Source organism: Actinoplanes sp. TBRC 11911, from assembly GCF_012933445.1.
Taxonomy (GTDB): Bacteria; Actinomycetota; Actinomycetes; order Mycobacteriales; family Micromonosporaceae; genus Actinoplanes.
The window spans coordinates 1-57,671 of record NZ_JABBNC010000031.1 but is presented as its reverse complement, the minus strand read 5'-3'; the positions used below and the strand labels follow the sequence as shown (position 1 = coordinate 57,671).

The following is a 57,671-nucleotide window of genomic DNA, read 5'->3' as shown; positions in this document are numbered from 1 at the left end:
GGGCTTGCGCAGCGGCACCAGCGCCGGGTCGTCGTGGTTGAGGATCTCGACCCGGGACCGGCCGTCGAACAGCTTGGCCTTGGCCGCGAAGTAGTCGTCCGCGTCGGCGTGGAAGTCGAGGTGGTCGAGACCGAAGTTCGTATACCCACCGACCGCGAAGCGCAGCCCGCCGACCCGGCCGACGGCGAGGGCGTGGCTGGACACCTCCATCACCACCGCGGTCACGTCGCGCTCCAGCGCGGCGGCCAGGATGGCCTGCAGGTCGGTCGCCTCCGGCGTGGTGCGCACGCTCTGCACGATCAGGTCGCCGAGCCGCGTCTCGACCGTGCCGATCAGGCCGGTGACCAGCCCGGCGGCCTGCAGACCCGATTCCACCAGGTACGCCGTGGAGGTCTTGCCCGCCGTACCGGTGATGCCGATCATCGTGAGCCGGGCGGACGGGTCGCCGTAGACGGCCGAGGCGAGCGCACCGAGGCTTTTTCTCGGGTCTTCCGACACCAGCACCGGCAGGCCCGACGACAGTGCCGCGTCGCGCCCGGCCGCATCGGTGAGCACCGCGACGGCACCCGCCTCCACGGCCTGCGCGACAAACTCCACGCCGTGCCGGTTGGCCCCGGGCAGCGCCGCGTACAGATCACCGGGACGCACCTCGCGGCTGTTGTGCGTCATGCCGGTGACCTCGACGTCCGCGCCGCTCAGCGCAGCCGGCGCGAGCGCGGCGAGCCGGCTCAATCTCAGCGGCGCGACAGTCGTGGGACGAGGAATGCCGGGCACGGCGTCAGACCCTACCCCGTGTCCGGCATCCGGTCGAAAACGGGCTCACGGATGGATTTTGAATGTCGGCGGCTTCGTCGTGGACGGCGGAACCTTGCGCTGGAGCAGGGCGAACTGCATCATCTTGCTGAACGCCGGGGCGGCCACGTCGCCGCCGCTGCCGTGCGGGACATCGGCGGACACCGCTACCACGAACTGCGGGTTGTCGGCCGGCGCCATGCCGATGAACGACCCGTAGTTGTAGCTCGTGTACTGACCGTCGATCAGCCGCTTGCCGGTGCCGGTCTTGCCCGCCACGTTGTAGCCGCTGACGGCGGCCTGCGTCCCGGTCGCCTCCTTGTCATCGACCACCGCCTGCATCATGTTGCGCAGCTCGGCCGCGACGTTCGGGCTCAGCACCGAATGCGTCTCCGGCGCCGGACCCGGGGTCACCTTGCCGTTCTGCCCCGAGATCATCGCCTTGATCAGGTGCGGCTGGACGTAGGTGCCGTTGTTCGCGATCGCCGCGTAGCCGGCCGCCATCTGGATCAGCGTCGCGTCCACGCTCATGCCGATCGGCACCGAACCGGACGCCGAACCGCTCCACTCGGCCGGGGTCAGCAGCTTGCCCGGCGCCTCGCCCGGCATGCCCTCGTTGGTGGCCTTACCCAGCCCGAACTTCTGCTGGTACTCGTAGACGCGCTGGGCGCCGAGCCGGTCGGCCAGCAGGATCGTGCCGACGTTGCTGGACAACGCCAGAATCCCCGGCATCGTGATCTTCGTGCCCTTGGGCTGCGGGTGGCTGTCCCGGAACGCGTACCCGCCGCGCTCGATGCCCGGCCCGATGGTCTCCACCGAGTCCGGCGTGATCAGCCCTTCCTGCAGGGCGGCGCCGAAGATGAACGCCTTGTGCACCGAACCGGGGTCCGCGATGATCGCGCTCGGCACGTCCACGCGGTCGGTCGGCGAGTAGTCCTCCGCCTTCGCCGCGTTGTAGGTCGGGCAGCTCGCCTGCGCCAGCACCTCACCGGACTTGACGTCGAGCACCACGGCACCGGCGATCGAGGCCTTGTCCGACTTCGCCTGCTCGCACAGGATGCGCTGCACCTCGTACTGCAGGTCGTCGTCGATGGTCAGCTGCAGCGAGGTGCCCGGCTGCGGCGCGGTGAGCTTGTCGTAGCCGCCCGGGATCGGCTTGTCCAGGTCGCCCTTGCCGATCTCGAAGACGTGTTCGCCGTCGGTACCGCGCAGCAGCGAGTCGTAGCGCGCCTCCAGCCCTTCCAGGCCGGAGTTGTCCGCGCCGACGAAGCCGATCAGGTTGGCGGCCAGGTCGGCGCCGGGCTCGTCGCGCCGCTCGTCCTGCTTGACGACGATGCCCGGCAGGTCCATCGCCTTGATCTTCTCGCCGATCCCGATGTCGACGCCCTGGGCGAGGTACTCGAAGCGCGATTCGCCGCCACCCGGCCGGTCGTGCGGGGTCATCTTCGGCACCAGCTCGGAGGCCGCGACACCGATCAGCGGCGACAGGATGCCGGCGATTTTCACCGGGTCCTTAACCAGCTTCGGGTCGGCGGCGACGAAGCGGGCCTCGACGCTGTGCGCGAGCACGGCGCCGTTGCGGTCCAGGATGCTTCCGCGGGCGGCGGGCAGCATGACGGTGGCGAGCCGGTCCTCGCGCAGTTCCATGAGCCGCGCGGCGTCGGCCGGGGACGAGCCCACCTGCAGCACGACGAGCCGGATCCCGACCATGGCGAAGAGCGCGAGCGCCACCACGGCGCCGATCCGCAGCCGCCGGGTGCTGTTGGCCAGCTTGGGCGGTTCAGCGACGATTTTCCCCGTACGCGGGTAGCCCGGCGGCCTGCCGTTCCTACTCCCCTTGCCCGTTCCCGCCGGGGCCGGGCGCCCGCCGCGCCCCCGGGAACGGCCGTCAAACGCGTCGTCGTCGAAGTCGTCGACGACTTCCGGCCGCGGCCCGCGGGGCATCCGCGCCTTGGCGTCCCGGGTCCGGCTCTCGGGCAGCTTGGCGTCCCGGGTCCGGCTCTCGGGCAGCCTGGCCTCCCGGGTCCGGCTCTCGGGCAGCTTGGCGCCGCGCGTCCGGCTCTCGGGCGGCTTGGCCCCCCGCGTCCTGGTCTGTCGCAGCGGTGCTTCTCGCTGTTGCGACTCACGCCGTTGCGCCGAGTCCGGCTTGGCACCGGAGCGCGAGGCGCCTTTCTGCTCCTCCGCCCGCGATTTATCCGATTTATCCGGCAAATCAGCATCGGGGCGACGGCCGCGCTGGGGGCGCCCACCGTCCAGGACCTGTAGCGCCGGGCGGAACGGGTCGGTGTTGCGGCCCGCGCGCGGCGAACGCGTGCGCTGGTCCCGCTCGGCCACCGTGCGTCCGCGCGGCGTGTAGGCGCGCGCGTCACCGATGCCGCCGAAACCGCGGCCCTCGTCGTCCGTCTCCTCCGGCGGAAGGTCACGAGACGTGCCGCGCCGGGGCTGAACGCCCCGGCGCGGTGTGTCGTCAGAACGCGGCGGCATACCTACTGTCCCGTCTGCCCGGTACCGGTCTGGTTCCCGTTGGTCGTGCCCAGCCCGGTCTGCCCCGAACCGAGCGTCGGCTGACCCGGATCGGTCTGCCCCAGCGTCGGCTGACCCAGCGTCGGCTGCCCGGCGGGCTGGCCGTTCTGGTTGCCCTGCCCGGTCTGGCCGTTCTGCCCGGCCGCCGGCTGCCCCGCCGGCGGCTGCTGCGCGTCGGTCCCGGCGTTCTCCGTCGGCTTGGCGTCCGGATCCGCGGACCCCTTCGGATCCTGCGCGGTGACCGAGACCTTGCCGTCGGTGGGCGTCGGCACCCCGATGATCTTGCCGTCGGGCAGCTTCAGCAGCGCCATCTTGTCCACCTTGACCATGCCGAGACGGCGGGCCGCGGCGTCCAGGTTGCCCACACTGGACGCCTGCACGAGCTGGTTGTCCAGGTCCTGCTTCTTGTTGTCCAGGACGGCGTTCTGCTTCTCCAGGTCGGCGATCCGGAACGAGTTCTCGTTCGTCTTCGTGTTGATCAGCAGAATGCCGAGCACGCCGACCACGACGACGCCGAGCACGGTCGCCACGAACGGCGCCCGCGGCACACTGATCGGTGCCGGCGGCGCGACCCGCAGCTGCGGCGGCTTCGGCGCGTCGGTGACCTTCAACGGTTCGGCCATGATCTCCGGCGACACCTGAAGCGCTGCGGTGCCGTCGATCGGCGCGTCCACGTCCTGCGCACGCCGCCGCCCGGCGAGCGCGTCCGCCATCCGGCCACGGCGCACCGAGGCCTTGCGGTCCCGCGCCGCCGGCGAGCCGAGCCGCCCCGCGTCGACCCCGCGCCCGAGCGACGAGCCGTTACGGGCCCCCACCCGCGACCCGTCGGTGTCGTTCGCGTGCCCACGAGCCCGGTTCCGCACGCCCTCGGTGTCCCGCGCCTTGGCCCGCAGCCCGTCGGCGTCACGCGTCTTGGCCCGCAGCCCGTCGGTGTCGCGAGATCGAGCCCGCACGCCATCCGTGTCGCGCGCCTTCGAGCGCAGCCCCTCCGCGTCCCGCTTGACCCGCGGTGCCTCGCTGCCGCGCGCCCGGACGCGCACCCCGTCGGTCTCCCGGCGCGGCTTGATGCGCAGACCCTCCGTGTCGCGCGGGCGCAACCGGCCGCGATCGGACTCGCGCGGACGGCCACTGGCGCCGGTGTCGCGCCCCTCCCGGCGTACCGAAGCAGCCTCATCGCGGCGAGAGCGCGGCAACTCCGTCTCGCGGCCCCGAGATGGCGTGTTCGTCCCCCGGTCACGCCGCATCCCTGACCGTCGCGTGTCGGCCTCGCCGGAAAGTCGCTCCGGCGCGCGCTGGGCGTCGGCATCGCGCCTGCGCTGATCCGCGGTCCGGCCCCCCGACCGCGGCGCCTGGCTGCGCTCGCTCATGCTTTCCCCTCCCCCTCTTGGTGTTCCCCCTGGCGGCGTGGGCGCCGCCGTCCCCCGTGCGGTGTTGCCATGTGCGGCCGTTCGCGGTCGGCCCCTTTGTCGCTGAGACGTTCCACCGCGCGCAGCTTCACCGAAGCCGCTCGCGGGTTCTCCGCGACCTCCTCGTCGCTGGGCGGTTCCGACCCCCTTGTCAGTAACCGCAGCGTCGGACCGGTCCCGGGCAGCTCGACCGGCAGGTCGATCGGCCCACGACTGCGCGCTCTCTCGGCGAGGGCGTGCTTGACGATCCGGTCCTCCAAAGATTGGTAGCTCATCACCACAAGGCGCCCTTTCGGGGCCAACGCGTCCAAAGCGGCCGGTACGGCCGACTCCAGTGCGGCGAGTTCGCCATTTACCTCAATACGTAGCGCCTGAAACGTTCTTTTCGCGGGATTTCCACCCGTTCGTCGCGCGGCGGCCGGGATCGCGTCCTTGACCAGCTCGGCAAGCCGGGCCGTCGACGTGAGCCTGGTTTTCGCCCGCTCCCGCACGATCGCCGACACGATCCGAGGAGCAAACTTCTCTTCCCCGTACGCCCGGAGGATGCGCACCAGCTCCCCCGGCTCGTACGTGTTGACGACCTCCTCGGCGGTGATGCCCGAGGACTGGTCCATCCGCATGTCCAGAGGAGCGTCCTGGGCGTACGCGAAGCCGCGGTCCGCCTCGTCCAGTTGCAGCGAGGAGACCCCGAGGTCGAACAGTCCGCTGTGGATCCGCGGATAGTCCAGATCGTCGATGACCTGCGGCAGCTCGTCGTAGACCGCGTGAATCAGATGCGTGCGCGCGGCGAACGGAGCGAGCCGGCGACGCGAATACGCCAGCGCCTCCGGGTCCCGGTCGAGGCCGATAACGACCACGTCCGGGAACCGTTGCAGCACCGCCTCGGCGTGCCCGCCGAGACCCAGCGTGAAGTCGACGTGCACCGCCCCGGGCAGCTCCAGCGCGGGGGTGAGCAGCTCGATGCACCGCTCGAGCAGCACCGGGACGTGCGTGCCGCGCGGCTCCTCCATGTCGACCCCCATCACGCCCAACCCTCTCTGGAATGCCTGGCCCGGACGCCCCGCCCGTACCGCCAGATCCCCATCCGCTCGTCCCGTTCACGATCAAATCCGCTAGGCGGTTCATCGTGGCCTGGGCCGGACACGCGCCTGGCACCGGGGAAGAGGTGCCAGGAGCGGGAGCGGCTGGAGATCTCGCAGTACGGAGGCAGGAACGTCCGGGCCACGCGAGGCGGGCCAAGCCGATGCCGGCCTACAGTCCGCCGGGCAGCACCCCCTCCTCGATGTCGGCGAACTCGTCTTCGCTCGCCGCGAGGTACTCATCCCACGATTGCTTGTCCCAGATCTCCACCCGGGTGCTCGCCCCGATCACCACGAGGTCGCGCTCGAGTGCCGCGTACCCCCTGAGGTGCGCCGGGATCGTGACCCGCCCCTGTTTGTCCGGGACCTCATCATGCGCGCTGGCGAAGAAGACCCGGCTGTACGCCCGTGCGGCCTTGTTCGTGACCGGCGCTTCCCGTAACTGGCCCGCGATGCGCTGGAACTCCGGCATCGGGAACACGTAGAGGCAACGCTCCTGCCCTTTGGTGATCACGACACCTCCCGCCAGCTCATCCCGAAACTTGGCCGGAAGGATCAGCCGCCCCTTGTCGTCAAGGCGCGGGGTATGCGTGCCGAGAAACATCGGCCCTCAACCCCCTGCCCCTTGGCGGTTCGCGGTCCGCCTGTCAACTCGGGCCGGCAGGCCCCCCAGGTCGGCTTCTCCTCGGCCCTGCCACTGCGCTCCACTCTACTCCACTTCCCTCCACCCGCAACCGGAATGAGCGCACTCGCGAGCCAGATTCGCAGATAAAACCGCAGCTCAGCGGGTTGCTTCAGAAGTGGAGCGCCGCGCCTTGATCGACCACGTCCGGTTTCCGACATCCTCCCGTGACCCTCTGTTTGAACCCGCCGAAACACGCCCAAACCTCGCACCGGCACACGTTGTCAACCCCCAGGGGGAGGAAAGTGGAGACCCCTCCGTAGTTATCCACAGGGGCAGCGGAGGGCCCGGCGGTTCGGGCAGGGTTGCTGCATGCCCTTCAGCCGGACCATGGTCGAGCAGTGCGGTGTGGTGACCACGTCCCAAGCCACCGCGGCGATCGGGCGCGCCGCCGTGCGGCGAAACCTGCGTCAGGGGCGCTGGCGCAGCGTCTGCCGCGGCGTTCTCGCCACCCGGAACGGCCCGCTCGCCCGCCCTCAGCAGCTGGCGGCCGCCGTCCTCATCGCCGGGCACCGGTCTCTTCTGGCCGGCCCGACCGCGGCTGCCGAGGGCGGCGTCACCGGACTACGACCCGAGCCGCTGCACGTCATCGTGCCCGTCGATCGCCGGGCGGCCGCGCAGCTCCCGCGGCTGCCCGCCGATATGCCCGCCGTCCGCATCCACCGCGTCGCCTTGCCTGAGACCCACCGCCTGGACGGGTTTCCACCACGGACCACGACCGCCCGCTCCGCGATCGACGCCGCCGCCTGGGCCGCACACGACCGCGAGGCCCTGGCCATCCTCGCCGCCACCTGCCAGCAGGGCCGCGCCGCCCCGGCCGACATGCGTGCCGTCCTGACCGACCTCCCACGACTCCACCGCCGCCGCCTGATCGCCGCCATGATCGCCGACATCGAGGGCGGCGCCGACGCCCTGTCCGAGTCCGACTTCCTGGCGTTGTGCCGCCGCCACGACCTACCCCGCCCCACCCTCAGCCACCGCCGCCGCGACGCGGCCGGCCGTCTCCGCTTCATCGACGCCTACTGGCCCGAGCACCGCCTGCTCGTCGAGATCGACGGCGCCCACCACATGGACGCCCAGCACTGGGCAGCCGACATGCTCCGCCAAAACCAGATCTGGCTCGCCGGCGACCGCATCCTCCGCTTCCCGTCCTGGCTACTCCGCACCGACCCGTCCGCCGTGGCAGCGCAGCTGCGGACCGCCCTCAAGTCACCCCCGTGACCGGCAGCGAGGCCGCCGCATATAAAGCGAGGCCGCCGCATATAAGAGGTGCGGCTTCGACGACTCCAGACAGCGGGTGGGCCGTGCTGGGCTGGGCTATGGGGACGGGCGCGCGTGCCAAACTCCGCCGACTGCCGACTGCCGACTGCCGACTGTCCCGGCTGCGGGTGGCCGGGCCGGGTTGCCACGGCGGCGCGCGTGCCGAGCTCCGCCGACTGCCGACTGCCGACTGCCGACTGTCCCGGCTGCGGGTGGCCGGGCCGGGTTGCCACGGCGGCGCGCGTGCCGAGCTCCGCCGACTGCCGCCCGTCTTGGTCGCGGCGTGGCCGGGCTGGGCTGCCACGGCGGCGTCCGTGCCAAGTTCCGCCAGCTGCCGCCCGTCACGGTCACCAGGTGGTCGGGCTGGGCTGCCACGGCGGCGGTCCGTGCCAACCCGCCGACTGCCGCCCGTTACGGCCGCGGGTGGCCGGGCTGGGCTGCCATGGCGGCGCGCGTGCCAAATTCCGCCTGCTGCCGCCCGTCACGGTCACGGGGTGGCCCGGCTGGGCTGCCATGGCGGCGCGCGTGCCAAATTCCGCCTGCTGCCGCCCGTCACGGTCACGGGGTGGCCCGGCCGGGCTGCCATGGCGGCGCGCGTGCCAAATTCCGCCTGCTGCCGCCCGTCACGGTCACGGGGTGGCCCGGCCGGGCTGCCATGGCGGCGGAGGTGCTGGGCTGGGCTGGCTGCCGCCCGGCGAGGTGTCCAGTGCGCCCGCATTGGGCACACTTTGGTCGGTTCGGCGCAGGCCAGCGAGCCAGCGCTTGCCGATCCTCATGACCGGGTTCTCACTATTTGGACGTGGACGCTTACATCGTGGGCGATCGTCCGAAGAGGACGGTCATTTTGTCCGTGTCTGGCAGCTTTTCAAGCTACCGTTTGCCGCCCGATTTCGAGACCTTGGAGAGTTAGGCCCACATACGAGCCATAACTCTCCAAGGTCTCGAAATTCCCGCCGAAACGCCTGAACAGGCCGCGTCGAATGCCATCGAAGGCTACAAAAGGGGCACAGCGCACCGACCTCGGCACCGCAACGGGCGGCAGACAGAGTGACCGGACGCGCCGCCCGCATGGCCGCCAAGCGCGCCCACACCCGCACCGCAACAGGCCGCAGCCAGGGTGACCAGACGCGACGCCCGCACGGCCACCAAGCGCGCCCCACCCGACACCGCAACAGGCCGCACACAGGGTGACCGGACGCGACGCCCGCATGGCCGCCAGGCGCGCCCACACTCGCACCGCAACAGGCCGCACACAGGGTGACCAGACGCGCCGCCCGCATGGCCGCCAAGCGCGCCCACACTCGCACCCCAACAGGCCGCACACAGCATGACCAGACACGCCGCCCGCATGGCCACCAAGCGCGCCGAGAACTCGCATCGCAACAGGCGGCAGACAGGGTGGGAAAGCGGCGCTGGCGCGGCCACCGAGCGCGGCCCACCCGGCACCGCAACAGGCCGCAGAAAGCGTGGCCGAACACGCCGCCCGCTATTGCTTGGCAAACGGCCGTAACTCGTCGGACTTCGCCAGGTTAGAAGGCTGTGCGGGCGGAAGCCCCGGTGGCGGGAGGGGGCGGGCCGGCCGGAACGGGCGTGAGGAGGGTGAGGGGGCTGCTGGCTGGGCGGTTGGCGGGGACTGTTCGCTTCCGCGTACGGGGGAGGAAAGCGGGCAGCGAGACGCGGCCTGGACGCCACGCCTCGCTGCCGCTGAGCACCTAGCCTCAGGCGAGGCGCCGTACGACGTAATTCGTGCCGTACAGCTTGTGCTTTCCGACGGTGCTGCCGGTGTGCGGGGAGTCGTACATGTAGCCGCCGCCGGCGTAGATGCCGACGTGGTAACCGTACGTGCCGGTGCGGTAGACGATCAGGTCGCCGACCTTCTTGGCGCTCTTCGCGACCGCCTTGCCGTACTTCTGCTGCGAGTTCGCCTTGTGCGGCAGCTTGACGCCGACCGCCTTGCGGTACACGTACATCGTGTAACCCGAGCAGTCGAAGCGGCTCGGACCGGAAGCGGCGAACACATACGGTGCGCCGACGTGGCGCTTGGCCTCGGCCAGGATCTTGCTGCCGACCGTCGAGGAGGTGAAGGCGACCGTCTTGAAGGTCGGCTTCTTCTTCACGGCGGGGGTGACCGCGACCCTGGTCTTGCCACTGAGAGCGGGCTTGAAGGAGCCGTTCCCGGTGTAGTAGACGCGGAAGTACCCGCTAATTTTGGGTGCCGCCGAGAACGTCGCGGAACCGGAGGCAAGCCGCTTCGACGGGATGCCCCAGTTGATCCACTTGCCGTTACGGAGCGCCTGGAGGCGGACCGTGCCGGAGATGGCCTTGCCGTTCGCGGGGTTGAGCACCTTCGCGGTTACCTTGACCTTGCCACCGGACTTCAGCGTCCGGGTGCTGTACTTCGTCTGGACCTTGGGCGTTGCCTTCGACTTGACGACGGCGACGGCGGCTTTGATGGGAGCAGCCGACGCGGGGGCGGTCAGCGGCAGCTTCGCCTGGAGGGCGGAGACCGTCTGGACGAGCGGCGCCACCTGCACGGCCGAGGCCGCGGCGGGCGCGGCGACCGGTGCCGTGGCGGCACCCGCGGCCGGTGTGCCGACCAGCTGGCCGGCGCAGAGGCAGAGACCCAGGGACAGCGCGATGCTGCCGGAACCGGCGATGGATCGCCGACGCCGGCTCGAACTGTGTTCGTGCACGGTAGAGATATCCCTCCGGCACGCCTGCGAGGTTAGCTGTCGGGTTCGGGCGGGAAGGTTGCCCGGCCACGGAGCGTGGCTTCACCCCAAGGAGCTCTCCACAACGCCACCCGAACCGGGTGACGCGGAGCGGACCAACTGTGGGTCCCCCGTCCCTGCCCCCTTTTGCCTTATGTGGTGGTGGTGCGTGTTCGGTGGTCGTGACGACGGCCCGGGGCAGGGCTCGGCGTGAACCGGATCGTCACGAGCCGGCGGTTCGGGTAAGCCGGCGACAACCTTGCTACAGGAAAGTTTGCAAGATCGTTTGCTACCGAAAAGTCACGCAGCGTGTTTGGCATGCGGAGGGCTGTCCGTTTTGTAAATGGGGCGCGACAAATGCCGTGACCGAAAGCGATAAGCCGAATACCCACTGTGGAAAGTTACGGGTGAAACAGAACACACAATTGCCCGTACCCAACGGGTGAACGCAAGATCAGATAACGACTCGGCGTACACGAGCAACAATTCGGCCGCGCGGCGCGTTCCGGTACCCTCGTCGCCGTGACGGACGCGAGAATGCCCCTGCGCGCCAAGGTCGCGACATCCGTGTCGAAGACCGCGGCCGCGCTCTCCAGGGCCGCGGGACGCGGCGACGGCTCGGTCATCGGCGGCTGGATCGGTCTCAAGATCGATCCGGAGCTGCTGAGCCATCTGGCGGCCGGTCGCGCGATCGCGCTGGTCTCCGGCACCAACGGCAAGACCACCACGACCCGCCTGACCGCCGCGGCGATGCAGACGCTGGGCCGGGTCGCGTCCAACTCGTTCGGTGCCAACATGCCGAGCGGCCACACGTCGGCGCTGGCCAAGGCCGGTTCCACGCCGTTCGCGGTGCTCGAGGTCGACGAGCATTACCTGCCGCAGGTGGTCGAGGAGACGACCCCCCGCGTCATCGCGCTGCTCAACCTCTCCCGCGACCAGCTCGACCGGGCGAAGGAGGTGGCGATGATGGCCGCGCTCTGGCGCGACACGCTGGTGAAGAACCCGGAGATCCGCATCGTGGCCAACGCCGACGACCCGATGGTCGTCTGGGCCGCGACCGGCAGCCAGCACGTCACCTGGTTCAGCGCCGGCCAGCGGTGGAGCGACGACTCACAGGTCTGCCCGCAGAGCGGCCATCCGATCGAGCGCGCCAACGGCGACTGGTGGTGCACCGGGTGCTGGCTGCGCCGCCCACGTCCGCAGTGGCAGGTCGAGGACGAGGGCGTGATCGACCCGCGCGGCGACTGGCACCTGGTCAAGCTGCAGCTGCCCGGCCGGGTCAACCTGGGTAACGCGGCCACCGCGCTGGCGGTCGCGGCCGAGTTCGGGGTCCGCCCGATCGAGGCGGTCCCCCGGCTCGCCACCGTCACCTCGGTGGCCGGCCGGTACGCGCAGGTCGACCGGGACGGACGCAACGTCCGCCTGCTGCTGGCGAAGAACCCGGCAAGCTGGCTCGAGGCGTTCGACATGGCCGAGCAGGCACCCACCCTGCTCTCCGTGAACGCGCGCGACCCCGACGGCCTGGACACCTCCTGGCTGTGGGACGTCGACTTCTCGCCGCTGTACAACCGGCCGGTGCTGATCACCGGTGACCGTGCCTACGACCTCGCGGTGCGCCTCGAGGTGAACGGGATACCGTTCCGGCACGTGTATTCCTTCGACGAGGTGATTCGGGCGGTGCCGCCGGGACGCCTCGAGGTGATCGCCAACTACACGGCGTTCCAGGACATCCGAGCGGAGTTGGACCGTGTCAACTGACAGCACGCTGCGGATCGTGTGGATCTACCCGGATCTGCTGTCGACCTACGGCGACCGGGGGAACATGCTGATCCTCGGCCGCCGGGCCGCCATGCGCGGCATTCCGGTGGAGACCTACGAGGTACGCTCGGACCAGCCGATGCCGTCCAGTGCGGACATCTACTTGATCGGCGGCGGCGAGGACGGTCCGCAGGCCCTCGCTTCGCAGCGGCTGATCAACGACGGTGGCCTGCACCGCGCGGTGAATCAAGGCGCGGCGGTGCTCGCGATCTGCGCGGGTTACCAGATCTTCGGTCATTCGTTCTTCGCCAAGGGGACGAAATGCGCCGGACTCGGCATGCTCGACCTGCACTCGACGCGGGGCGAGACCCGCGCGGTCGGCGAGATCCGCGGCGACATCGACCCGCGCCTGGGCCTGCCGCCGCTGACCGGCTTCGAGAACCACGGCGGCCGTACCCACCTGGGTCCGGGCGCCACCCCGCTGGCCTCGGTGACCGCCGGGATCGGCAACGACGGACACACCGAGGGCGCTTGGCACGGGAAGATCCTGGGCACGTATTCACACGGGCCTGCCCTCGCTCGCAACCCAGCTATAGCCGATCTGCTACTGCGTTGGGCGATCGGCGCGGATAGCCTTTCTCCGGTCGATGACACCTGGCCGGAACGCCTTCGCGCCGAAAGACTTGCCGCAGCCGCACCAAGACAAGCCTGACGAGCACGAACCGACGAGGGGAACGCCTGCATGACCGACACCATGATCGCCACGCCACCCCCGGCCGCTCTGCACAGCGTTGCCGCCCCGATGGGCTGGAAGCGCCGTCTCGTCCGGTTCGGTCTGCTGGCGCTCGTTGTGGCCGGTCTCGCCGTCGCCGCCGCGATCCTGCCATTGCAGGAAATTTCCGACACGGTGGCCAAGCTCGGTCCGGCCGCCGCTGTCGCGGTCGCCGTGGTCGGCGGGCTGCTGCTCTCGGTGCTCGTGCCCCGCACGGCCATCACGGTCGCCTGTGGCGCGCTGCTCGGCGCCGGCATCGGTGCGGCCACCGCCCTGGCCGCCGCGGTCATCGCCGCCACCGCCACGTACTACGCGGGCCGCTGGGCCGGTCGGGGCGCGCTGTCAGCCAAGGCGGGCGGTCGTCTGCAGCGCCTCGACGGCTGGCTCAACAAGCGGGGCCTGGCCGCGGTGCTTCTGGTGCGTTTCCTCCCGCTTGCCCCGTTCGGCCTGATCGGGTATGCGTACGGCACCACCAGCGTCTGCCAGAAGCGGTACCTGCTCGGCACCACGCTGGCCTCGATCCCGTCCGCCATCTCGTACGCGGTGATCGGCGCCGCGGTGACCGCGCCGGGCGACATGAACCCGCTGACGATCGCGCCGGCGCTGATCGGTTTCGCGCTGACCACGACGATCGTCGTGCGGTGGAAGCGGGCGTCGCGCAAGGCGGCCGCCGCGGCCTGATCTTCAAAACACCAGGCCACGGCGTTTCCCGTACGCCTAGACGACCACACTCACCAGGCGACCGGGCACGATGATCACCTTCTTGGGCTCGCGACCCGCCAGCGCCTCGGCGACCACGTCGAGCGCCGCCGAGCGGATCTCCGCTTCGAGCGCCTCCGGCGACACCTCGACCCGCGCCCGGACCTTGCCGTTGACCTGCACCGGGTAGGTCACCGACTCGGCCTTGAGCTGCTCCGGGTCGGCCTGCGGGAAGTCCGCGTACGCCAGCGTGCCCGAGTGCCCCAGCTTGGCCCACAGCTCCTCGGCCAGGTGCGGCGCGAACGGCGACAGCATCAGCACCAGCGGCTCGACCGCTTCCCGGGACGCGACCGGCAGCGGGGTCAGCGTGTTCGTCAGCTCGATCAGCTTGGCGATCGCCGTGTTGAACCGCAGCTCGTCCATGTCCTCGTGGACGCCGGCGATCGTCCGGTGCAGGTGCTTGCGGACCTTGGGCTCGAGCGGCTCGTCGCCGACCCGGACCGCACCCGTCTCCTCGTCGACCACCAGCCGCCACACGCGCTGCAGGAACCGCTGCGAACCCACCACGGCACGCGTCTCCCACGGGCGGGAGACGTCCAGCGGGCCCATCGCCATCTCGTACACCCGGAAGGTGTCGGCGCCGTACGCGTCGCACATCTCGTCGGGGGTGACGACGTTCTTCAGCGACTTGCCCATCTTGCCGTAGCTGCGCTGCACAACCTGCTCGCCGTAGTAGAACGTGCCGTCGCGCTCGACGACCTCCTCGGCGGGCACATAAAATCCACGGTCGTCCTGGTACGCGTACGCCTGGATGTAGCCCTGGTTGAACAGCTTCCGGAACGGCTCGAACGACGAGACGTGGCCCAGGTCGTAGAGGACCTTGTGCCAGAAACGGGCGTACAGCAGGTGCAGGACCGCGTGCTCGACGCCGCCGACGTAGAGATCCACACCGCCGGAGTCGCCGTCGCGCTGCGGGCCCATCCAATAGGCCTCGTTGTCTGGGTCGACCATCGCCTTGTCGTTGCGCGGGTCCAGGTAGCGCAGCTCGTACCAGCAGGAACCGGCCCACTGCGGCATCGTGTTGGTCTCGCGGGTATAGGTGCGCGGCCCGTCGCCCAGGTCCAGCTCGACCTCGACCCAGTCCCGCTTGCGTGACAGCGGCGTCTCCGGCTCGCTGTCCGCGTCCTCCGGGTCGAACGTGCGCGGCGAGAAGTCGTCCACGTCGGGCAGCACGACCGGCAGCATCGAGTCGGGCAGCGATACCGGCAGGCCGGTCTCGTCGTAGACGATCGGGAACGGCTCACCCCAGTACCGCTGGCGGCTGAACAGCCAGTCGCGCAGCCGGAAGTTGGTGGCACCCCGGCCGTGCCCGTGCTGCTCCAGCCAGTCGATCATGGCGGCCTTGGCCTCGGCGACGTGCTTGCCGTCCAGCCAGCCGCTGTTGATCGCCGGACCTTCCCCCGTGTACGCCCCCTCGAAGTCCTCCGGCGCGCGCACGGTCCGGATGATCGGGAGCTCGAACTTCTCCGCGAACTCCCAGTCCCGCTCGTCCTGGCCGGGCACCGCCATGATCGCGCCGGTGCCGTACCCGGCCAGCACGTAGTCGGCGATGAAGATCGGGACGCGGGCGCCGTTGACCGGGTTGGTCGCGAACGCGCCGGTGAAGACGCCGGTCTTGACCTTGGCGTCGGCCAGCCGCTCCTCCTCGGTCTTCGCGGCGGTCTCGGCGCGGTAGGTCGTCACCGCCTCGCCGGGCGTCGCCGCGCCGCCGGTCCAGGCCGGCTTCGTACCCTCCGGCCACGCCGGCGGCACCAGCGACGCGACTAACTCGTGCTCCGGTGCCAGCACCATGTAGGTCGCGCCGAACAGCGTGTCCGGCCGGGTGGTGAAGACGGTGACGACGCCGTCGCCCTCGATCGGGAAGTCGACGTGCGCGCCCCGCGAGCGGCCGATCCAGTTGCGCTGCATCAGCTTGACCGGCTCCGGCCAGTCCAGCGTGTCCAGGTCCTCGACCAGCCGGTCACCGTAGGCGGTGATCCGCATCATCCACTGCTTGAGGTTGCGCTTGAAGACCGGGAAGTTGCCGCGCTCGCTGCGCCCGTCCGGCGTGACCTCCTCGTTGGCCAGCACCGTGCCCAGGCCCGGACACCAGTTGACCGGGGCCTCGCTGACGTACGCCAGGCGGTGGTCGTCGATCAGCTTGCGCCGCTCGACGGCGGTCATCGACGCCCACGGCTTGTCCGGGGCGAGCCGGGTGCCGGCCTCGAACTCCGCGATCAGCGCCGGGATCGGGCGGGCCTTGCGGATCTGTGGGTCGTACCAGGAGTTGAAGACCTGCAGGAAGATCCACTGGGTCCAGCGGTAGTAGTCCGGGTCGGTCGTCGCGAAGCTGCGCCGGTCGTCGTAGCCCAGGCCCAGCCGCCGCAGCTGGCCGCGGTACCGCTCGATGTTCGCCTCGGTGGTGATCCGCGGGTGCGTGCCGGTCTGCACCGCGTACTGCTCGGCGGGCAGGCCGAACGCGTCGAACCCCATCGGGTGCAGCACGTTGTAGCCGGTCATCCGCTTGTACCGGGTGTAGCTGTCGGTGCCGATGTACCCGAGTGGGTGACCCACGTGCAGGCCCGCGCCGGACGGGTACGGGAACATGTCCTGAACGTGCAGCTTGGGCGCGCCGGCCCGGGGGTGGGCCGGATCGGCTAGATCGCCGGCGGGGTTGGGCGCGCGAAAGGTCCCGTTCTCGGCCCAGTAGGCCTGCCAGCGCGGCTCGATCTCGTTGGCCAGCGCGGCGGTGTAGCGGAACTTCGGTGTCTCGGACTCGCTCATCGTCGGCATCTCGTCTTCGGTATGTCGCGGACACAAAAAATCCCCTCGCTCAGGAGGGGATCGCCGTGCTGTGCCCGTCTATCGGCAGGGGCAGCACGGCCGGCTAAGAAGGAGGAACTGCCGGGCCATGCCCTGGATGATACCGGCCGCCGCCGGAAGGCGGCGACCGGTATCGCGTCAGCTTGCCGAGCCGTAGACCGAGAGCTCGGTCGAATCCTGGAACACGCAGCCGCTGACCGTCGGCGGCTGGCCCGCCGGGCACAGACCCGCGGCCTGGCCCTGCGTGTTCAGCATCGTGTACCGGACGAAACCGATGCCGTTGCCGGTGCCCGCGTTCAGCGGAACCGACGTGGCCGTGACGGTGCCGGTCGGGAAGGTGCCCGTCGCCGCCAGCGTCCAGGTGGTGCCGTCCGCCGACGTCTCCACCCGGTACCCGGCGGTCGACGCCGTCGGGTCGTCACCACAGGTCGCGGACGGGTTGATCACCAGGTCGGTGGCGTCGACGACGTCCGACAACCGCAGCACGATCTGCTGGCCGGCCGCCGCCACGTCCGAGCCCCAGCCGTTGACCTGCGACTGGTCGATCAGCTTGGCCGGACCGCACCCGAACACCGTGTAGTCGGGGCCGGTGAAACTGACCACCGCTCCGCCACCACTGGAGGCCGCCCAGTCACGGCGCACCTGCCAGTCCGTACGCAGGGTGGTGTGGGACTTGATCTTCAGGGTCTTGGTGACCGTGTCGTATCCGGCGCCGCGAGCGAAGACCTTCGCGTACGTGCCGGGCAGGATGCCGTCGATCCGGTAGGTGCCGTCGGCCTGCGTGATCGCGGTGTAATCGCTGGCGAAGCCGGAGGCGTGCCCGCCGAAGCCGACGGTGAGACCGGCCGCCGGAGCGCCGGTGTCCTGGTCGGTGACCTTGCCGGTCAGCGAGCCCCGCGGGGTGTTCGGCGACGGCGGCATGGTGAAGTCCTCGACCGGCTGCGAGTCGTCGCCGTCCACGGTGGCCGCGAAGAAGCCCATGCCGCGCTTGGCGAACACCGACCAGATCGTCTTCTGCAGCTTGCCGTGGCTGACCACGAGGTCGGCGGCGAGGATCGAGTTGCGCATGTCCAGGAACGACGGGTTCGCCGGGGACAGCTCCATGGCCCGGGTCACCAGCGACTCGGCCTTCGTGCTGCCGACCGCCTTGCGCAGGTCCCACAGGGTCTGCGCCCAGATCTCGCCGTCCGCGTGCACCTCCGGACCGCCGATGATCTTGCCGAAGTCACCGTAGGTGTAGCCGCCGGAACCGGCTCCCGGGGTGCCCGGGCAGACGGTGGCCGGCGCGCCGACCGTGCAGTCCAGCGGCTCGGTGCGGATGGTGTCGCCGGCCGTCACGTACTTGCCGACGCGTACGTCTCCGATGGTCTTGGTGTCTTTCTCCAGGCCCTGGTCGACCAGGAAGCTGGAGCCGTACCAGTCGCCCCACGCCTCACCCATCGAGCCGGCCTGGACGTCGCCGAGCGTCGAGTTGCCGTTGGCGTCCACGACGAGACGGTTGGACAGACCGTGCGTGTACTCGTGGTAGACCACACCGGACTCGTCACCCGAGTTGCCCGCCAGGAACAGGTCGTCCGGCAGGAACAGGTACATCTGCATGGTCGGCGCGATGCCGTCCGGCGGGGTGCTCATGTTGGCGTTGTCGACGTGGTTGATGTCGGGCAGCCCGTTCGCGGTGTTCGCGCCGTCGTCGGACTGCGCCTGCACGGCGTCGCCGTCACGCGCCTCGAAGTTGCCGGCCGCCCGGGTGAAGCCGATCGGCGCCGCCGCCAGGTGGTCGTGCCAGGTGCCCAGGAAGTACATCATCTGGACGGCGTTCTGCTTGCGGTTGACCTGCCACGAGTTCGGGGTGTTCGGGTCCCACGAGCACTTGAACGCGGCCGAGCAGCGGCCCCCGACGGTCGAGGTGAAGTCGGTGAACGGGTACTCGAAGTCGCGCCGGCCGCCCTGGGTCGGCACCTCCTCGGTGGGGTTCGCGACGTTGTCGTCGTTCACGTCCGAGTAGACGTGCGCCACGTTGCCGTTCAGGTTCGGCGCATTGTCCGGCAGCCAGCGCCGCAGGTCGACGGTGCGCTGCGTGCCGCCCTGGGGCGCGCCCGGGTAGTTGGCGAACGCGTCGCCGGTGTCCGACTCGACCATGCTGTGCCGGTACAGGATCTGCCCGGTCGCCGCGTCGACCACGTGCTGGTAGCCCTCGTCCATGGCGATCGTCTGCCAGGCGAGGCGCGGGCCGGCCGCGGTGTTGAAGAAGACGAGCTGGGCGTTGCCGCCGTCGCTGAACGTGGTGGTCCTGGCCACATCGGTCCCGGCCTTGGTGACCCGGGCGCCGGACGTGCCGAACACATCCTTGACCGCTTCGGTACGGGCTGCCGGGGCACTCAGCGCCGGGCTGCCGGCGGTGGCGGGCAGCGACTTCAGCGGAGCCCCGTCGATCTGCAGCAGACGCCCGTCCTTGGTGACGTGCGCCTTGAGACCATTACCGAAAACCGGTACGCCCGCGACACTTTGGATGAAGCTCAGGTGGTGGGTGCCCTCGATGTCGACGTAGTCCTGCCGCAGTTTGAGGGTCTTGAGGCCGGCGTTGTCCAGGAAGAAGATCTCCGGGTGCGCTTTGACATAGCCGAGCGCGACGTCGACCGGCTTCTTGCGGCTGGGTTCGGTCAGGAAGCCGTCCAGCTTGGTGACCCGGCGCGGCGTCCCGGTCGAGCGGTCGATGTCGACGATTCCCTGGACGCCGAGCTGGTCACGCAACGTCTTGGCGGCGGTCGCATTGTTCGTCGTCAGTGCCCGCAGGGTCGCGGCGGGCGCGGCGGCTTCCGTGCTCAACGTCTCACGGCTGTCGTAGTCGGCCCGGCGCTGCGGTTCGTGACCGCCGGCGGCATGGGTGGGGGGGGGTGCCGCATAGGCCGGCGCGGACGCGACTCCGGCCAGCAACAATGTGCCCGCCGCGGCAGCACCTAATCGGCGGGAAACGGACGATGGTCGCAAAATTCAGCACCTTTCGACCAGGGGTTTTGATGAACACCCGTCAATGGCTGATGCTCTTGCGCATCGGGAAATATAACTAGACTGATGTCTGATTCTTTACCCGTTTGATATTTGTGTCCGGTTGACGCTCATCGCCGCCCGGGTCGGCGGTTTGCTGTGATCGGGCTAACCTGTGGGGGATGGCGGCGCAGCCGCACTTCGCCGATCTTCTGCGGCCTCATGCCGGAAGCGGCGAGAACGACTTGGAGGAGGCCCGTGACAACCCCGACCTGGGACGAGCCCGGTGGACCCATGCCGACCGAGGACTTTCGCGCCGCGACGCAGGCCATCATGGCCAACATCGAACAGGTCATCGAGGGCAAGAGCGCGACGGTCCGGCTGGCGCTGGCCGTCCTGCTGGCCGAGGGCCACCTGCTGATCGAGGACGTGCCGGGCGTCGGCAAGACCAAGCTGGCCAAGGCGCTGGCGCGGTCGATCGACTGTTCGGTGCGCCGGATCCAGTTCACCCCCGACCTGCTGCCCAGCGACGTGACCGGCGTCAGCGTCTACAACCAGGAGACGCGCGACTTCGAGTTCAAGCCCGGAGCCGTCTTCGCCAACCTGGTGGTCGGCGACGAGATCAACCGCGCGTCGCCCAAGACCCAGTCCGCCCTTCTCGAATCCATGGAGGAGCGGCAGGTCACGGTCGACGGCACGACCTATGAGCTGCAGTCGCCGTTCATGGTGATCGCCACCCAGAACCCGATCGAGATGGAGGGGACCTATCCGCTGCCCGAGGCGCAGCGCGACCGGTTCACCGCCCGTATCGCGATGGGTTACCCGGACCCGCGGGCCGAGCTGGCCATGCTGACCGGGCACGGTGCCCACGACCCGCTGAACGACCTGCGCGCGGTGGCCGACGCCGCGCTGGTCCGCCGGATGATCGCCGCGGTCCGCGACGTGCACGCGGCCGACGCCGTCCAGCAGTACGCGATCGCGCTGGTCACCGCGACCCGCGAGGCGCCGGAGATCCGTCTCGGCGGCTCGCCGCGGTCGACGCTTCAGCTCATCCGCACCGCGAAGGCGGTGGCCGCGCTGGAGGGCCGCGACTACGTGCTGCCGGACGACCTGCAGGCGCTGGCCGTGCCGGTCCTCGCGCACCGCATCATCCCGACCGCGGACGCGCAGCTGAACCGGCGCACCACCGACGCCATCGTGGCCGAGATCGTGCACCGGCTGCCGTTGCCGCACGAGCGCAGCCGTTCGCCGTACGACACCCGCAACACCGGCGGCGCCCAGTACGAGTCACGGGGGCGCTGACATGCGGGAGGCCTTGCGGGGATTGACCACGCGTGGCCGGTCCTTCCTGGCGGCGGCCGCGGCGGCCGGCGTCTCCGCGTTCATCCTGGGCGAGCGCGACCTGCTCCGGGTGGCGATCCTGCTGGCGGCGCTGCCGTTGCTCGCCGCCGCCTACGTCGGGCGCAGCCGGTACAAGCTGGCCTGCACCCGTTCGCTGGAGCCCGGCCGGGCCGCGGTCGGCTCCAGCGCGCGGGTCATCCTGCGCCTGCAGAACATGTCCCGGCTGCCCACCGGCACGCTGCTTTTGGAAGACCGTCTCCCGTACGCCTTGGGGAGTCGCCCACGGGTGGTGCTGGAGCGGCTGGGGGCACATCAGGCCAGTTCCGTGGCGTACACGGTGCGGGCCGACGTGCGGGGCCGGTATCCGATCGGTCCCCTGGTGGTCCGCCTCACCGACCCGTTCGGCCTGTGCGAGCTGACCCGCTCGTTCCCCAGCATCGACCGCCTCACCGTGGTCCCGCAGGTGCATCCGCTGCCCACGGTGCGGCTCGCCGGGGAGTACGCGGGCACCGGGGACAGCCGTGCCCGCTCGGTCGCGGTGCACGGCGAGGACGACGCGGCGACCCGGGAGTACCGGCGCGGCGACGACCTGCGCCGGGTGCACTGGCGGTCCACGGCCCGCACCGGCGAGCTCATGGTGCGCCGTGAGGAGCAGCCCTGGGAGAGCCGGGCCACGGTGGTCCTCGACGACCGGGCGTCCGCGCATCGCGGCGAGGGCCCCACCGCCAGCTTCGAGTGGGCGGTGTCGGCCGCGGCCAGCATCGCGATGCACCTGAGCCAGGCGGGATACAAGTTGCGCCTGGTCACCGGCTCGGGGCTGGACATCGACACCACCGAGGGCACCGCCGAGACCATCGTGCTGGACGCGCTGGCCGACGTGCGGACACAGAGCACTGGCGACATCTCGGTGCTGGTCGAGCAGGTGCGGCGGCGTTCCGACGGCGGCCTGGTGATCGGCGTGTTCGGCTCGCTCACCACCGCCGAGGCGCAGTTGCTGGCCGGGCTGCGCGGCAACGGTGCCACCTGCATCGGGTTCGCCATCGACAGCGCCACCTGGGTCTCGATGCCGCCCGGCGACCGGCAGGACTCGGACTCCGAGCATGCCGCCGCCGCGCTCGCGCTGGTCCACAGCGGCTGGCGTTCGGTGCCGGTCACGCACGGGGCGACGCTGCCCGCGCTCTGGCCGGCCGCGGCACGCGGCTCCAGCGGTTTCGCGTGGCGTGCGGCGATGGCCGAGACGGTGAGCGGGGTGATCCGATGACCGGCCGGCGTCGTCTCGGACTGATCGCGGCGGGTTCGACACTGCTCGCCGCCGCCCCGATCTCGTCGATCTTCGAGTCGTGGACGTGGCTGGCCCAGTGCATCCTGGCGGTCGGCTTCGTCGCCGGCGCCGCGCTCGGTGCCCGCACGCTGCGGTTCCCGGTCTGGGCGCAGGCACTCAGCATGATCGTGGTGCTGCTGCTCGCCCTCACCTGGATGTTCCCCAGCGGCCACGAGGTGCTGATCCCCACCCCGCGCACGTTCGAGCACTTCGGTGATCTTTTCACCCAGGCCGGGCAGGACACCCGGCAGTACGCGGTCCCGGTGCCCGACCGGCAGGGCCTGCTCTTCGTCACGGTCCTCGGCATCGGGGCGGTCGCCATCGCGGTCGACCTGCTCACCGTGGTGGCGCGCCGGCCGGCCCTGGCGGGCCTCCCGATGCTGGCGATCTACTCGGTTCCGGTCGCGGTGTACGTCGACGACGTGCCGGTGCTGCCGTTCATCATCGGCGCCTTCGGTTTCCTCTGGCTCCTGGTCTCCGACCACGTGGATCGCGTACGCCGGTTCGGGCGCCGCTTCACCGGCGACGGCCGGGATGTCGACGTGTGGGAACCGTCCCCGCTCGCGGCGGCGGGCCGGCGGCTCGGCGTGATCGGCGTGGCCGCCGCGGTGCTGCTGCCGTTGCTCGTCCCGACGATCAGCGGCGGGCTCCTCTCGCAGCTCACCCAGAGCGGCTCGGGGATCAGCCAGAACGGCACCGGCGCCGGCGGGGGCGGCCGGATCAACCTGTTCGCGGCGCTCAGCGGCCAGCTCACCCAGACCGGCGTCACCGACCTGGTCAAGGTCACCACCAACGACCCCGATCCGTACTATCTGCGTTTCGGGGTCGCCGACCAGCTCACCACGCAGGGCTTCGGCAGCCGCCCGCCGAGCGGCCAGCCGCTCGACCGGGGCCTGCCCGACCCGCGCGTCAACCCCGACGTGCGGTACCCGCAATACCACGCCACCGTCGAGGTCAGCGACAACCTGCGGCAGAACATGCTGCCGGTCTACAGCAACACGGTGAAGGTCAACGACGCCGGCGGCGGCTGGAGCTTCGACCGCAACCAGCAGGTGATCTACTCGACCCGCAACACGACGAAGGGCAAGAAGTACTCCTTCGACTACGTGCGGGCGCAGTACTCGCCACAGCTGCTGCGGCAGTCGCCGCCGCTGCCCGACGGCAGCCCGCTGCTCAACGCGTACACGGCGACGCCGCCGGACGCGACGGTGGACAACCTGGTCAAGAGGCTGACCGCGAACATCCGCAATCCGTACGACAAGGTGCGGGCGCTGTACAACTACTTCGCCAAGGACAACGGCTTCAGCTACAGCCTGACGACGCAGCCGGCGGGCAGCAGCTCGGAGATCGCGTCCTTCCTGCAGAACAAGGTCGGCTACTGCCAGCAGTACGCGGCGGCGCTGGCCTGGATGGTGCGCGAGGCCGGCATTCCGGCGCGGGTGGCGTTCGGCTTCACCAAGGGCAACGACCGCGACGGGACGACGTACACGCTCACCAACCGCAACGCTCACGCCTGGACCGAGGTCTACTTCGACGGGTTCGGCTGGGTGCCGTTCGACGCCACACCGGCGTCCGGGGTGGTGGGTTCGTCGCGCGCGGCGTACGCACCGGACGTGGACGCTCCCACGCCGGCCGCCACCGGTCCGACGGCTGGTGCGCTGCCCGGCGCGGTGCCGTCCGGCGGCCCGAGCGCGGGCGACCTGCCGCAACGCGGTCAGGGCGATCTGGGCGGCAGCGACCTGGGTGGCACGGGTGCCGAGGTCACCTCGACGAAAGGCCTGTGGTCGGTCGGCATCGCGGCTCTGATCCTCGCCCTGCTCCTGGTACCGGCGTTGCGCCGGCTCCTGGTGCGACGCCGCCGGCACGCCGCGACGGCACCGTCGGCGCCACCGGCGGTGGTCTCGTCGGCGGGCGCTCCGGACCTGGTGGTGACGGCGACGTCCACCCGGGCTCGCGAGGACGCCCACGCGGCCTGGGACGAACTCCTGGACACGATGACCGACTTCCGCATCCCGGTCGATCCGTCCGAGACGCCCCGGGTGACGGCTCAACGCCTCATCAAGGACGCGATCCTGCAGACGTCGCCCGCCGAGGGCGCCACGTTGCTGGGGTCGGCCGAGGAGCGGGCGCGATACGCCCGTAAGCCGTTGCAGGGTGCCGAGCTGACGTCGGCGCTGACCCAGGTGCGGAAGGGGCTGGCCCGCTCCGCGAACCGCAGGACCAGGATCGCCGCGGTCATCATGCCGCCGTCGGTGCTGCTGCGCTGGCGGTTGGCGCTGGCCGAGGGAAACACGCGGTTGATGGCCGCGGGCGGCCGCTTCGGCGAGAAGCTGGCCCGCTTCAGCCCTCGGCGCCTGCTCCCGCACCGGAACCGCTGACGCGGGTGCCGCCTCCCCGCCGGGGAGGCGGCACCGGCCGCGTCTTGGCGGGGCGGTGGATTGGTCGGCGATACAGTCGCGGCATGACCATGACCATGGAGTTTGCGCGGTTCACGGTGCGCGATGACGCCGAAGGCAAGCTCGTCGCCGACCGGCCCGCGATGCTGGCCGCGTTGCGGGCTCGCTTCCCCGGGTGTCTGGCCGCTTACCTGACCAAGGACGAGGACGGCACCTGGATCGATCTCTTGCTGTGGCGCAGCCGCGAGGAGGCCGAGGAGGGCGCCCGGCTGCTCAACACGGTTCCGGAGTGCGCGGCCTGGGTCGAGCTGATCGCCGAGGCCGGCGGTTTGCGCCACGCGGAGGTCCTGGACGCCTGGCCCGCCCCGAAATAACCGACAAGGCCGACCGGCGCCTTGCGGTGCCGGTCAGCGATGCCCCTCCGGGCGCTGACGCCAGCGGTCCTCGAGGCGATCGAGCAGACCGCCCTTGCGGGTCTGTTGACGGGTGCGACGGGTAGCGGTGCCACCCACGGCGCGCAAGTCGGGTGCATGGCCGCGACGGCGGGACTGCATCGCGAAGGCTGCGGAGCCCAGCATCACGATGAAGCCGGCCACGCCGAGGATCGTGTTGCTACTCACCGTCCCGTAGACGACCAGTCCGAGACCAAGGATGATCACGAAGGCGGCGACGAGGAGCCGGCGCCGTGCGTGGAAACGCGGGTCGTTGGCCCGCACTGCCGAGGCGAATTTGGGGTCCTCGGCAAGCGACCGCTCGATCTGATCGAACAGCCGCTGCTCGTGCTCCGAGAGCGGCACGGCATTCCTCCCCGGGCGCATCGTTGATGAAACCCACCCGGCCCCCAGGGCGGGGTCGGGGTGAAGCAAGGTAAGTGGCGCGGGACAGCCGTCGGGCTGCCTTACCGAGCAAGTCTACGAGGGGCTTGCCGGGTCGGAAAGCGGGACGACCGTCGAGTGCGGGTGATTTTCGGTCCGACGGAGATCACTTTGTCCCAAAAGACTGGCCGGACGCACGCTTGCGCGCCCGAATCGTGCGGCAATGGCGTCGGTCGCGGCCTCCGCCGCACGCCAACCATGCTCCGCCTCACCGAGCGTGAGCTGCCGCGATGTGGTCGACGCCGCGCTGAGACCCTCGACACGAACGCCGACGAGCCGAATGTAGTCGCGCGCGCCGAGCGCCCGGAACAACGCCCACGAGATCTCGAAAATCTCACGGGCCACATCGGTGCTGGCTCCGACCGTACGAGATCGATTGATCGTCCGGAAGTCGGCCAGCCGGACCTTGATCGCCACCGTACGCCCGACCACCCCGGCCGCTCGCAGCCGCGCGCCCACCTTCTCGGACAGGGCGAGCAGGCTCCGCTTGATCATCTCCGGGTCGCCGATGTCGGTGTCGAAGGTCATCTCGGCACCGATCGACTTCTCCTCCCGCTCCGGACTCACCCCCCGCGGATCCCGCCCCCACGACAGCTCGTGCAGATGCGTCGCGGCCGCCTCGCCGAGCGCGCCGCGGAGCATGCTCAGCGGCGCCCGCGCGATCTCCCCGACCGTGCCGAGCCCGAGCCGGCGTAACGTCTCCGCCGCCCGCTCCCCCACGCCCCAGAGCGCGTCGACCGGCAGCGGATGCAGAAAATCAAGAACCAGAGCTCCCGGTACGACGACGAGCCCGTCCGGTTTGGCCCGGGTCGACCCGAGCTTGGCCACGAACTTGGTGGGCGCCACCCCGACCGAACACGTCAGCCCCTGCTCCGCGACGATCCGCGCCCGGATCGCAGCGGCGATCTCGGCGGGCCGCCCGAGCAGCCGCTGCGCGCCCGCGACGTCGAGAAACGCCTCATCGGTGGACAGCGGCTCGACCAGCGGCGTCACATCCCGGAAGATCGCCATCACGGCCGCCGAGGCCGCGCTGACCGCCGCCCCGTCAACCGGCAGGAAGACGGCCCGCGGACACAGCGCACGGGCCCGGGCGGTCGGCATCGCACTGCGCACGCCGAAGCGCCGCGCCTCATAACTGGCCGAGCTGACCACCCCGCGCGGCCCCACCCCGCCCACCACGACCGGCTTGCCGCGCAGCTCGGGCCGATCCCGAACCGCGACCGACGCGAAGAACGCATCCATGTCGACGTGCAGAATCGTGCACCCCGCGTCGTCGGCATCCGGCCCGAAGCGCGGGTCACGCTCCCGAGGCACCGCTTGGCTGCGTCCCACGCCCGTGAGGCTAACCCGCCCCTCTGACATTTCCCGGGCCCACGCACCCGCCGCGACGGCATCACCCGGCCGGCACTCGCGCCGCAACGCCATCACCCGGCCGGCACTCGCGCCGCAGCGGCATCGCCTGGCCGACACCCGCCGGGCAACGGCTTCACCTGCTGGCGCTCGCGGCGGACGAGCGCGGCGCGGTCAGCGCGCCAGCAGCAGCGGAATCGTCATCTCGGCGGCGGTCACCGAGCCGTGGTGGGCGACCAGCGACGCCACCACCGGCGGCTCCCACCCGGTGGCCAGCGCCACCGTGCGTCCCTGGCACATCACGACGATCTCGCCGATACGGTCGCGGTGCTCGGTGGGCACCGCACCGAACCAGCCCTCGTCGATGACCTGCTCACGCGTACGCACCCAGGCCCTGTCCTGGAAAACCCCGCGCCAGGTCGCCATCACGTCGTCGCGGGCGCCGTCCGCGCAATAGAGATAGCGCACCCGGGGCTCGCCGGCGACCCCGGCCACCCCCTCTCGCAGCTCCGGAATGTCGGCCATGTCGAAATGCCCGGCCGGCGGGATGTTCATCTGGCCGTGATCGGCCACGACGAGCAGCGCCGATCGCGGCGGGAGCCCGTGCACCAGCCGGTCGAGCACCGCGTTCACGTCGCGGGCGGCCGTCTGCCAGGTGGGCGCGTTGACACCGTCCTCATGGCCGGCGCGGTCGAGGTCGCGGAAGTATCCGTACACCAGTGCCGGACCCCCCGCCGACAACGCGGCCAGCATCCGCTCGGCGACCTCGGCCCCCTCCGACGCCCCGACGAACACCGCACCGCGGTTGGCCGAGACGGTCAGCCCACTGCCCTCAAACTCTGGCCTGGTCACGACGGTGACCGCAACCCCGGCATCCGCGGCTGTGGAAAACCTCGTCGGGACCGGCTGCCACAGCAACGGATCAGGGTCATTGCCCCAGAAGATGTGGTTGAGCACCCGCCCGTCCGGCTGCCGCACGCTGAAACCGAGCACCCCGTGCGCCCCGGGCGTCACCCCGGTCCCCAAGGTCACCAGACTCACCGGCGTCGTCGACGGGAACCCCGAGGTCAGCCGCCCGGCGAAGCCGCCACCGCCGGCCGCGAGATCGGCGAGCACCGGGGCATGGGACGAGGCAAGCCCCAGCTGGTACGCCCCGAGCCCGTCCACCAGCAGCACACCCACCCGGTCGACCCCGTCGAGGTGCTGCCCGATCCCGATGACGTCGGCCGTCCCCGGCACCCCCAGCACCGCCGACAGACTGGGCAGAAGATCGGCGAGACTCCCCGACCCATAGGCGGGCCGCACCGGCGCGAACGCCTCCGCCGGCAGGCCGTCGTCCGGCACACCGATCAGCGGGAAGATATCGGGAATGTCGCCCGTAGCGGGCGCGGCACCGGACGCAGCGGCACTCGACGAGACAGCGGGAGAATCCACGCCAGAAGACTAAACACCAGACGGCGAGAGGAGCCCCCGTCGACCGCAAGCGGGGACGGTATTGGGTGCCGACTCACAGGAAGACGCGACAACGTGAGCCGCCGGGCGCCGCGTGGGCGAGCATCCCGCGGAACGAGAGCATCCAGGCGCCGCGTGGGCGAGCATCCCGCGGAACGAGAGCATCCAGGCGCCGCGTGGGCGAGCATCCCGCGGAACGAGAGCATCCCTTCGCCGCATGGCCGAGCCGGAGCGGACGGGCTAGACGGCCCGCCCGGCGATCACCGGCGGCGGGCGAAGACGTGCAGCTGGGACGCCATGTCGCGGAACGGTGGCTGCGCGGCCAGCTGCAGCTCCAGCTCGAGCAGGCCCTGCGGGTCCTCCTCGATCACCGACGCGGGCAGGAGGTCGGTCAGGACGCGTACGCCATGGGTCTGCTCGACCTCGAGCCCCGCGGAGCTCAGCAGCGCCGCCGCGGTCTCCACGTCGTAGCGCCGGCGCAGCGTGTCGCGGCTGCCCGCCCGGCCCTCGGGATCGGTGACCATCGCCGCCGCCGAGCGCAGATGCCCGTTGATCGCCCGGCCGAGGATCGCCGCCGCCTTGCCCGCGACCAGCAGACTCAGCGTGCCGCCCGGACGCAGCGCGGTGGCGATCGCCGCGACCACGTCGGCCGGCTTGTCGACCACCTCGAGCACCGCGTGACACAGGATCAGGTCGACGCTGCCCGGCTCGACCAGCCCGGCCAGTGCGTCGCCGTCGCCCTGGATCGCCTTCACCCGCTTCGCGACGCCCGCGTCCGCCGCGCGACGGGTCAGCGCCGCCAGCGCGTCGGGGCTGGCGTCCACGACGGTGACCGTGTGCCCGGCCTCGGCCAGCGGCACCGCGAACCCGCCCGTTCCGCCACCGACGTCGAGCACGGTGAGTGACCGGTCGGCATGCTTTTCCAGCTCACGGCGAAGCACCGCCCAGACGGCGGCGGTGCGGGCGGTCACGAGCGGTCGGGCCGTGCGCGTCGATGCGGTATCCACACGCGCAGCGTATCGGCACCCGCTCCGGATCGGCTGTTTCACCGGAAGTCGCGGGAAGCGGGCGTCACCGGCGGTGTCACCGACTCCAACCGGTCCGCCACCAGATTCAGCACCCCTTCCGCCTTCTCCAACCGCCCTCGCACGATCAGCGCCGAACTCGTCCGCGCCACCCGCCGATACCGCTGCCACAACCCTGGTGAGCAGGTCACGTTCAGCATCCCGGTCTCGTCCTCAAGATTGATGAACGTCACCCCACCGGCGGTGGCCGGCCGCTGCCGATGGGTGACGATCCCGCCGACCCGGATGCGGGTCCCCGCCTCCACCGGCCCCAGGCGAGCGATCGGCAACGCCCCCGCCTTGTCCAACTCGGCGCGGATGAACTGGGCCGGATGCGTGTCCGGCGACAACCCGGTCGCCCACACGTCCGCGACCAGTTCGTCCACTTCGCTCATTCCGGGCAGCATCGGCGCCGCCGTCCCGGTCACCGTGCCGGGCAGGCGGTCCGGCCGGTCCTGCGCGGCCGCTCCGGCGGCCCACAACGCCTCACGCCGGGAAAGGCCGAAACCCGCGAAGGCATCGGCGGTGGCGAGCGCTTCCAGGTGGGCGGTGGTGCATCCGGTACGCCTCGACAGGTCGGTCATGCCCGCGTACGGCCCGTGCGCGCGCCTCTCCGCCTCGATGCGTTCGGCGAGCTCGTCACCCAGCGTACGCACGCTGGAAAGACCTTGACGCACCGCCGGACCACCGAGTCCCCAGGCGTGCGGCGGCTCGCCGGGCAGTGCCCCCCACCTGGTCGTCGTGGTTGATTCGAGGGTGGCTTTCGCGTCGCTGAGGTTGATGTCCGGCCGGCGCACCTCGACCCCGTGCCGGCGCGCGTCGTCGACCAGGGACTGCGGCGAGTAGAAACCCATCGGCTGGGCGTTCAGCAGGGCCGCGCAAAAGGCCGCCGGGTGGTATCGCTTGAGCCACGCGCTGGCGTACACGAGATAGGCGAAGCTCATCGCGTGGCTTTCCGGGAAACCGTAGCTGGCGAAGGCGGAGAGTTTGCGGAAGAGGTCGTCCGCGAGCTCCCCGGTGATCCCGTTCGAAGCCATTCCCTGGTAGAGCCGTTCCTTGATCCGTTCCATCTTCTCGACCGACCGCTTCGATCCCATGGCACGGCGGAGCTGATCGGCCTCGGCTGGGTTGAAGCCGGCCACGTCGATCGCGAGCTGCATGAGTTGTTCCTGGAAGAGCGGCACTCCCAGGGTCTTGCCCAGGGCGTTGGCCATGAGCGGATGCGGCACGGTCGGCTTCTCGAGCCCGTTTTTTCGCCTTATAAATGGGTGAACCGACCCGCCCTGAATGGGCCCCGGCCGGATCAGCGCCACCTCGACCACCAGGTCGTAGAACACTCGAGGCTTGAGCCGGGGCAGCGTCGCCATCTGCGCGCGACTCTCCACCTGAAACACCCCGACCGAGTCGGCCCGGCAGAGCATGTCGTAGACCTCTTTGTCGGTGAGGTCCATCGAGCTGATATCCAAATCAGACTCGATCATGTCGTACGCATAACGCAGCGCGGACAGCATCCCCAAGCCGAGCAGATCGAATTTGACCAGCTCGATGGCCGCGCAGTCGTCCTTGTCCCATTGCAGCACCGTGCGCCCGGGCATCCGCCCCCATTCCACCGGGCACACCTCGATGATCGGCCGGTCGCAGATCACCATCCCACCGGAATGGATGCCGAGATGCCGGGGAAAGTTCTGCACCTCGTTCGCGAACGACACCACCTGCGCCGGAACGTCGTCCATCTCGACCGCCGCGACGCTGCCCCACCGGTCGATCTGCTTGCTCCACGCGTCCTGCTGCCCCGGCGAGAATCCGAACGCCTTGGCCATGTCCCGCACGGCGGACCGCGGCCGATACGAGATGACGTTCGCCACCTGGGCCGTGTGCTCCCGTCCGTGCAGCTTGTACACGTGCTGAATGACCTCCTCGCGCCGGTCGGATTCGATGTCCACGTCGATGTCCGGCGGCCCGTCCCGTTCCGGCGCGAGGAACCGCTCGAACAGCAGATTGTGCGCGACCGCGTCCACATTGGTGATGAACAGCGCGTAGCAGACCGCCGAATTCGCCGCCGATCCGCGTCCCTGGGCGTAGATGTTCTTCCGGCGGCAGAACTCGACGATGTCCCAGACCACCAGGAAATAGCCGGGAAAGCCCAGCGCCTCGATCATCTGCAATTCGTATTCGAGCTGCTCGTACGCCCGCGGGTGCGCTTCCGGCGGCCCGTACCGCGCCAGCGCCCCGCGCATGGTCAGTTCGCGCAGCCAGCTCATCTCGGTGTGCCCCGGCGGAATGGGGAAGTCCGGCAGTTTCGGCGCCACCAGATTCAGGTCGAAGGCGAGGTCCTCCCCGAACATCGCCGCCGCGTCCACCGCACCCGGATAGGCCGCGAACCGCCGCGCCATTTCCTCCCCGCTACGCAGGTGGGCGGTGCCGGCCGCGGGCAGCCAGCCGTCGATGTCGTCGAGACTGCGCCGGGCGCGTACCGCCGCAAGAGCGGTGGCCAGCCGGCGCCGCGCCGGATTCGCGTAGTGCACATTGTTGGTGGCGACCACTTCCAGGCCACGGCTTTCGGCGAGCTGGAAAAGCGCGTCGTTGCGGTCGTCGTCGTACGGGTCGCCGTGCGCGGTGAGCTCGACCGCCACATTCGGCTTGCCGAACAGCGCGACCAGCCGATCCAATTCGTACGCGGCGGCCGCGATCCCGTCGCGCGCCAGCGCCTTCGGCACGCTGCCTTTGCGGCAGCCGGTCAGCACCAGCACGTGGTCCTTCAGCTCGGCGGCGATGTCCTCCAATTCCCCGTACGCCGGTTTGCCCTTCTCGCCGCCCGCCAGTTGAGCACGCGAAATGACCCGGGCGAGCCGTGCGTAGCCTTCGTGCCCGTGGGCGAGGGCCAGCAGGTGCCGCCCTTCCGGATCGGCTTCCCCGTTCTGCGGTTTGCTCAGATCGAGCGATAGTTCGGCCCCGAATATCGTCGGCATGCCCAGTTCGCGGGCGGCCTGCGAGAAACGGACCACCCCGTAGAAGCCGTCGTGGTCGGTGACGGCGAGCGCGTTCAGTCCCAGCCGCGCGGCCTCCTCGGCGAGTTCCTCCGGATGACTCGCCCCGTCGAGGAAGCTGAAATTGGTGTGGCAGTGCAATTCGGCGTACGGCGTGGTCTTCTCCCGCCGCACGAGCGAGGGCGCCTGATACGGCTGCCGTTTCCGGCTCCAGGCCGGCGAATCACCCCCGTCCGCGTCGGCCGCGACCGGATCGACCACGTACTTCTTGCCGGACAACGTGTGCTCCAGCTCCGACCAGGACATCTTCGGGTTATGAAAGCTCATCGCACACCTCAGTCATAAATCGCCTCCACGACCCAGTGCCCGCCGGCCAAGGCCAGCAACAACGCCCGCCCGTCCACCAGGGCAACCTGGAACCGGGCCCGCCGCCGCGCCTCGTCCGGCGCCCACCAGCGCTCGTCCACCGGCCACGGCCCGGCCCACCCGCGAATCTCGATCGGCTGCGCCCGTTCCACCACCAGCGCCGCCGGGTCACCGGTCAGTTCGAGGCGCGCGCTGACCCCCACCGGCGTCCCGTCGGCGTCGAGCACCACGGCGGGCAGCGGTTCGACGGGCACGACGGCGGGCGCGGGCTTGGGCAGCCGTCCGGGCCAGGGCGGCAGGGCGGGCGGCGGCTTACTCGCTCGCCGCCGCTTCCCCGGCCGCACCGCGACGACCGTCACTACTTCTTCGTCGTCCGGCGCTGCCTCGGGCACCGGCAGCCAAACCACAGACCCGTCCCCCGTACGTTCGTCGCCCGCCCCCACCCGCGAAGCCTGCTCATGCCTCCTCTCCACCAGCCGAATCGGCTCGCTCGCCCGGGACAAAAGCGCCGTCACCGCCACGTCGGGCACCGGCTCGTCGTGTACCGCCGCCGGCGCCCAGGGCTCGCGTTCGTCCCCCCACGGCACCAGCCGCACCTGGTCGTCGGCCGAACGCCCACCGCCCAGCACCGGTGTGACCACCGCCTCCGGGCCGAGCAGGCCCTGCACCCGGCTGAAGGCCCGATGGGCGCGCTCCCGTTCGGCTCCCGCATCCCCCCAGAGGCCCGGCTGGAGTCCGAGATGGACGATCACGCCGTCCGGGACCAGCCGCAACCGCACCAGCCCCGCGGTGGGCCGGGCCTCCGCCCCGCGGCGCGCCCCGGTCAGCCACCCGTCCATCTGCCAGCGCACCCGCTCCGCGATGGCCGCCGCGGTCAGTGTGCCGTCGTGCCGCCAGACCCGGTGCAGTTCCTGCCCGTCCGCGGTGACCGCTTCGATGCCGAGACGGGTGCAGGCCAGCCCGTACGCCGCAAGCCTTTCGTGCAGTTTCTCGGCGAGCACCCGCCCCGCGAACGCCGCCACGTCCACCCGCTCGAGCGGCTCGTCATAGGTCTCGGCGACATCGAGGTCCGGCGGCGGCTTACGCACCGCGAGCGGCCGATGATCGCGCCCCGCCGCGAGCCGGTGCGCGAGCGCCCCGTCAAACCCGAACCGCGTCAGCACGTCCCCCGGTGGCAGCCGCGCGAACTCCCCCAGCGTCTTGATTCCCAGCCGCTTCAGCAGATCGACCAGCTCGGGCCGCTCGATCACCTCGATCGGAATGCCACCGAGAAACGCGCCGGTCTCCCCCGGCGGAATCAGCAGCCCGTCCCGAGCCGCCAGCCCCGCCGCGAACACCCCGTCGGCGACCCCCACCTGACTTTCCACCGCACAGGCCTCGGCGACGTGCTCCACGATCCGTTCCGCCGCGGCCTCCTCCCCACCGAAATACCGCGCCGGCCCTTTCGCCGCGAGCGCGCACTCCCCCGGCCGGATGACCTCGACCCCGACCGCGACCTCTTCCACCGCGGCCACCACCGGCTCGAAGGCCCGCGCGTCCCGAGCCGGGTCGTCCTCCACCACGATCAGCTGCGGGCACCGGCTCTGCGCTTCCCGGCGCCGCAGCCCTTTCCGTACGCCTTCCCGCCGCGCCGCCTCCGAACAGGCAACCACCCGATTGCCGCGCAACACGACAACCGCCTCCGCCCCCGGCACCCCGTCGACAATCTCCGCCGCGGTGACCGCCCAGTCCGGGCACCAGAGCAGGAGAGTCCGCACACCAGCAGCCACGGCTAGCCCCCCACCGCCGGGCTACCCCCGGCCAAGCCGCCCTCGCCGCCCGCCGAACCGTCCTCGCCGCCCGCCGAACCGTCCTCGCCGCCCGCCGAACCGTCCTCGCCGCCCGCCAAGCCGTCCTCGCCGCCCGCCAAGCCGCCCGCCGAACCGTCCTCGCCGCCCCCGGCCAAGCTGTCCTGGCCCGCCCTCACCACCGGACTCTTACCGCCAGTTCCGATCGCATTGCTCGGCAGACCTTCCAGCAGTGAGGTCGCCGATCCGGCACGTCCCGGCTCGGCTTTTCCCTTGCGCCGACGCCCTTTCCGCCGCGCGCCCCCACCCGCCAGGGCCAGCCCCGAACCAGCGGGCGAGGGCACCGAGCTCAACGCCCGCGAGCCAGTGCCGGTGGCCGAGACGACGCGGAGGGGCCGCGGAGAGGCCGCGGGATCGGCATCGGGAATCGCCGGCGTGGGTTCCGGGATCGAACCAGGCCAGGCCGGCGCCTCCAGCGGCCTCTCGCCGGCGACCGGCCGCGGCTTCTCGCCGGTGGTCGTCGGCCGGGCCGGCGAGCCCGGGCCGGCGGCGGTGGGGGCCGGCGGCGGGATCTGCCGGACCGTCACGCCCGGCAGCCACATGGTGAGCTCTTTGGGGCGGGCCGCCGCACCCCGCCCGCGCGCCAGAACGGTCACCTCACGCCGCCGCAGCCGCCCGTGGCCGGCGCCCAGCCCCTCCCAGTGGCCGTCGACGACGCGCAGGGTGACGTCGGCGCCGTCCCACCGGCCGAACGGCACCAGCACGCTGCCGCGCTGCCGGGCCCGGGCCACGAGCCGGCTGGTGATGGACGCCGAGATGGGCCCCGGCACGGCCGTGACCACGAGGTCCACCCCGTCGATCAGCGCGGCCACGACGGTAGGCCACTCCGGCCCCGGATTCGGCACGAGCGCCAGCCGGTCCAGGGCGATCCCGCTCTCCGCCGCGGCGAGGGCACCCAGCGAGGGCACCCCGACCACCGCGCACCAGGACCCCGACCGCGAAGCCTCGGCCAGCAGCGCCAGCAGCAGAGACGTCCCGCCGCTGGCCGGCGCCTCCCGCCCGGTGGCCACCGCGACCGTGCTCCCCCGCCGCAGCCCTCGGCTGGGCAGCAGCCCACTCAGTTCCGGCGCCACCGGAAGCACCCGGTGCACCCCGGGTTCGTCCGTGTCGCCCGCCGCCCGAACCAGTTCAGCCAGGGCGGCCGCACTGTTTGTCATGCGTCCGGCCATAGTTGTTGCCCCGCTCTGTCACTCCACCACGGCCCAAATCGCCGTATACCGGCGTCACGTAAGCGGTAAAACAATGCCGACGGTCAGGCAGCCAGGTGTGGTTGGTAGCTCAGACCCAGCGCCGCCTCGACCACGGTCACGAACTGCTCGGCCGCCCGCAAAAGGTCGTCCGCCTCACGGGTGCTCACCACTCGTGGAATGCCGGCCTCGGCGGCGGCACGTTTGCCGGCACCGAGCGCGAAATAGGTGGCCCAGTCGTTGAATTCCGGCGACACCAGCACGAGCAGCGACCACACACTGGTCACGCGGCTGCGCCGGGTCGGTGCGGCCGGGCGGGCACGCGCCGCGAGCACCGCGGCGGCCGCGCGCAGGGCCGCCAGGTGTGCCGCCGCGTAGCGCAGGCCGTCCGGCCGGGTATTCGCCGCCTCGACCAGCCCTTGCCGGGCGATCGTCAGCAGCTGAGCTGGTGTGCGGTGCGGCAGCATGTGCGCCGGGACCGTGGGCGCGTCCGCCAGCGCGGCCGCAGTCGGCGCATGCGCCAAGCCGGGGACCTGCATGAGTCGTCTCTCCTCGCGTGTTTCGCATCCGACGTGCCGGGTCGAACCGATCCGCTGCGGAGGAAGGCGCAGCAGTCCGTCAAGGGAGCCGGCCGGGTGTGAAGCTTCCCCACACCACACCCGGCCGGACCTCGCCGGCGGGCCCGCCGCCCGCCACCCGGGGGTCGGGGGCAGCGGACGACGGTCCTGCCTTGTCTGAAGGCGCCGGACCCGCGAATGCCCGGAGCCTTACGTGCGGCACTTCGCGGGTGCCGCACCGGAGGCCATGCCGCGAAACACGGCTCCCGCAGTTAGCACGGTCGTTCGAACTCTTCGAACATCCGTTCTAACTATGGAAGAGACTAGCACTGGGGTACGACAAAAAAGCAACCTCGGCGGCGCCCCGGCCTCTCGTGTCCGCCATCCACCAATCGAGCACCCCGACAACCACGCCGCACCGCCCAAATCCCCCAAAACAACCGCAGCGGCAGCCCGTCACACCGCGGCCGGAGACCCCGCGGCCGGAGACCCCGCGGACGGAGAGCCCGCGGACGGAGAGCCCGCGGCCGGAGACCCCGCGGCCGGAGACCCCGCGGCCGGAGAGCCCCCGACCGGCACCCGCAGGCAGCGGTCCCACTATCCGGACGAAAATGTCTGCATCGCGGACGATAGTCCGAACAGGACAGTCGTTTAGTCCCGTATTGTCCAATTTGCGGCCACCGATTCCTGCCCGATTTCCAGACCTTGGAGAGTTACGCCCACATACGAGCCGTAACTCTCCAAGGTCTCGAAAATCCGGCCGCGGCCACCAGATCGCAGACATTAAATGATGATAAAAGCGACAAAATCCATCTGTGCCGACGCCCCCAAACGGCGAAACCGAACTACCGCACGCCCACAGCCAGCACCTTCTCGAAGTTGAGCTCGTTGTAGACCACCTCGCCGTACGGCGGAATCTCCTCGTACCCGCTGTGCCGATACAACGAGATCGCCTCGGTCAAGCTGCTGTGCGTCCCCAACCGCAGCCGCGAAATCCCGTGCGCAACCGCGTCCGCCTCGAGCTCCGCCAGCAACCGCCGCCCCAACCCCAGCCCCCGCGCCGAAGCCCCGACCCACAAATGACGAATCTCCGCCACCCCGGGCGCCGGCATCCGCTCCCAGCAGACGCACCCCACCGCCGCCGAACCCTCACGGGCCAGCAGGAACGTCCCGTCCAACGACCCGGGCGGCACCAGCCCAACGGAGGGGTCGTACCCGGACGGGAACCGAGAAGCCAACTCCTCCGCGTACTGCTGCAGGCACGCCCGCGCCGCCGGATCGTCGTCCGGCACCGAAGAGATCGTCACCGCCCCCAGCCGCAGCAACCGGCGGATCACATCCTGCGCCTCGATCAACCGCTCCCGCTCGCCTGACGAAAGCGCCCCCAGCAGCGAAGACACACTCGACCGGGCCCGCGCGTCCAGATCCGCCCGCTCCCGCGCACCCGAGGACGTCAGGACAACGGTCCGCACCCGCCCGTCCGACGGATGCGGCCGCACCTCCACCAGCCCCTGCCGCGTCAGCGTCCGCAACAGCCGGCTCAGGTAACCCGAGTCGAGCCCGAGCCGCCCGCGCAGATCCCGGACGTCGGCACCGGATCCGATCTCGAACAGCACCCGCGCCTCGCTGAGCGGCCGCCGACCCCCGAGGTAGTGGTCGCTCAGCACACCGAGGCGCGCCGTGTAGTACCGGTTGAACTCGCGCACCCTCTCGACCTGGTCCATTGAAGGATGCTAACCCCGATTTCTCTGACTCAGGTCAGAGACTTCTGCACGACCGCCGTGGTCAAAACCGGCGAAGAGTCAGGAACCACGTCTTCCGTACGCCACACCGCCCGATCCAGAAGCACCACGGCGAGCGCCACGACGATCCAGGCACCGAACCCGAGCCACAACATCCGGTCCACATCCGAAGAATCCGAAATGTCCGAATACCCGAACGTAGCGGGAGTGACCGCCCCTTGCGTGACGTGGAACAGCATCGTCAGCAGCACACTGCCCCGCGACCGGCGGAACAGCCAGCAGTAGACGATCGTGATCACGAAGGTGGTGGGCAGCCCGACCCAGCCGACCGGGTTCCCTTCGCCCGAGAAGACCAGCGGAAGATGCCAGACCGCGACGATCACGCCGAGCACGAGGGCCGCCGGCAGCGGCGCAATCATGAACCGCGGGTAGGCGTAGCCGCGCCACCCGGGCTCCTCGCCGAGCGGCCCGTCCAGCGGGTTGATCCAGCGCACCGCGAACGCGACGGCCACCGACCCCCAGGCCATCGTGGACAGCGACCACGACGTCCCGCCCAGCCCGGCGTTCGCCCACGCGGTCCCGAAGATCACCGCGAGCGGTAACCCGACCGCCGCCAGATAGCAGTACCAGGGCACCCGCCACCGGATCATCCGGGCGCCCAGATCGCGCAGCCCGGCCCGGCCAACGGAGATCGGCAGCACGATCAGCGCGGAGGCCAGCGGCGCGATCGGCAGGAAATTGGTGCCGGGCAGTATCCCCGCGGCGTAGAACGGCCACGGCAGCCAGCCGATGACAAAGGTGAGCACGAAGAATGTGGGAAGCGGCCAACGCCGTACGAAAGTAAGCATGGGATAGACGCTCGCAGCGCGACCACCGCCGCAACACCGGGCCCACTGGCCGTCCGGGGGTACGGGTTTCTGGTGGATCCGGCTATCGTGACCTGCATTGACGCCCTCGCGTTAGGCCGCAGCGCGACGGCCGGCCGCACGGTGCTCATCGGCCTGGGTGGTCTCGCCGCCGTGGCGATGTCGGTCGTGCTCGGCGCGGCGACGGATCACGTCGATTCCGCGGTGCTCTTCGTCTGGCTCATGACCACGTACATCGTCAGCGGCCTGGTGGCCTGGCACCGCCGCCCGGACAGCCGGTTCGGTCCGCTGCTGATCGCCGTGGGTTTCGGCGCCGGCCTGTCGAACCTGGCGTGGTCCACCAATCCGGTCGCGTTCACCGTCGGCCAGGCGTTCGACCTGCTCGTGGTGGCCCTGTTCCTGCACGTCTTCCTCGCCTTCCCGACCGGCCGCCTGCCGAACCGCGCGACCCGTTTGCTGGTCGGCGCCGCCTACGCGGTGTCGATCGGCCTGCAGGTGACCGCGATGCTGCTCGGCGCGTTCGGCCCGGACGATCTGCTCGCCGTCGTCGACGCCCCGGACGCGGCCGGCATCGTCCACGCCGTCGAGCTGCTCACCCTCGCGACGCTGCTGCTGGCCGGCGTCGCTTTCCTTGCCGTACGCCGCGGCGCCGCGCACCGACGAGCCACCAGAAACCTGGTCGATTCGTTCTCGCTGGGCCTCGTCTCGCTCGCGGTGCTGCTCGTGATGGGCGTCTTCGCCGGTCCCGGCTTCCCGATCGTGCAGCGGGTGACGATCGCGATCCTCGGCCTGGCCCCGGTCGCCTTCCTGATCGGGCTGCTGGACGCGCGGCTGGCCCGCACCGGCGTCGGCGACCTCGTCGTGGACCTGCGCGATGCCGACGGCGACCTGCAACCCGCGCTGGCCCGCGCCCTGCGTGACCCGTCCGTGTCGCTGCTCTACTGGCTGCCCCGATACGAACGGTGGGTCGACCAGGAGGGCCGCCCGGCCGAGGCACCGGCGGTCAAGCGCGTGATCCGTCGTGACGGCGAGCCGATCGCCGCGATCGTCCACCACCCTTCGCTGGCCGACGAGCCGGAACTGCTGGACGCGGTCGTCGCCGCCACCGAGATGGTGCTCGACAACGGTCGCCTGCGCGCCGAGCTGCGGGCCAGCCTGGCCGAGGTGCGGGGCTCGCGGGCACGGGTGCTGGAGGCGGGCCGCCAGGAACGCCGCCGCCTGGAACGCGACCTGCACGACGGCGCCCAGCAGCGTCTGGTCGGCCTGTCCCTGCGCCTCGGCATCCTCGAGGAGCGCCTCAAGGCCGACGCGGAGGCGCGCACGGCGGTGACCGAGGCCAAGCGCGAGGTCGCCGCGTCGCTGGCCGAGCTGCGCGACATCGCGCACGGCCTCTATCCCGCGGTGCTGACCGGGCACGGCCTCGCGGTCGCGCTCGAGTCGGTGGCCGGGCAGGCGAGCGTCCCGGTACGCCTCGACGTGCGCCTCCCGGAGCGTCCGGCCGAGGCGGTGGAGGTCGCCGCGTACTACGTGGTCTGCGAAAGCCTCACCAACATCGACCGCCACGCCGCGGCCACCACCGTGACGGTCGTGATCGAGCGCCGCGGCGACCACCTCGTCGTGGAGGTGCGCGACGACGGCGTCGGCGGGGCGGACACCGCGAACGGCTCGGGCCTGCGCGGGCTGGCCGACCGGGTGGAGGCGCTCGGCGGCACGCTGCGGGTGTGGAGCGCGTCCGCGCACGGCACCCGGATCCGGGCGGAGCTGCCGTGCGGGTAGTCATCGCCGAGGACAGCGTGCTGCTCCGGGAGGGGATCGCCCGGTTGCTCGGCGACGCCGGGTTCGACGTGGTCGCGCGCTGCGGCGACGCGGAGGAGCTGCACCGGGCGGTGGGCGCGCTGCAACCGGAGGTGGCGATCGTCGACATCCGGATGCCGCCCACGCACACCGACGAGGGGCTGCGCGCGGCGGTGGCGATCCGGGCCGCCCACCCCGGCGTCCGGGTCCTCGTGCTTTCCCAGTACGTCGAGCCGGCCCTGGCCTTGCGTCTGTTCGCGGACTCGGCCGACGGCGCCGGATATCTGCTCAAGGACCGCATCAGCGACGTGGCCGATTTCGTCGGCGCGGTGCACCGGGTCGCGGCCGGCGGCACCGCGGTCGACCCGATGATCGTCTCGGCACTGGTGTCGCGCCCGCGCCCGGACGATCCGCTGCAGCGGCTGACGCCGCGCGAGCGTGAGGTGCTGGAACTGATGGCCACGGGTCACTCCAATCAGGGCATCGCCGACCGTCTCGTCATCACGCTGCGCGCGGTGGAGAAATACGTCTCGACGATCTTCGGAAAGCTGGGCATCCCGGCGACCGGCGCCGAGTCCCGCCGCGTCCTGGCGGTCCTCCTCTTCCTGCGCGCCGAATAAAGGAGCAGGCATGGATTTATCCGTTGTCATCACCGGTGCGAGTTCCGGAATCGGTCTCGCCGCGGCCGAGCAGTTCGCCGCCCGCGGCGACCGGGTCTTCCTGATCGGCCGCCATCCCCGCCGCCTGGCCGAGGCGGTCGAACGCGTCACCAAGGCCGGCGGTGGCAAGCCCGCCTGCGCGCAGGCCGACTTCGAAGACCTTTCCCAGGTACGCGATCTGGCCGCCCGATTACACGACGAGGTCAAGACGATCGACGTCCTCGCGAACAACGCCGGCGGCATGATCAAGGACTACCGGGTGACCGGGGACGGCTACGAGGCCGCGATCCAGAGCAACCACCTGGGCCCGTTCCTGCTGACCACCCTGTTACGCGATTGCCTGAGCGGCGCCCGGGTCGTCACCACCTCGTCCCGCGCGCACCACGACGGCCGGCCCGACCCCGCCGACTTCCACAAGGACCCCGGCTACCGGCATCGCTACGGCGCGGCGAAGGCGGCCAACGTCCTGTTCGCCGCGGAACTGGCCCGGCGCTGGCCGGACGTCACGAGCGTGTCCTTCCACCCGGGCGTGGTCCGCAGCAACTTCGGCGAGGGCCCCCTGGTACGCCTCTTCTACCGGTACGCCCCCGGCCTGGTTCCGGCGGACCGGGCCGGCGAGCAACTGGTCTGGCTCGCCACCGCCCCCGCCGACCGCCTGGTCAACGGCGCCTACTACGTCGGCCGCGAACCCACGCAACCGGCCGCACACGCGAGTGACCCGGCCGTCGCCGCCCGATTATGGGAGGCCAGCGAGGCAGCGGTCCGGGCAGAATGACCGGATGGACTCACATCCCAACGTGACGGCAGTGCGCGGCGCGCTGGCCGCGGCCGGGGGCAACGCGCCCGAAGTGGTCATCCTCGACGAGGCCGTGCACACCGCCGCCGCGGCCGCCGCCGCCCTCGGTGTCGAGGTCGGGCAGATCGCCAACTCGCTGATCTTCGACGCCGACGGCGAGCCGTTGCTGGTGCTGACCTCGGGCGCGCATCGGGTCGACACGGATCGCGTCGCCGCCGCGTTGGGCATCACCCGGCTGCGCCGCGCCACCCCGGAGTTCGTCCGCGAGCACACCGGCCAGGCGATCGGCGGGGTCGCGCCGCTCGGCCATCCGAAGCCGGTGCGGACCGTGGTCGACCGGGACCTCGCGAGGTTTCCGGTGATCTGGGCTGCCGGAGGCGTACCGCGAGCGGTCTTTCCGATCTCTTATGCCGAACTCGTCCGGGTAACCGACGGCCTCGAGGCCGACGTCGCTTGATCACCCTGCATGTCTGGCGGGTACGCCGTGTGGCCCCGGCCTTCTTCCGCATGGCGCTGTCCCGCAGGCCGCCGCACGCGTCGTTCGCGAAGTTCGTCGGCACCGCGAGGGGTTTCCGGCCCTCGGACGCCGATCTCACCCGGTACGCCGCAATCACCGTTAGCGATTCACCGGTTTTGTTCCCAGGCTGGGACCGCCTGGCGACGGCCCACTGCCGGGTCGACCTCGCTTTGCTGTCCAGCCGGGGCCGCTGGTCAGGCACCGAACCGTTCGGGACACCCACCACGGATCCCGGCGGCATGGTTCTCGCTCTGACCCGCGCCCGCCTGCGCCCGGCCAAAGCTCTGACCTTCTGGCGCGCCATCCCCCCGGTCGCCACAGAGCTGGACAAAGCGCCCGGGCTCCTGGCCCATTTCGGCATGGGGGAAGCGCCGATCGGCTGGCAAGGCACGGTGAGCGTGTGGCGCGGCTCGTCGGACCTGACCCGCTTCGCGTACCGTCAGCCGGAGCACCGCGCGGTGATCGCGCGTACACCCGCCGACCGGTGGTATGCGGAGGACCTCTTCGCCCGGTTCGCGGTGCGCGAGATCAGCGGCGACCGTTCGGTGCTGGGCTGGGTGGCCGAGGAAGAGGCGGGACGGAACCGATGAGGCTCGTGGCGTGGCAGCCGGACGATCTGCTGCGGCGGCTGGACGACGTGGTGGACGTCTACGGCGAGGCGATGGGCTACCGCCAGGAGCTGCTGCAGACCCGGCGCGGTTACATCGGTGCCCACGTGCGCCGCCCCGGTTTCCGCGCGGTGGCCACCCTCACCACGGACGGCCGCCTGGCCGGTTTCGGGTACGGGTACACGTCCGGCCCCGGCCAGTGGTGGCACGACCAGGTGCGCAGCGCGCTCGACGACCCGTCCCGGGCGTACTGGCTGACCGACACCTTCGAGGTCGTCGAGCTGCACGTCCGCCCGGCCGCGCAGGGCCACGGCGTCGGCGCGCGCCAGTTGCGCGCCCTGCTCGCGATGGCCGAGGGATCGACCGTGCTGTTGTCCACGCCGGAGGCCGACGAGCAGCGTTCGCGGGCCTGGCGGCTGTATCGCCGGTTCGGTTTCGTCGATGTGCTGCGCGACTTCATCTTCCCCGGCGACGAGCGCGCGTTCGCGATCCTGGGGCGTACGCTCCCGGTCACCGAGCGGGCCGCCGAGGACGCCCCCGGCATCGTCGGCATGTGACCCGTTGCGTCACCGCCTTCCGTGGATTCTGCTGGCCGTCCTGGTCCTGTGCCAGATCTGCTATCCACTGACCGGCGGTGACGTCCGGGCCGGCCTGACCGTGGCGACCGTGCTGCTCGGGTACCTGCTGTCGGTGTCGCATGCCCTGCTCACCCGGGGCACCCGCGCGGCCCTCGCGCTGGTCGGCACCGCGACACTGGGTGGTTTCGCGGTCGAGGCGCTCGGCGTCGCGACGAGCTTCCCGTTCGGCACCTACGACTATTCGGGCAGGCTCGGGCCCAAGCTCCTCGGCGTCCCGCTGATCATCCCGCTGGCCTGGACCTGGATGGCGTGGCCCGCCTGGCTCGCCGCCGTCCGGCTGACGCGGCGCCCGTGGCTGCGCATCGTCACGGCCGCCGTCGGCCTGGCCGCCTGGGACCTCTTCCTCGATCCGCAGATGGTCGCCGAGGGTTACTGGCGCTGGCAGTCGCCCACGCCCGCGTTACCCGGCGTGCCGGGTATCCCGATCGGCAACTACCTGGGCTGGCTCGGGTTCGCGCTGGTCCTCATGACGGCCCTGGCCGTCCTCGGCCAACGGGCCATCGAACGACCCCTCCGGAGTGACGCGCCGATCATCACGCTCTGGTTTTGGACGTACGCTTCGTCGGTGCTCGCCCACGCGGTTTTCCTCGGCCTTCCGGCGTCCGCGCTGTGGGGCGGCATCGTGATGGGCGCCGTGGTGATCCCCTTGGCCGCGCGCCGGCGGTTCCGGTGAAGTGGCTGGTCCTGCTCCCGTGGGTGGCGCTGTTCGCGCACACGGTGATCAATTCGTTACTCCTCCGGCGGGTGCCCGCCGGCGGTGCGGTGACGGCGGAGAAGGTCGCGGTGCTGCTGCCACTGCGTAACGAGGCGGACCGTGTCGGCCCGTGCCTGAACGCGTTGCTGGCTCAGCGAGGCGTACCGGACCTGGAGATCTGGGTTTTGGACGACAACTCGACCGATGACACCGCGGCGGTGGTGCGCGCGCTGGCCGGCGACAAGGTCCATCTGCTGAGTGGCGCGCCGCTACCGGCGGGGTGGCTCGGGAAGCCGTACGCGTGCCGGCAGTTGGCCGACGCCGCCTCCGAAGCGACCGTCATATCCTTTGTGGACGCCGACGTGGTCCTGGCTCCCGACGCCGTGGCGGCCGCCGTCGGATTGCTGCGCCGGACGGGTGTCACGCTGCTGTCGCCCTATCCGAAGATCACCGGCGCCGGGCGGCTGGTCCAGCCGCTGCTGCAATGGTCCTGGCTGACGTTCCTGCCGTTACGCGCGATGGAACGCTCGCCCCGGCCGTCACTGGCCGCTGCGGGCGGGCAATGGCTGGTAGCGGACCGTGCCGGCTATGCGGTCGCGGGCGGTCACGCGGCGGTGCTCGACTCAGTTCTGGAGGACGTCGCGCTGGCCCGGGCGATCAAGCGGTCCGGCGGCCGCATCGCGCTGGCGGACGCGTCACCGGTGGCGACCTGCGAGATGTACACGTCCTGGCCGTCGTTGGTGGCCGGCTACAGCAAGTCGCTCTGGGCGTCGTTCGGCTCCGCCCCCGGCGCCGGCATCGTCGTGGTCACCCTGCTCCTCCTGTACGCCTCCCCACCCCTCGCCGCCGTGCTGCTGCTGGCCTTCGGGAGCGTCTCGTGGGGCGTGCTCGCGCTGGTCGCGTACCTGCTCGGCGTCGCCGGCCGGGTGGTGACCGCCCGCGCGACCTCCGGCCGTGCCTGGCCCGACGCCTGGGCGCAGCCGGCTTCGATCGCGGTTTTCGCGTGGTTGGTGGCGCGCTCCTTCCGCGTGCACCGTCGCGGCACACTCACCTGGCGGGGGCGGCCGGTATGACGGGTGTCGGCGCCGACCTCACTCGGGCAAGGCGGTGGCCATGAGCCGCATCGTGGTCATCGGGGCGGGCGTCGGCGGGCTGACCGCGGCGATCCGGTTGGCGTCGGCCGGGCACGAGGTCGTGGTGCACGAACGCGCGGCGGTGCCGGGCGGGAAGCTGGGCGTCTACTCGCGGGACGGGTTCGTCTTCGACACCGGGCCGAGCCTGCTGACGTTGCCGCAGGTCTTCGACTCGTTGCCGGCCGGGGCCGAGGCGCTCGACCCGATCGTGCGGCACGTTTTCCCGGACGGCACGGTCCTCGATTCGTGCTCGTCGCACGAGGAATTCCTGGGCCGCATCACGGCCGCCTTGGGCCCGGCCGCGGCCGCCGACTGGCACCGCTTCTGGGGGCGGGCCGAGCACATCTGGCGCGCGTCGTGGCGCTCGGTATTGCGGAAGCCTGTCACGCCGGCGTCGCTGCTGGCCCTGTCCTGGCGCGTGGGCGACCTGGCGGCGATCGCGCCGCGCCGCACGCTGAGCGACCTCGCCTGGCACTACCTCCGGGATCCGCGGTTGCGGATGATGGCGGAGCGCTACGCGACGTACGCCGGCGCCGACCCACGACGCGCGCCGGCCGCCTTGGCCGCGATCCCGTATGCCGAGCTGGAATTTGGCGGCTGGTATCTGCCCGGCGGTTTAGGCACGCTGGCGTCCGATTTGGCGGCCCGCTGCAAATCCCTGGGCGTGGCCATCCACCTAAACTCCGAAATTTCGGAAATTTCGGTTTCGAATCAGCCCACCCGCGTGACCGGAGTCCGGCTGGCCGACGGTGGTTTCGAAGCCGCTGACTTTGTGGTGTCCAACGTGGACGCCCTGACCGTCTACCGCGACCTGCTGCCCACGCCGTCGCGGCTGGCCCGCCTCAGCGACCGGAGCCTGGCCGGTTTTGTGCTTCTCCTCGGCGTGCGCGGTCGGACGCCGGCGCTGGCCCACCACAACGTCTTCTTCCCGCGCTACTACCACGCCGAGTTCGACGCGATCTTCGGTTCCGCCGGGCGCCGGGCCACGCTGGCCTCCGACCCGACGATCTTCGTGACGCGGGCGAACGATCCGGCTGTGCATCCGCCGGACTCCGAAGCCTGGTTCGTCCTGGTCAACGCCCCGCGCCACGGTACGGCCTGGTCGGCCGTGGACTGGCAGCGTCCGGGGCTGGCCGAGGCGTACGGGCGGCATGTCTTGAATGTGCTCGCCGGCCGGGGCGTGGAGGTGCGCGACCGTCTGCTGTTCATGGAGACCCGCACCCCGCACGACCTGGCCGTGTCGGCGGGGGCCCCGGGCGGCGCCATCTACGGCACGGCGGCGACCCTGGTGCGCCCCCCGAACAAAGGTCCGGTCGGCAACCTCTACCTGGTCGGCGGCTCGGTCCACCCGGGCGGCGGCCTGCCCATGGTGACCCTCTCCGCGCAGATGGTGGCCGACGAGATCGGCCCGGCTCGCTGACTACTTTCCGGAGTGCGCCGCCAGGAACGCCTTCGCTATGCCCGACGCCAGGTCGGCTGAGTTCGTCGCGGGAATCGCCGTTCCGCCCGTCGTGCTGGCCATGTTGGACAGTGCCTTCATGTTGGCGTCCGGACCGTACCCGACCGCGATGATCGAGACCGGGGCGGCCGGGTCGATCTCGGCTTTCAACCGGTCCTGGAACTGGCCCTCGGTCATCGCGAAACGGGACTCGCCGTCGGCGCCGTCGGTCAGGACCACGATGAACGTCGCGGTGCCCGGTTTGACCTTCGCCTGCATCTCGGCGGTCGCGTCCAGCACCGACTGATACAGCGGCGTCCCGGCCGTGGTCTCGGCCCGATAACCCTCCATCGCCGACGCCAGCACGTCACGGCGCGGTTTGCCGGAGATGTCCGCCGTCACCGGGCCGAACGGCACGATCTCGCGGTGCGCGGGGCTCGTCGGCGCGGCGGCCCCGAAATACCACATGCCGATGCTCGTATCGTCGCCGAACAACTCCGACGCCGCCTGGCCGGACGCCCGCAACAGCGCCGCCCGCGTGGTCTCCCGGCCGGACGCGTCCTTGATCTTGTCGTTCATCGAGCCGGACGTGTCGATCAGCAACAGGACCTGGGAGGCCAGCGAGCGGTACCCGGCCCAGGCACGAGTCTTCGCCAGGAGCGCGCGCGGATCGGTGGGGATCGCGACCGCGTTCTTCTCGGCGGACGTGCGGAACCCGGCGTCGGTCAGCTGCGTGCGCCCGATCGCCGACCGTAACCGCTCGGCCAGATCACCATGCTCGGTCCCCCGGGCCACCGCGAACGGATAGTCCACCTCGACCACCGCGTCGGTGGGATACGCACCGGCGAGCGCCACCGTGTGCCCGGCGTTCTGATACGCCTTGAGCTGCTGTTCCGTCGTCGGGAACACGCCGAAGTTGTCGACCACCTTGCTCGCGTTCCACTCGCCGGCGACCTTGGCCAGCATCGACGCGGCGTCCGCGCCGGTCTCGGTGAGCCGGCTGCGCAGCGTGAGCGCCTTGAGCTCGGCGATCCCCTTGTCCGCGGTGGTGTGCTCCATCGCCTTGTTGACCGCGAGCACCGACAGCATGCCGACCGTGCTGCGTTCCGCGTCCGGCATGGACACCGCGGGCAGACGCTGCTCGGCGGCCGCCGTCGTGAGGCCGGCCCACGACGTCTTGTCACCCTTCGCGTACACGCCCTTCAACACGGTGGGTGCGGCGAGGACGATGGGCGTACGGGCGAGGGGTGCGCCTTTCGTCTCGTACGCCGTCCCGAAGCTCATGCCCAGCCACACGCTGCTCGACGGGATCCACACGTCGGGTTTGCGCTGGCCGGACACGGTGGCGAACGGCTCCTCGGCGACCACCTCGACGGCGGGGCAGCCACCCCGCGGCGGGCCGATGGTGGTGGCCGCGTCACGGACGACCGGCGCGATCTCGGGGGCGGCGGCGACGCGGAGGGCCGCGGGCGGGCACGACGTGCCGGACGGCCGCGTCAACGACTGCGACGGGTCGGCGACCGGGTCGCGCGTGTACATCCACCACGTGGTGCCGCCGGCCACGGCGACCAGGATCAGCACCACGGACGCGGCGAGCATCAAGCGGCTGAGGCTGTTCTCCGGTGACCGATGGTGATGAGGTCCCCATTCGGGTGGATCGATCCCCGGGTCACGCTCATGCCGCGAGATGTCGGACATGCCACCGCCCTTCGCCTACTCAAGGTCAACTTTTCGCTACGCAAGGTTGAGCGTGCACGAATCTTAGTCACATATTCACCGGCGACAACCTTCCTGGACCGGTTGGCACATTCAGCCCGTACGCTGCGGCCTTGTCACGGCGAAGAGCAACAGCTCGCCGTCCGAGCTGAGGCCCGCGGGTTCGCGCGCCCATCCCCCGTAGACGCGGTCCACGTCGAACCCGGCGTCCTCCACGGTGGACCGTAATTCCGCTTCGGTACGGAAACGGAGGGTACCGGAGCTCGTCAGTTGCTCACCGCCGGTGAAGGCGTAGTGGTGCGCCACCGTGACGGTCGGCTCGGCGGCGTCGGTCACCTCGTCCCAGGCATCGACCGTGACGCCGTCCGGCAGAACCACCGTGCGGCGCGATTCGACCGGGTTCCACGTGGTCCACCGGGCGAACCCGGGATCGCGGCTGTCGAGGATCAGCCGCCCGCCCGGGACGAGCGCCCGCCGCAGCCGCACCAGCACCGACGACCACTGATCGTCATCCACGAACAACTGCGCGACGTGATCGGTGAGCAGCACGGTCTCGTACGCGCGAGCGTCCAGCACGTCGGCCGCGCCCTCGACCCAGCGCACCCGGGCGGCTCCGGGTTTCCGGCGCGCGGCGTCCAGCGCCGGCGCCGCTCGTTCCACCGCGGTGACCTGGTGCCCGGCCGCGGCCATGGCGATCGCGAGCCGGCCGGTGCCGCAGCCGAAGTGCAGCACGCGCGGCGAGATGCGCTCGGCCAGCGCGGACATGAAGAAGTCGTGCTCCCAGCCCCACACGTGCTCGGCGTCGTAGACCGCCACCATCCGCGGGTCACTGAACTCGGCACGCAACACATGCAGGATGCTAAATCCGTATACCCCTCGATCAGAAGGCTCTACAGGGGACGAACGCCGACCGGCAGCTCCTGGGTGGCCACGTGCGCCAGCAACGTCGTACGCAGGGCTTGTGCGGCATGGGGCAGCACCGAGCGTTTGCGATGCGCCAGAGCGATGGTGCGTTGCATGCCGGGCGATGCCAGCGGCGTCGCCCGCAGCCGGGGGCGGTTGACCAGCACCATGCTCGGCACCAGCGCGACCCCCAGCCCGGCCTCGACGAACGCCAGCACCGCGTCCATCTCGCCGCCCTCGACCGCGAACTTCGGGGTGAACCCGGCGGCGCGGCAGGCCTCCAGCGTGACGTCGCGGATGTCGTAGCCGGACCGGAACATCACCAGCGGCACGTGTTCCAGCTCGCTCAGCGAGATCTGCGGGTTCGGCGAGGGCGGCGGGGCGTCCCAGACCGACGCGACCACCAGGCCCTCGCGCAGCACCGGCGTCGCCTCCAGCGCCTCGTCGACGCCGCGCGCGGGCTGCACGATCAGGGCCAGGTCCAGCGTGTGCGCGGCCAGGTTGTCGATCAGATCCTGCGAGCTGCCCTCGTCGATGAAGAGCTGGATGTCCGGATGCGCGGCCCGGAACGTCCGCAGCACGTCCGGCACCAGCGACGAGCAGAGACTCGGGGTGGCGCCCAGCCGCACCTCGCCGCGGCGCAGGCCGATGAGGTCGCGAACCCCCTCGCGGGCCGCGTCGGCGTCGGCGATCATGCGTTGCGCGATCGGCAGCAGCGTCGTGCCGGCCTCGGTCAGCGTGACAGCCCCCCGAATCCGGTCGAAAAGGGGCGCGCCGAGGCTCGCTTCGAGCGTGTGAATTTGTTTACTCAAGGTCGGCTGTGAAACGCCTAAACGTTCGGCCGCTTGGGTGAAATGCCGGGTTTGTTCTAAGGCGAGGAAGTAGCGAAGCTGCTGGAGTTGCACCTCAATAGCTTATCTCTATGGTTACTACGATGATCATGCATTAGACGAATCGCCGCGACCTTCCTACCGTCCAGTATGTGGCGGTGGATACGACTACCCGGAAACCGGCGACGCCCGCTCCGGTGCAACGCAAGAAGCCCTCCTCGATCGGCCTGAAGATCCTGATGGCGGTGACCGGGATCCTGCTCGTGCTGTTCCTGTACGCGCACATGATCGGCAACCTGAAGATCTTCTTCGGTGAGACCCCGTTCGATCACTACGCGCACTGGCTGCGGACGATCGGCAACCCCGTGCTGCCGAACCAGTGGTACCTGTGGATCCAGCGCGGCGGGTTGACGATCGCGGTGATCGGCCACATCGTGGCGGCCACGATCCTCTACGGCCGGGCGCGCAAGGCCCGCCCCGTGAAGTACGCGCACCGGCCCAAGGTGCAGGGCAGCTACGCGGCGCGCACGATGCGCTGGGGTGGCGTGATCGTGGTGCTGTTCGTGATCTACCACATCCTGGACCTCAGCACGCTGACGCTGAACCCGAACGCGCAGAGCGGCAAGCCGTACGCGAACATCGTCGCCGACTTCGCACCGAGCCGCTGGTACGTGACGCTGTTCTACACGCTCGCGATCGTGGCGATCGGTTTCCACCTGCGTCACGGACTGTTCAGCGCGGTGCGCACGCTCGGTCAGCAGACCGCCCGGGGCGAGCGGCTCGCCCGTACGACCGCCTTGGTCCTGTCGTTGGTTTTGGTCGTCGGTTACCTGTCGGTGCCGTTCGCGGTTCTGACCGGATTGGTGGGTTGAGCAATGACTACCGAGTATTGGCACGAGGGCGACCCGATCGCCGACACCGCGGCGCCGGACGGCCCGATCGAGACCCGCTGGGAACGCCGCAAGTTCTCGGCCAAGCTGGTCAACCCCGCGAACCGACGCAAGCTGACGGTCATCGTGGTGGGCACCGGCCTGGCCGGCGGTTCCGCGGCGGCGACGCTCGCCGAGGCCGGGTACCGCGTCAAGTCGTACTGCTACCAGGACAGCCCGCGCCGCGCGCACTCGATCGCCGCGCAGGGTGGCATCAACGCCGCGAAGAACTACCGCAACGACGGTGACTCCGTGTACCGGCTGTTCTACGACACGGTCAAGGGCGGCGACTTCCGGGCGCGCGAGTCCAACGTGTACCGGCTCGCCGAGGAGTCGGCGAACATCATCGACCAGGCGGTGGCGCAGGGCGTGCCGTTCGCCCGCGAGTACGGTGGCCTGCTCGACAACCGGTCGTTCGGCGGCACCCAGGTGTCGCGCACTTTCTACGCCCGCGGGCAGACCGGCCAGCAGTTGCTGCTCGGCGCGTACCAGGCGATGGAACGGCAGATCGCGCTCGGCAACATCGAGATGAACGCCCGCCACGAGATGCTCGAACTGGTCATCGTGGACGGCAAGGCCCGCGGCATCGTCGTGCGCGACCTGGTCACCGGCGAGATCACCACGGAGATGGCGGACGCGGTCGTGCTGGCCTCGGGCGGTTACGGCAACGTCTTCTTCCTGTCCACCAACGCCAAGGGCTGCAACGTCACCGCGTCGTGGCGGGCGCACCGCAAGGGTGCGTTGTTCGCGAACCCCTGTTACACGCAGATCCACCCGACGTGCATCCCGGAGTCGGGTACGCACCAGAGCAAGCTGACGCTGATGAGCGAGTCGCTGCGCAACGACGGCCGGGTGTGGGTGCCGTTGCGGGGCGACGACAAGCGGGCGCCGGGCGACATCCCGGAAGAAGAGCGCGATTACTACCTTGAACGGATTTATCCGTCATTTGGTAATCTTGTTCCCCGGGACATCGCGTCGCGCGCCGCCAAGAACGTCTGCGACGAAGGCCGCGGCGTCGGGCCCGGCGGCCTCGGTGTGTATCTGGACTTCGCGGACGCCATCTCGCGGCTGGGCCGCGACGCGGTCGAGGCCAAGTACGGCAACCTCTTCGAGATGTACCAGCGCATCACCGGCGAGGACCCGTACGTCGTCCCCATGCGGATCTACCCGGCCGTGCACTACACGATGGGTGGCCTGTGGGTCGACTACGATCTGCAGTCGACGATCCCCGGACTGTTCGTGGTCGGCGAGGCCAACTTCTCCGACCACGGCGCGAACCGGCTCGGCGCCTCGGCGCTGATGCAGGGCCTCGCCGACGGTTACTTCGTGCTGCCCAACACGATCAGCAACTACCTGGCAAGCGGGCCGTTCCCGGTCGTGTCGGACGAGGACGCGGCGGTCGTCGAGGCGCGCCAGGCGGTCGAGGACCGGATCACCAGGCTGCTCGCGGTCGACGGCGACCGCACCGTCGACTCGTTCCACCGCGAGCTCGGCCACATCATGTGGGAGTACTGCGGCATGGAACGCACCGAGGAAGGCTTGACCAAGGCCATCGGGCTCATCCGCAGCCTGCGCGAGGAGTTCTGGACGCGGGTGAAGGTGCCCGGCACCGGCGAGGAGCTGAACCAGAACCTGGAGAAGGCCGGCCGGGTCGCCGACTTCTTCGAGCTGGGCGAGCTGATGTGCATCGACGCGCTGCACCGGCGGGAGTCGGCCGGCGGCCACTTCCGCGCCGAGTCGCAGACGCCGGACGGTGAGGCGCTGCGCCACGACGACGAGTTCAGCTACGTCGCGGCCTGGGAGTACGCGAGCTCCTTCCCGGACGGCAAGCCCACCCTGCACAAGGAACAGCTCGAATTCGAGTACGTCCACCCGAGCACGCGGAGCTACAAGTAATGGACATCAAGGTACGGGTGTGGCGGCAAGCCGGTCCCGCCGCGGACGGCAAGATGGTCACCTACGACGTCAAGGACATCTCCGCGGACGCGTCCTTCCTGGAGATGCTGGACGTCCTCAACGAGCAGCTCATCCTCGACGGCGACGACCCGATCGCGTTCGACCACGACTGCCGCGAGGGCATCTGCGGCATGTGCAGCATGGTGATCGACGGGACACCGCACGGGCCGGAGCGGGCCACCACGACCTGCCAGCTGCACATGCGGCACTTCAACGACGGCGACGTGATCGACGTGGAGCCGTGGCGGGCCGCCGCGTTCCCCGTTGTCAAAGACCTGGTCGTGGACCGCACCGCGTTCGACCGGATCATCCAGGCCGGCGGCTACATCAGCGCCCCCACCGGGACGGCCCCGGACGCGCACGCCATGCCGATCCCGAAGAAGGACGCCGACGCCGCGTTCGAGGCGGCCACCTGCATCGGCTGCGGCGCCTGCGTCGCGGCCTGCCCGAACGGCTCGGCGATGCTGTTCACCGCGGCGAAGGTCGCGCACCTCGGCCTGATGCCGCAGGGCCAGCCGGAACGCGACACCCGCGTGCTGGACATGTTGCAGGCCCAGGACGACGCCGGCTTCGGCGGCTGCACCAACATGGGCGAGTGCACCACGGTCTGTCCGAAGGGGATTCCGCTCACCCTGATCGGGCGCCTCAACAGTGACTACCGCAAGGCGGTCACGCGAAAAAGCTGAACTCCCCTCACCAGGAGGCCGGGCACAATGGCGTGCCCGGCCTTCTGCCTTCCCCGTTTCCCGTACGCCGTCGGCAGGGTGCCGTTGTGTTCGGTTGTTTGTTCGCGCCTTGCCGCCAGTTGATCAGCGCCTGATCCGGTCGAGGGCCGGCTGGATCGGCGATGTGTTCACACGCAGGACCACGGCCCCGGCCAGCGCGGCAAGGACCGCGACAGCGAGCAGCACAGCGCGGGCGCCGGCCGCGACCAAGGCCGACCCCAGCGGGATGGAGAGCGCGATCGGCCCGAACATCACCATGTTCGACGTCGCCGCCACGCGGCCCAGGAGGTGATCGGGCGTCTCGGTCTGAACGGCGGTCACCGCGGCGATCAGCGTCCACGGCAGACCCAGCCCCACGACGACACTGCCGGCGATCATCGCGGGCCACCACGGCAGACACCACATCAGCACGCCGCCGGCGAAGACCACGACGCCGCCGCCGGCGATGACCCTCGGCGACCGCCTGGCGAGCAGCCGACCCACCACCAGCCCGCCGACGATCGAGCCGGCGCCCTGCGCGCTGGTCAGCAGCCCAAGGTGGGCCGCCGACAGATGCAGGTCATGCACGATGCGGGCGAGCACGGCCGCGGTGCTCACCCCCGACAACGTGATCGCCACCGCGGCGACCAACACCGGGACGCGAACCGCCGGCTCACCGAGCAGCAGCCGAACCCCCGCCCAGACACCACGCGCTCCGCGCGCCGCCGCGGAGGCCGGCGCCTCCCCCGGCCCGGCGAACGCGTCCGAAGCCTGCCGGGCGACTCCGGAGACCTCCGGCCCAGCGGATGCCTGCGCACCCGACCCAGCGGATGCCTGCGCACCCGACCCAGCGGATGCCTGCGCACCCGACCCAGCGGATGCCTGCGCACCCGACCCGGCAGACGCCGAGACTCCCGGCCCAGCGGATCCATGCGCGCCCGACCCGACAGATCGGGTCGCACCCGACCCGGCAGATCGGGTCGCACCCGACCCGCCGGATGCTCGGGCGGCGCTTCGGAGGCGGATCAAGGCGTAACAGACGGCGCTCAACAGTGGCATCGCGGCGCCGATCAGGATCACCGGAGTGGGCCCGCGCCAGGCATACAAGCCCGCCCCGGCCAGCGGGGCCAGCAGCTTCATGCCTTCCTGTGCGCTCGTTCGCCAGCCGTTGACGTCGCCCAGCAGAGACGGCGGGAGGGCTGCCGGGAGGATCGCGGACTCACCGGCGTCCAGGACGATGTAGCTGACGCCGCGCACCAGCAGCACCGCGAAGATCAGCCAGACGCCCGAAGCGGAGTCGATCGTCAGCAGCGTCAGGAACAGAACGCCCAGGATCAGGTCGGACCAGATCAGCAGCGGGCGTCGCGGGAGCCGGTCGACCAGGACGCCCAGCCACGGCGCGGCCAGCGACGGCCCGTACGTGCAAATGCCGATCAGCGCCGCCAGCCCCACCGAGCCCGTCAGATCGAAGATCCAGATGCTGGCGGCCAGGCCCATCATCGTGCTGCCGAAGCCGGACAGCAGCGAGATGACGACAAAGAGCGCTGCGTTGCGCCGCATCCGGGCCTCCCGAGGGACTTGAGCCGAGTGCGCTCATCCTCGGGAGTTGAGCGGCAATCTGTCAAGGTTGAGGTGCGGCGGCTTCGAGTGCTGCCCGCAGCCGGCCCACCGCAGCCCGGGAGGGACCCGGCAGGGCCGCGGTGACCTCCGGCGAAAGGTCTCCAACAACGGCAGCCGCCAGGGAGAACAAGGACCCTCCGGGAGCGTCCGCGCTAGCCTCGAGCGTCTCCCGCACCAACGCGGCCCGGACGAAACGCCGGTCCCAGCGGCGATCGGCCCCCACCCGGCGGTGGAGTTCGGCAGCCGCGGCACGCAGGCCCGCAATCCCTTGCCCGTACGCCCGATCGAGCTCGGCACGCACCCCCGCCGACGCCGCGGTAGCGAGCCGCAGCCGGCGCTGCTCCGCGGCCTGCCGGCTGGTCAACCCGAGTGCGTCAGCGATGTCCGCCCAGGTGGCACCCTCCCGCCGAGCGCGGTCGATGAGCGCCAGCTCCTCCGCGTCAAGCCGCGCACGCGCCGCCGGCACAGCCCTCAACTCAGCCAACTCCGCCACGCCAGCAGCCTACCTATGTCAACATCTGATTGACAATCGAGACAGGCAACGAGACCCCGCGAGATCCAAACGAGGGCTGCGCCCGCAGCCTCAAACGTCGGCGAACAGCCGTTCCCACGCTGACCCGTTCCCGCGGCGACCCGTTCCCCGGTGACCCGTTCCCGCGGTGACCCGTTCCGGCGGTGACCCGTTCCCACGGTGACCGTTCCCACGGCGACCCGTTCCCACGGTGACCCGTTCCGCGGCGAGCCATTGCCACGGCGAGCCAGGCCGGCCCGATGCGCACTTGGACCATGGCCGCGGAGATCGTCCCGCTCGCGCGCGATCCACTCGCCGTCAGCGCACCTGCCCGGCCTTCGGCGACCGTTGACTGTCAGCGGTCCCACTTCGTGGGACGCCACAGCCACATCGCGGACTTTTTGTGAACCTTGGATAGTTGCGCCCACATACGAGCCATAACTCTCCAAGGTCCACATCCAGCCCGGAAAACCGGCGGGACAAAGCACGCATCACCTGACAAAGAATTCCTCCACAATGGATGCGGGTCCCACATCGCGGACGTCGGGTCCAGGAGGTGGTCACCGCTCTCAGTAGGCGGCCGCCCTTCCCACATAATGGAAGCGCCCCGCGCGCCACTGCGTCAGGCCGGCCAGCCAGCGTCCCAGTCGATCGGGTAGGCCACCGGAAATACCAGTCGATCGGGTAGGCCACCGGAAATATCGGATATGCGTAGTGTGGGCGGGCAGCACGGCGCATGTCCCGACCACAGCGCTATCTGGGATATGCGTCGCGCGGGCAGCAACGCGCCGCGTCGGCTGGCCACAGCGGCAACGCGGCGCCGTGGTGGTCGACGACGGCGGGCGGTTCCTGACAGCACATTCGCGGCGCTGGCGCCAACAAACCGCGTGACCCGCCTACAACGCCAACCCCACACGCCAGACGCGCTCGGCAACACTCCGCGACTCCCGGCAACAACGCGCGCGGCAACGCACCCACCACCTCGGCCACAGCCGCAACCACACACGCCCGACCCGCGCGGCACACGCCTCGACTCGCGCGCGCGGCACACGCCTCGACTCGCGGCCGCGGCGCCGACCAGAGCCGGCGCCGGCGGGCTGGACGGCGCGTGCCGGGCCAGGGAAGGGCGGAACGTCGCCGCGCTCTTTGGCCGGCAGGGACGAGAAGCTGGCGTTCGCTCGCGAGGCGGGCGCCGACGACAGCGTCTGCAAGCGCGGTGGGCGGCATGAGTGGGGCCGCCGGGAGCGGCTAGCGCCGCGGGCCCGAGCGCGGACTCCGCGCTCTCCCCCGGGCCGGAATCACGCGCGGCGCGAACGGTCCGGTCAAGCCGCCGCCGAGAGGGATG

42 protein-coding genes, 1 pseudogene and 1 riboswitch (1 of these 44 running past the window's edge) are annotated in these 57,671 nt (G+C 70.7%); of the genes and pseudogenes, 20 read left to right on the top strand and 23 right to left on the bottom strand.

Translation table 11 applies throughout. The features are described 5' to 3' along the window. The 5 genes from HH310_RS32080 to mraZ form a co-directional block, all read right to left on the bottom strand. On the bottom strand, positions 1-774 hold the 5' portion of the coding sequence (locus HH310_RS32080; protein ID WP_169179456.1) for a UDP-N-acetylmuramoyl-L-alanyl-D-glutamate--2,6-diaminopimelate ligase. It extends 747 nt beyond the left edge of the window; the window shows 774 of its 1,521 coding nt (coding positions 1-774); its start codon is at positions 772-774; its stop codon lies beyond the left edge, outside the window. Positions 775-819: 45 nt separating this feature from the next. After that, positions 820-3,276, bottom strand: a complete 2,457-nt coding sequence (locus HH310_RS32075) for a penicillin-binding transpeptidase domain-containing protein (RefSeq protein ID WP_211192867.1) — start codon at positions 3,274-3,276, stop codon at positions 820-822. Positions 3,277-3,278: 2 nt separating this feature from the next. Beyond that, positions 3,279-4,508 carry a hypothetical protein gene (locus HH310_RS32070; protein WP_169179455.1) on the bottom strand — a complete coding sequence of 410 codons (1,230 nt, stop codon included), beginning with the start codon at positions 4,506-4,508 and terminating at the stop codon, positions 3,279-3,281. Positions 4,509-4,678: 170 nt separating this feature from the next. Continuing rightward, positions 4,679-5,743 carry a 16S rRNA (cytosine(1402)-N(4))-methyltransferase RsmH gene (gene rsmH / locus HH310_RS32065; RefSeq protein WP_169179454.1) on the bottom strand — a complete coding sequence of 355 codons (1,065 nt, stop codon included), beginning with the start codon at positions 5,741-5,743 and terminating at the stop codon, positions 4,679-4,681. Between the two features lie 229 nt (positions 5,744-5,972). Further along, on the bottom strand, positions 5,973-6,404 hold the full coding sequence (gene mraZ, locus HH310_RS32060) for a division/cell wall cluster transcriptional repressor MraZ (protein ID WP_169179453.1): 432 nt from the start codon (positions 6,402-6,404) through the stop codon (positions 5,973-5,975). 390 nt (positions 6,405-6,794) lie between these two features. On the opposite strand from mraZ, the gene HH310_RS32055 reads away from it, so the two are divergent. Next, positions 6,795-7,703, top strand: coding sequence for an endonuclease domain-containing protein (locus HH310_RS32055; protein ID WP_169179452.1), 909 nt, complete (start codon positions 6,795-6,797; stop codon positions 7,701-7,703). A 1,757-nt stretch (positions 7,704-9,460) separates the two neighbouring features. On the opposite strand, the gene HH310_RS32050 is transcribed toward HH310_RS32055, so the two are convergent. Next, positions 9,461-10,435 carry a C40 family peptidase gene (locus HH310_RS32050; RefSeq protein ID WP_312034454.1) on the bottom strand — a complete coding sequence of 325 codons (975 nt, stop codon included), beginning with the start codon at positions 10,433-10,435 and terminating at the stop codon, positions 9,461-9,463. 6 nt (positions 10,436-10,441) lie between these two features. Continuing rightward, a riboswitch (cyclic di-AMP (ydaO/yuaA leader) is annotated at positions 10,442-10,631 on the bottom strand. A 359-nt stretch (positions 10,632-10,990) separates the two neighbouring features. On the opposite strand from HH310_RS32050, the gene HH310_RS32045 reads away from it, so the two are divergent. The 3 genes from HH310_RS32045 to HH310_RS32035 are packed head-to-tail and all read left to right on the top strand — an operon-like array spanning position 10,991 to position 13,664. Beyond that, positions 10,991-12,211 carry a MurT ligase domain-containing protein gene (locus tag HH310_RS32045; protein ID WP_169179509.1) on the top strand — a complete coding sequence of 407 codons (1,221 nt, stop codon included), beginning with the start codon at positions 10,991-10,993 and terminating at the stop codon, positions 12,209-12,211. Next, complete coding sequence (locus tag HH310_RS32040; protein ID WP_169179451.1) at positions 12,201-12,923, top strand: type 1 glutamine amidotransferase; 723 nt, start codon at positions 12,201-12,203, stop codon at positions 12,921-12,923. Before HH310_RS32045 ends, HH310_RS32040 begins: the two co-directional genes overlap by 11 nt. A gap of 30 nt (positions 12,924-12,953) precedes the next feature. Further along, positions 12,954-13,664, top strand: coding sequence for a TVP38/TMEM64 family protein (locus HH310_RS32035; RefSeq protein WP_248294638.1), 711 nt, complete (start codon positions 12,954-12,956; stop codon positions 13,662-13,664). Positions 13,665-13,700: 36 nt separating this feature from the next. Here the strand turns inward: HH310_RS32035 and leuS are convergent, their stop codons facing one another. After that, positions 13,701-16,514, bottom strand: a complete 2,814-nt coding sequence (gene leuS / locus HH310_RS32030) for a leucine--tRNA ligase (RefSeq protein ID WP_211192866.1) — start codon at positions 16,512-16,514, stop codon at positions 13,701-13,703. A 168-nt stretch (positions 16,515-16,682) separates the two neighbouring features. After that, positions 16,683-19,532 (bottom strand): M36 family metallopeptidase, encoded by a 2,850-nt coding sequence (locus tag HH310_RS32025; protein WP_169179449.1) that lies wholly within the window; start codon positions 19,530-19,532, stop codon positions 16,683-16,685. 255 nt (positions 19,533-19,787) lie between these two features. Here HH310_RS32025 and HH310_RS32020 point away from each other — a divergent pair, with 255 nt between their 5' ends. The 4 genes from HH310_RS32020 to HH310_RS32005 all read left to right on the top strand — a co-directional run bounded on the left by HH310_RS32020 (position 19,788) and on the right by HH310_RS32005 (position 24,961). Then, positions 19,788-20,831, top strand: a complete 1,044-nt coding sequence (locus HH310_RS32020; protein WP_169179448.1) for a MoxR family ATPase — start codon at positions 19,788-19,790, stop codon at positions 20,829-20,831. A 1-nt stretch (position 20,832) separates the two neighbouring features. Beyond that, positions 20,833-22,131 (top strand): DUF58 domain-containing protein, encoded by a 1,299-nt coding sequence (locus HH310_RS32015; RefSeq protein WP_169179447.1) that lies wholly within the window; start codon positions 20,833-20,835, stop codon positions 22,129-22,131. Further along, positions 22,128-24,569 carry a DUF3488 and transglutaminase-like domain-containing protein gene (locus HH310_RS32010; protein ID WP_169179446.1) on the top strand — a complete coding sequence of 814 codons (2,442 nt, stop codon included), beginning with the start codon at positions 22,128-22,130 and terminating at the stop codon, positions 24,567-24,569. The genes HH310_RS32015 and HH310_RS32010 overlap by 4 nt, the downstream gene beginning before the upstream one ends. Positions 24,570-24,652: 83 nt before the next feature. Then, complete coding sequence (locus tag HH310_RS32005) at positions 24,653-24,961, top strand: antibiotic biosynthesis monooxygenase (protein ID WP_169179445.1); 309 nt, start codon at positions 24,653-24,655, stop codon at positions 24,959-24,961. Positions 24,962-24,994: 33 nt separating this feature from the next. Here the strand turns inward: HH310_RS32005 and HH310_RS32000 are convergent, their stop codons facing one another. The 10 genes and pseudogenes from HH310_RS32000 to HH310_RS31955 all read right to left on the bottom strand — a co-directional run bounded on the left by HH310_RS32000 (position 24,995) and on the right by HH310_RS31955 (position 38,862). Beyond that, positions 24,995-25,384 carry a DUF3040 domain-containing protein gene (locus HH310_RS32000; RefSeq protein WP_169179444.1) on the bottom strand — a complete coding sequence of 130 codons (390 nt, stop codon included), beginning with the start codon at positions 25,382-25,384 and terminating at the stop codon, positions 24,995-24,997. Positions 25,385-25,498: 114 nt separating this feature from the next. Then, positions 25,499-26,794, bottom strand: a complete 1,296-nt coding sequence (dinB, locus tag HH310_RS31995) for a DNA polymerase IV (RefSeq protein WP_169179443.1) — start codon at positions 26,792-26,794, stop codon at positions 25,499-25,501. Between the two features lie 192 nt (positions 26,795-26,986). Further along, on the bottom strand, positions 26,987-28,183 hold the full coding sequence (locus HH310_RS31990; RefSeq protein ID WP_396027558.1) for an alkaline phosphatase family protein: 1,197 nt from the start codon (positions 28,181-28,183) through the stop codon (positions 26,987-26,989). A 341-nt stretch (positions 28,184-28,524) separates the two neighbouring features. Continuing rightward, on the bottom strand, positions 28,525-29,271 hold the full coding sequence (locus HH310_RS31985) for a methyltransferase domain-containing protein (protein WP_169179442.1): 747 nt from the start codon (positions 29,269-29,271) through the stop codon (positions 28,525-28,527). 38 nt (positions 29,272-29,309) lie between these two features. Next, entirely contained in the window at positions 29,310-32,642 is a 3,333-nt protein-coding gene (locus HH310_RS31980; RefSeq protein ID WP_169179441.1) for an error-prone DNA polymerase, read from the bottom strand. A gap of 8 nt (positions 32,643-32,650) precedes the next feature. After that, positions 32,651-34,438, bottom strand: coding sequence for a DNA polymerase Y family protein (locus tag HH310_RS31975; protein ID WP_396027557.1), 1,788 nt, complete (start codon positions 34,436-34,438; stop codon positions 32,651-32,653). A gap of 613 nt (positions 34,439-35,051) precedes the next feature. Continuing rightward, positions 35,052-35,697 (bottom strand): annotated as a pseudogene (locus HH310_RS31970) (hypothetical protein); the annotation flags it as partial. Between the two features lie 83 nt (positions 35,698-35,780). Beyond that, complete coding sequence (locus HH310_RS31965) at positions 35,781-36,254, bottom strand: SAV_6107 family HEPN domain-containing protein (protein WP_169179439.1); 474 nt, start codon at positions 36,252-36,254, stop codon at positions 35,781-35,783. An 863-nt stretch (positions 36,255-37,117) separates the two neighbouring features. Next, the gene (locus HH310_RS31960) at positions 37,118-37,996 is read right to left on the bottom strand and encodes a MarR family winged helix-turn-helix transcriptional regulator (protein WP_169179438.1); all 879 of its coding nucleotides are present in this window, start codon (positions 37,994-37,996) and stop codon (positions 37,118-37,120) included. Positions 37,997-38,025: 29 nt separating this feature from the next. Beyond that, a complete protein-coding gene (locus HH310_RS31955) occupies positions 38,026-38,862 on the bottom strand; it encodes a CPBP family intramembrane glutamic endopeptidase (protein ID WP_169179437.1) in 837 nt (278 codons plus the stop codon). Positions 38,863-38,949: 87 nt separating this feature from the next. On the opposite strand from HH310_RS31955, the gene HH310_RS45580 reads away from it, so the two are divergent. The 9 genes from HH310_RS45580 to HH310_RS31910 are packed head-to-tail and all read left to right on the top strand — an operon-like array spanning position 38,950 to position 47,139. Further along, positions 38,950-40,656, top strand: coding sequence for a sensor histidine kinase (locus HH310_RS45580; RefSeq protein ID WP_169179436.1), 1,707 nt, complete (start codon positions 38,950-38,952; stop codon positions 40,654-40,656). Further along, complete coding sequence (locus tag HH310_RS31945) at positions 40,647-41,294, top strand: response regulator transcription factor (protein ID WP_169179435.1); 648 nt, start codon at positions 40,647-40,649, stop codon at positions 41,292-41,294. Before HH310_RS45580 ends, HH310_RS31945 begins: the two co-directional genes overlap by 10 nt. Before the next feature lie 10 nt (positions 41,295-41,304). Continuing rightward, on the top strand, positions 41,305-42,108 hold the full coding sequence (locus HH310_RS31940) for an SDR family NAD(P)-dependent oxidoreductase (protein WP_169179434.1): 804 nt from the start codon (positions 41,305-41,307) through the stop codon (positions 42,106-42,108). Between the two features lie 4 nt (positions 42,109-42,112). Next, positions 42,113-42,586 (top strand): YbaK/EbsC family protein, encoded by a 474-nt coding sequence (locus tag HH310_RS31935; protein WP_169179433.1) that lies wholly within the window; start codon positions 42,113-42,115, stop codon positions 42,584-42,586. Positions 42,587-42,636: 50 nt separating this feature from the next. Then, on the top strand, positions 42,637-43,236 hold the full coding sequence (locus tag HH310_RS31930; RefSeq protein ID WP_248294641.1) for a monooxygenase: 600 nt from the start codon (positions 42,637-42,639) through the stop codon (positions 43,234-43,236). After that, complete coding sequence (locus tag HH310_RS31925; RefSeq protein ID WP_169179431.1) at positions 43,233-43,811, top strand: GNAT family N-acetyltransferase; 579 nt, start codon at positions 43,233-43,235, stop codon at positions 43,809-43,811. Before HH310_RS31930 ends, HH310_RS31925 begins: the two co-directional genes overlap by 4 nt. A gap of 4 nt (positions 43,812-43,815) precedes the next feature. After that, on the top strand, positions 43,816-44,565 hold the full coding sequence (locus tag HH310_RS31920) for a carotenoid biosynthesis protein (protein WP_248294637.1): 750 nt from the start codon (positions 43,816-43,818) through the stop codon (positions 44,563-44,565). After that, the gene (locus HH310_RS31915; RefSeq protein ID WP_169179429.1) at positions 44,562-45,659 is read left to right on the top strand and encodes a glycosyltransferase family 2 protein; all 1,098 of its coding nucleotides are present in this window, start codon (positions 44,562-44,564) and stop codon (positions 45,657-45,659) included. The genes HH310_RS31920 and HH310_RS31915 overlap by 4 nt, the downstream gene beginning before the upstream one ends. 40 nt (positions 45,660-45,699) lie before the next feature. Then, entirely contained in the window at positions 45,700-47,139 is a 1,440-nt protein-coding gene (locus HH310_RS31910) for an NAD(P)/FAD-dependent oxidoreductase (protein ID WP_169179428.1), read from the top strand. Here the strand turns inward: HH310_RS31910 and HH310_RS31905 are convergent, their stop codons facing one another. The 3 genes from HH310_RS31905 to HH310_RS31895 form a co-directional block, all read right to left on the bottom strand. Continuing rightward, positions 47,140-48,756: a VWA domain-containing protein gene (locus HH310_RS31905; protein WP_248294640.1), complete on the bottom strand. Its 1,617-nt coding sequence runs from the start codon at positions 48,754-48,756 to the stop codon at positions 47,140-47,142. Positions 48,757-48,966: 210 nt separating this feature from the next. Then, the gene (locus tag HH310_RS31900) at positions 48,967-49,722 is read right to left on the bottom strand and encodes a class I SAM-dependent methyltransferase (RefSeq protein ID WP_169179426.1); all 756 of its coding nucleotides are present in this window, start codon (positions 49,720-49,722) and stop codon (positions 48,967-48,969) included. Positions 49,723-49,763: 41 nt separating this feature from the next. Continuing rightward, positions 49,764-50,687, bottom strand: coding sequence for a LysR substrate-binding domain-containing protein (locus HH310_RS31895; protein WP_312034463.1), 924 nt, complete (start codon positions 50,685-50,687; stop codon positions 49,764-49,766). Positions 50,688-50,803: 116 nt separating this feature from the next. Between HH310_RS31895 and HH310_RS31890 the strand changes: the two genes are divergently transcribed. The 3 genes from HH310_RS31890 to HH310_RS31880 are packed head-to-tail and all read left to right on the top strand — an operon-like array spanning position 50,804 to position 54,177. After that, positions 50,804-51,478, top strand: a complete 675-nt coding sequence (locus HH310_RS31890; protein ID WP_312034462.1) for a succinate dehydrogenase cytochrome b subunit — start codon at positions 50,804-50,806, stop codon at positions 51,476-51,478. 3 nt (positions 51,479-51,481) lie between these two features. Next, positions 51,482-53,431: a fumarate reductase/succinate dehydrogenase flavoprotein subunit gene (locus HH310_RS31885; RefSeq protein ID WP_169179423.1), complete on the top strand. Its 1,950-nt coding sequence runs from the start codon at positions 51,482-51,484 to the stop codon at positions 53,429-53,431. Beyond that, positions 53,431-54,177 (top strand): succinate dehydrogenase/fumarate reductase iron-sulfur subunit, encoded by a 747-nt coding sequence (locus HH310_RS31880; protein ID WP_169179422.1) that lies wholly within the window; start codon positions 53,431-53,433, stop codon positions 54,175-54,177. Before HH310_RS31885 ends, HH310_RS31880 begins: the two co-directional genes overlap by 1 nt. Before the next feature lie 123 nt (positions 54,178-54,300). Here the strand turns inward: HH310_RS31880 and HH310_RS31875 are convergent, their stop codons facing one another. Together HH310_RS31875 and HH310_RS31870 are read right to left on the bottom strand one after the other, a co-directional pair. Beyond that, on the bottom strand, positions 54,301-55,755 hold the full coding sequence (locus HH310_RS31875; protein WP_169179421.1) for an MFS transporter: 1,455 nt from the start codon (positions 55,753-55,755) through the stop codon (positions 54,301-54,303). A 61-nt stretch (positions 55,756-55,816) separates the two neighbouring features. Next, complete coding sequence (locus tag HH310_RS31870; protein ID WP_312034447.1) at positions 55,817-56,308, bottom strand: hypothetical protein; 492 nt, start codon at positions 56,306-56,308, stop codon at positions 55,817-55,819. Positions 56,309-57,671: the final 1,363 nt, after the last annotated feature.

Excerpts from the sequence above, each read along its gene's own strand:
- HH310_RS32075 (WP_211192867.1), bottom strand. The coding sequence starts at position 3,276 with ATGCCGCCGCGTTCTGACGACACACCGCGCCGGGGCGTTCAGCCCCGG.
- rsmH (WP_169179454.1), bottom strand. The coding sequence starts at position 5,743 with ATGGGGGTCGACATGGAGGAGCCGCGCGGCACGCACGTCCCGGTGCTG.
- mraZ (WP_169179453.1), bottom strand. The coding sequence starts at position 6,404 with ATGTTTCTCGGCACGCATACCCCGCGCCTTGACGACAAGGGGCGGCTG.
- HH310_RS32055 (WP_169179452.1), top strand. The coding sequence starts at position 6,795 with ATGCCCTTCAGCCGGACCATGGTCGAGCAGTGCGGTGTGGTGACCACG.
- HH310_RS32045 (WP_169179509.1), top strand. The coding sequence starts at position 10,991 with ATGCCCCTGCGCGCCAAGGTCGCGACATCCGTGTCGAAGACCGCGGCC.
- HH310_RS32035 (WP_248294638.1), top strand. The coding sequence starts at position 12,954 with ATGACCGACACCATGATCGCCACGCCACCCCCGGCCGCTCTGCACAGC.
- leuS (WP_211192866.1), bottom strand. The coding sequence starts at position 16,514 with ATGCCGACGATGAGCGAGTCCGAGACACCGAAGTTCCGCTACACCGCC.
- HH310_RS32015 (WP_169179447.1), top strand. The coding sequence starts at position 20,833 with ATGCGGGAGGCCTTGCGGGGATTGACCACGCGTGGCCGGTCCTTCCTG.
- HH310_RS32010 (WP_169179446.1), top strand. The coding sequence starts at position 22,128 with ATGACCGGCCGGCGTCGTCTCGGACTGATCGCGGCGGGTTCGACACTG.
- HH310_RS32005 (WP_169179445.1), top strand. The coding sequence starts at position 24,653 with ATGACCATGACCATGGAGTTTGCGCGGTTCACGGTGCGCGATGACGCC.
- HH310_RS31980 (WP_169179441.1), bottom strand. The coding sequence starts at position 32,642 with ATGAGCTTTCATAACCCGAAGATGTCCTGGTCGGAGCTGGAGCACACG.
- HH310_RS31965 (WP_169179439.1), bottom strand. The coding sequence starts at position 36,254 with ATGCAGGTCCCCGGCTTGGCGCATGCGCCGACTGCGGCCGCGCTGGCG.
- HH310_RS31960 (WP_169179438.1), bottom strand. The coding sequence starts at position 37,996 with ATGGACCAGGTCGAGAGGGTGCGCGAGTTCAACCGGTACTACACGGCG.
- HH310_RS31955 (WP_169179437.1), bottom strand. The coding sequence starts at position 38,862 with ATGCTTACTTTCGTACGGCGTTGGCCGCTTCCCACATTCTTCGTGCTC.
- HH310_RS31940 (WP_169179434.1), top strand. The coding sequence starts at position 41,305 with ATGGATTTATCCGTTGTCATCACCGGTGCGAGTTCCGGAATCGGTCTC.
- HH310_RS31935 (WP_169179433.1), top strand. The coding sequence starts at position 42,113 with ATGGACTCACATCCCAACGTGACGGCAGTGCGCGGCGCGCTGGCCGCG.
- HH310_RS31930 (WP_248294641.1), top strand. The coding sequence starts at position 42,637 with ATGGCGCTGTCCCGCAGGCCGCCGCACGCGTCGTTCGCGAAGTTCGTC.
- HH310_RS31925 (WP_169179431.1), top strand. The coding sequence starts at position 43,233 with ATGAGGCTCGTGGCGTGGCAGCCGGACGATCTGCTGCGGCGGCTGGAC.
- HH310_RS31910 (WP_169179428.1), top strand. The coding sequence starts at position 45,700 with ATGAGCCGCATCGTGGTCATCGGGGCGGGCGTCGGCGGGCTGACCGCG.
- HH310_RS31905 (WP_248294640.1), bottom strand. The coding sequence starts at position 48,756 with ATGCTCGCCGCGTCCGTGGTGCTGATCCTGGTCGCCGTGGCCGGCGGC.
- HH310_RS31885 (WP_169179423.1), top strand. The coding sequence starts at position 51,482 with ATGACTACCGAGTATTGGCACGAGGGCGACCCGATCGCCGACACCGCG.
- HH310_RS31880 (WP_169179422.1), top strand. The coding sequence starts at position 53,431 with ATGGACATCAAGGTACGGGTGTGGCGGCAAGCCGGTCCCGCCGCGGAC.
- HH310_RS31875 (WP_169179421.1), bottom strand. The coding sequence starts at position 55,755 with ATGCGGCGCAACGCAGCGCTCTTTGTCGTCATCTCGCTGCTGTCCGGC.